The 46,748-nt window shown below is 56.3% G+C and carries 33 protein-coding genes, 1 tRNA gene and 1 pseudogene; 11 read left to right on the top strand and 24 right to left on the bottom strand.

What is annotated here, in order from left to right; all coding sequences use genetic code 11:
* Nucleotides 1-211 precede the first annotated feature (211 nt).
* The 3 genes from proB to ACMWL8_RS11685 all read left to right on the top strand — a co-directional run bounded on the left by proB (nucleotide 212) and on the right by ACMWL8_RS11685 (nucleotide 2,767).
* Complete coding sequence (proB, locus tag ACMWL8_RS11695) at nucleotides 212-1,315, top strand: glutamate 5-kinase (RefSeq protein WP_045259794.1); 1,104 nt, start codon at nucleotides 212-214, stop codon at nucleotides 1,313-1,315.
* An 11-nt stretch (nucleotides 1,316-1,326) separates the two neighbouring features.
* Nucleotides 1,327-2,580 (top strand): glutamate-5-semialdehyde dehydrogenase, encoded by a 1,254-nt coding sequence (proA, locus tag ACMWL8_RS11690; protein WP_045259795.1) that lies wholly within the window; start codon nucleotides 1,327-1,329, stop codon nucleotides 2,578-2,580.
* A 111-nt stretch (nucleotides 2,581-2,691) separates the two neighbouring features.
* A tRNA-Thr gene (locus ACMWL8_RS11685) sits at nucleotides 2,692-2,767 on the top strand.
* Between the two features lie 381 nt (nucleotides 2,768-3,148).
* On the opposite strand, the gene ACMWL8_RS11680 is transcribed toward ACMWL8_RS11685, so the two are convergent.
* The 13 genes from ACMWL8_RS11680 to ACMWL8_RS11620 form a co-directional block, all read right to left on the bottom strand.
* A complete protein-coding gene (locus ACMWL8_RS11680) occupies nucleotides 3,149-3,490 on the bottom strand; it encodes a TA system toxin CbtA family protein (RefSeq protein WP_023305529.1) in 342 nt (113 codons plus the stop codon).
* Between the two features lie 20 nt (nucleotides 3,491-3,510).
* On the bottom strand, nucleotides 3,511-3,828 hold the full coding sequence (locus ACMWL8_RS11675) for a type IV toxin-antitoxin system YeeU family antitoxin (protein ID WP_001548170.1): 318 nt from the start codon (nucleotides 3,826-3,828) through the stop codon (nucleotides 3,511-3,513).
* 19 nt (nucleotides 3,829-3,847) lie between these two features.
* Complete coding sequence (locus ACMWL8_RS11670) at nucleotides 3,848-4,069, bottom strand: DUF987 domain-containing protein (RefSeq protein ID WP_414751588.1); 222 nt, start codon at nucleotides 4,067-4,069, stop codon at nucleotides 3,848-3,850.
* Between the two features lie 8 nt (nucleotides 4,070-4,077).
* Nucleotides 4,078-4,554 (bottom strand): JAB domain-containing protein, encoded by a 477-nt coding sequence (locus ACMWL8_RS11665; protein WP_000811693.1) that lies wholly within the window; start codon nucleotides 4,552-4,554, stop codon nucleotides 4,078-4,080.
* 15 nt (nucleotides 4,555-4,569) lie between these two features.
* The gene (locus ACMWL8_RS11660; RefSeq protein ID WP_047746256.1) at nucleotides 4,570-5,028 is read right to left on the bottom strand and encodes an antirestriction protein; all 459 of its coding nucleotides are present in this window, start codon (nucleotides 5,026-5,028) and stop codon (nucleotides 4,570-4,572) included.
* A 97-nt stretch (nucleotides 5,029-5,125) separates the two neighbouring features.
* Nucleotides 5,126-5,365 carry a DUF905 domain-containing protein gene (locus ACMWL8_RS11655; RefSeq protein WP_000194654.1) on the bottom strand — a complete coding sequence of 80 codons (240 nt, stop codon included), beginning with the start codon at nucleotides 5,363-5,365 and terminating at the stop codon, nucleotides 5,126-5,128.
* 76 nt (nucleotides 5,366-5,441) lie between these two features.
* The gene (gene ykfB, locus ACMWL8_RS11650) at nucleotides 5,442-5,909 is read right to left on the bottom strand and encodes a protein YkfB (protein WP_023305531.1); all 468 of its coding nucleotides are present in this window, start codon (nucleotides 5,907-5,909) and stop codon (nucleotides 5,442-5,444) included.
* A gap of 22 nt (nucleotides 5,910-5,931) precedes the next feature.
* Nucleotides 5,932-6,375, bottom strand: a complete 444-nt coding sequence (locus ACMWL8_RS11645; protein WP_023305532.1) for a YfjS/YafY family lipoprotein — start codon at nucleotides 6,373-6,375, stop codon at nucleotides 5,932-5,934.
* Nucleotides 6,375-6,611, bottom strand: coding sequence for a protein YpjK (ypjK, locus tag ACMWL8_RS11640; RefSeq protein WP_001144031.1), 237 nt, complete (start codon nucleotides 6,609-6,611; stop codon nucleotides 6,375-6,377). The genes ACMWL8_RS11645 and ypjK overlap by 1 nt, the downstream gene beginning before the upstream one ends.
* 40 nt (nucleotides 6,612-6,651) lie before the next feature.
* Nucleotides 6,652-7,353 carry a WYL domain-containing protein gene (locus tag ACMWL8_RS11635; RefSeq protein WP_023305533.1) on the bottom strand — a complete coding sequence of 234 codons (702 nt, stop codon included), beginning with the start codon at nucleotides 7,351-7,353 and terminating at the stop codon, nucleotides 6,652-6,654.
* Nucleotides 7,354-7,570: 217 nt separating this feature from the next.
* A complete protein-coding gene (locus ACMWL8_RS11630; RefSeq protein WP_008324532.1) occupies nucleotides 7,571-8,392 on the bottom strand; it encodes a DUF932 domain-containing protein in 822 nt (273 codons plus the stop codon).
* A 91-nt stretch (nucleotides 8,393-8,483) separates the two neighbouring features.
* On the bottom strand, nucleotides 8,484-9,347 hold the full coding sequence (locus tag ACMWL8_RS11625; protein WP_008324534.1) for a GTPase family protein: 864 nt from the start codon (nucleotides 9,345-9,347) through the stop codon (nucleotides 8,484-8,486).
* 106 nt (nucleotides 9,348-9,453) lie between these two features.
* Nucleotides 9,454-10,380: a hypothetical protein gene (locus ACMWL8_RS11620; RefSeq protein ID WP_008324535.1), complete on the bottom strand. Its 927-nt coding sequence runs from the start codon at nucleotides 10,378-10,380 to the stop codon at nucleotides 9,454-9,456.
* Nucleotides 10,381-10,829: 449 nt separating this feature from the next.
* Between ACMWL8_RS11620 and ACMWL8_RS11615 the strand changes: the two genes are divergently transcribed.
* Together ACMWL8_RS11615 and ACMWL8_RS11610 are read left to right on the top strand one after the other, a co-directional pair.
* A complete protein-coding gene (locus tag ACMWL8_RS11615; protein ID WP_001547758.1) occupies nucleotides 10,830-11,036 on the top strand; it encodes a helix-turn-helix transcriptional regulator in 207 nt (68 codons plus the stop codon).
* Nucleotides 11,037-11,440: 404 nt separating this feature from the next.
* Nucleotides 11,441-12,052, top strand: a complete 612-nt coding sequence (locus tag ACMWL8_RS11610; protein WP_023305534.1) for an inovirus Gp2 family protein — start codon at nucleotides 11,441-11,443, stop codon at nucleotides 12,050-12,052.
* A 59-nt stretch (nucleotides 12,053-12,111) separates the two neighbouring features.
* Here the strand turns inward: ACMWL8_RS11610 and ACMWL8_RS11605 are convergent, their stop codons facing one another.
* Both ACMWL8_RS11605 and ACMWL8_RS11600 read right to left on the bottom strand, forming a co-directional pair.
* On the bottom strand, nucleotides 12,112-13,029 hold the full coding sequence (locus tag ACMWL8_RS11605) for an IS5-like element ISEc35 family transposase (RefSeq protein ID WP_023305535.1): 918 nt from the start codon (nucleotides 13,027-13,029) through the stop codon (nucleotides 12,112-12,114).
* Nucleotides 13,030-13,058: 29 nt separating this feature from the next.
* On the bottom strand, nucleotides 13,059-13,361 hold the full coding sequence (locus ACMWL8_RS11600) for a hypothetical protein (protein WP_032670918.1): 303 nt from the start codon (nucleotides 13,359-13,361) through the stop codon (nucleotides 13,059-13,061).
* Here ACMWL8_RS11600 and ACMWL8_RS11595 point away from each other — a divergent pair.
* Complete coding sequence (locus tag ACMWL8_RS11595) at nucleotides 13,360-14,340, top strand: IS5-like element ISKpn26 family transposase (protein WP_033146059.1); 981 nt, start codon at nucleotides 13,360-13,362, stop codon at nucleotides 14,338-14,340. The genes ACMWL8_RS11600 and ACMWL8_RS11595 overlap by 2 nt on opposite strands.
* 148 nt (nucleotides 14,341-14,488) lie before the next feature.
* Here the strand turns inward: ACMWL8_RS11595 and ACMWL8_RS11590 are convergent.
* From ACMWL8_RS11590 to ACMWL8_RS11560, 7 genes and pseudogenes are all read right to left on the bottom strand, one after another.
* Nucleotides 14,489-14,779 (bottom strand): annotated as a pseudogene (locus ACMWL8_RS11590) (Tn3 family transposase); the annotation flags it as partial.
* 378 nt (nucleotides 14,780-15,157) lie between these two features.
* Complete coding sequence (locus ACMWL8_RS11585) at nucleotides 15,158-17,290, bottom strand: HlyD family efflux transporter periplasmic adaptor subunit (protein WP_001192442.1); 2,133 nt, start codon at nucleotides 17,288-17,290, stop codon at nucleotides 15,158-15,160.
* A gap of 1 nt (nucleotide 17,291) precedes the next feature.
* Nucleotides 17,292-18,641 (bottom strand): efflux RND transporter periplasmic adaptor subunit, encoded by a 1,350-nt coding sequence (locus tag ACMWL8_RS11580; RefSeq protein ID WP_023305538.1) that lies wholly within the window; start codon nucleotides 18,639-18,641, stop codon nucleotides 17,292-17,294.
* On the bottom strand, nucleotides 18,638-19,519 hold the full coding sequence (locus tag ACMWL8_RS11575) for an efflux RND transporter periplasmic adaptor subunit (RefSeq protein WP_001548177.1): 882 nt from the start codon (nucleotides 19,517-19,519) through the stop codon (nucleotides 18,638-18,640). The genes ACMWL8_RS11580 and ACMWL8_RS11575 overlap by 4 nt, the downstream gene beginning before the upstream one ends.
* A gap of 14 nt (nucleotides 19,520-19,533) precedes the next feature.
* Nucleotides 19,534-21,453 carry a TolC family protein gene (locus ACMWL8_RS11570; protein WP_023305540.1) on the bottom strand — a complete coding sequence of 640 codons (1,920 nt, stop codon included), beginning with the start codon at nucleotides 21,451-21,453 and terminating at the stop codon, nucleotides 19,534-19,536.
* 76 nt (nucleotides 21,454-21,529) lie between these two features.
* Entirely contained in the window at nucleotides 21,530-34,909 is a 13,380-nt protein-coding gene (locus tag ACMWL8_RS11565; protein WP_414751587.1) for an Ig-like domain-containing protein, read from the bottom strand.
* 502 nt (nucleotides 34,910-35,411) lie between these two features.
* A protein-coding gene (locus ACMWL8_RS11560; RefSeq protein ID WP_226856257.1) for an IS1 family transposase occupies nucleotides 35,412-36,109 on the bottom strand; the annotation gives its coding sequence in 2 pieces (ribosomal slippage) (nucleotides 35,412-35,860 and nucleotides 35,860-36,109; 699 coding nt in all).
* Between the two features lie 217 nt (nucleotides 36,110-36,326).
* Here ACMWL8_RS11560 and ACMWL8_RS11555 point away from each other — a divergent pair.
* Genes ACMWL8_RS11555 through ACMWL8_RS11535 form a run of 5 tightly spaced genes read left to right on the top strand, consistent with a single transcriptional unit; the run spans nucleotide 36,327 to nucleotide 44,161 of the window.
* Nucleotides 36,327-38,036, top strand: coding sequence for a type I restriction-modification system subunit M (locus ACMWL8_RS11555; protein ID WP_023305542.1), 1,710 nt, complete (start codon nucleotides 36,327-36,329; stop codon nucleotides 38,034-38,036).
* A complete protein-coding gene (locus ACMWL8_RS11550; RefSeq protein WP_032634419.1) occupies nucleotides 38,026-39,333 on the top strand; it encodes a restriction endonuclease subunit S in 1,308 nt (435 codons plus the stop codon). The genes ACMWL8_RS11555 and ACMWL8_RS11550 overlap by 11 nt, the downstream gene beginning before the upstream one ends.
* Nucleotides 39,326-40,501: a DUF4268 domain-containing protein gene (locus tag ACMWL8_RS11545; RefSeq protein ID WP_001581473.1), complete on the top strand. Its 1,176-nt coding sequence runs from the start codon at nucleotides 39,326-39,328 to the stop codon at nucleotides 40,499-40,501. Before ACMWL8_RS11550 ends, ACMWL8_RS11545 begins: the two co-directional genes overlap by 8 nt.
* Nucleotides 40,501-43,632 carry a type I restriction endonuclease subunit R gene (locus ACMWL8_RS11540; protein ID WP_023305543.1) on the top strand — a complete coding sequence of 1,044 codons (3,132 nt, stop codon included), beginning with the start codon at nucleotides 40,501-40,503 and terminating at the stop codon, nucleotides 43,630-43,632. The genes ACMWL8_RS11545 and ACMWL8_RS11540 overlap by 1 nt, the downstream gene beginning before the upstream one ends.
* A gap of 34 nt (nucleotides 43,633-43,666) precedes the next feature.
* Complete coding sequence (locus ACMWL8_RS11535; protein WP_006809979.1) at nucleotides 43,667-44,161, top strand: helix-turn-helix transcriptional regulator; 495 nt, start codon at nucleotides 43,667-43,669, stop codon at nucleotides 44,159-44,161.
* Between the two features lie 73 nt (nucleotides 44,162-44,234).
* Here the strand turns inward: ACMWL8_RS11535 and ACMWL8_RS11530 are convergent, their stop codons facing one another.
* Nucleotides 44,235-44,855, bottom strand: a complete 621-nt coding sequence (locus ACMWL8_RS11530) for an inovirus Gp2 family protein (RefSeq protein WP_023305544.1) — start codon at nucleotides 44,853-44,855, stop codon at nucleotides 44,235-44,237.
* A gap of 461 nt (nucleotides 44,856-45,316) precedes the next feature.
* Nucleotides 45,317-46,081: a hypothetical protein gene (locus ACMWL8_RS11525; protein ID WP_023305546.1), complete on the bottom strand. Its 765-nt coding sequence runs from the start codon at nucleotides 46,079-46,081 to the stop codon at nucleotides 45,317-45,319.
* Nucleotides 46,082-46,748: the final 667 nt, after the last annotated feature.

Raw genomic sequence — 46,748 nt, 5'->3', positions numbered from 1 at the left:
AGTCGGTGGAGTTCCTTATGACTCATCGTAACAGTCTCTTTGATCATGAAAAATCCCCCAGAGAATTGTCTGGGGACATTTTAGAATGGTTCAAAGGGGACATTACAGCTTGGTGTTAACATGATGCACTAAGGCAGTTGGCAACCGGGCTGACTCCTGTTAAAACGTTCGTTCGACATTACTTTCCCTTATCGTTGAATGGCAGAGAATCATGAGTGACAGCCAGACGCTGGTGGTAAAACTCGGTACCAGTGTGTTAACAGGCGGATCGCGCCGCCTAAATCGCGCCCACATTGTTGAGCTTGTACGCCAGTGCGCTCAGCTGCATGCCGCAGGGCACCGTATTGTGATTGTGACCTCCGGGGCGATTGCCGCCGGGCGTGAACACCTGGGTTATCCCGAACTCCCCGCGACGATCGCCTCTAAACAGCTGCTGGCCGCCGTGGGACAAAGCCGACTCATTCAACTCTGGGAACAGCTGTTCTCTATCTACGGTATTCACGTCGGGCAGATGCTGCTGACGCGTGCGGATATGGAAGACCGGGAGCGCTTCCTGAACGCCCGCGATACCCTGCGCGCCCTGCTGGACAACAATATTGTTCCCGTTATCAACGAAAACGATGCCGTTGCCACCGCTGAAATAAAAGTGGGCGATAACGATAACCTCTCTGCGCTGGCCGCCATCCTGGCCGGTGCCGATAAACTCCTGCTTCTGACCGATCAGCAGGGGCTGTTCACCGCCGACCCGCGCTCCAACCCGGAAGCCGAGCTGATTACTGATGTTCATGGTATCGACGATGCGCTGCGCGCCATCGCCGGTGACAGCGTGTCCGGCCTCGGAACGGGCGGGATGGGGACCAAGCTGCAGGCCGCCGACGTGGCGTGCCGCGCCGGTATCGACACCATCATTGCCGCGGGCAGCCGCCCTAGCGTGATTGGCGACGTGATGGAAGGCATTTCCGTTGGCACCCGCTTCCACGCCCAGGAATCCCCGCTGGAGAACCGCAAGCGCTGGATCTTTGGCGCGCCGCCTGCGGGTGAACTCGTCGTCGATGAAGGGGCGACCGCCGCGATTCTGGAACGCGGGAGTTCATTGCTTCCTAAAGGAATTAAAAGCGTGACAGGCAACTTCTCCCGTGGTGAAGTGATCCGCATCCGTAACCTTGAAGGTCGCGACATCGCGCATGGCGTAAGCCGCTATAACAGCGATGCCCTGCGCCGCATTGCGGGCCACCACTCGCAGCAGATCGACGCCATTCTGGGCTATGAATATGGCCCGGTTGCCGTGCATCGCGATGACATGATTATTCGTTAAGGAGCCAGAACATGCTGGAACAAATGGGCGCAGCCGCGAAGGCCGCCTCTTACAAACTGGCGCTCCTTTCCAGCCGCGAGAAAAACCGCGTGCTGGAAAAAATCGCTGATTATCTGGAAGCACAGTCTCAGGACATTTTGCTTGCCAACGAGCAGGATCTGCTGGAAGCGCGTCGAAACGGCCTGAGCGAAGCGATGCTCGACCGCCTGGCGCTGAACCCGGCGCGTCTTAAAAGTATCGCCGACGATGTTCGTCAGGTTTGTAATCTGGCCGACCCGGTAGGACAGGTGATTGACGGTGGGCTGCTCGACAGCGGTTTGCGTCTGGAGCGTCGCCGCGTGCCGCTCGGCGTCATCGGCGTGATTTATGAAGCCCGTCCAAACGTGACGGTTGACGTCGCTTCCCTGTGCCTGAAAACCGGTAACGCCGCCATTTTGCGCGGTGGGAAAGAGACCTGGCGCACCAACGCCGCGACGGTGAAAGTCATCCAGCAGGCGCTGGAAGAGTGCGGTTTGCCGGCGGGTGCCGTGCAGGCGATTGAGAGCCCTGACCGCGCGCTGGTCAACGAGATGCTGCACATGGACAAATACATCGACATGCTGATCCCACGCGGTGGCGCGGGCCTGCACAAGCTGTGCCGCGAGCAGTCGACCATTCCGGTCATCACGGGCGGCATCGGCGTATGCCATATCGTGGTGGACGACAGCGCCGAAATTGAGCCAGCGCTGAAGATTATCGTCAACGCCAAAACCCAGCGTCCAAGCACCTGTAACACCGTGGAAACGCTGCTGGTGCACCAGGGGATTGCGAGCGCCTTCCTGCCAGCCCTGAGCAAACAGATGGCGGAGAGCGGGGTGACGCTGCACGCTGATACCAATGCTCTCGCGCTGCTCCAGGGTGGCCCGGCTAGCGTGGTTCCCGTAAAAGCGGAGCAGTACGACGACGAGTTCCTGTCGCTGGATCTGAACGTGAAGCTGGTTGCGGATCTCGACGACGCTATTGCGCACATTCGTGAACACGGCACGCAGCATTCTGACGCGATCCTGACGCGTACGCTGCGCAATGCCGATCGCTTTGTGAATGAAGTGGATTCCTCTGCGGTATATGTGAACGCCTCCACCCGCTTCACGGACGGCGGCCAGTTCGGACTTGGCGCAGAAGTGGCGGTCAGCACGCAGAAACTGCACGCGCGCGGTCCGATGGGCCTTGAAGCGCTGACCACCTATAAGTGGATCGGCTTCGGTGACGATACGATTCGTGCGTAAATAGTCACGGGTGATGCAAAAATAGCCGTTTGATTCAAAAGGGCATTGACGCATCACCCGGTTAGATCTAACCTTTTGCCCCGTGGTTACACTCGTAACCGGCCTCTCAGGGCCGATATAGCTCAGTTGGTAGAGCAGCGCATTCGTAATGCGAAGGTCGTAGGTTCGACTCCTATTATCGGCACCATTAAAATCAAATTGTTACGTAAGATCTTATCATTCTCCCACCAAAAAATTATCTTAATGTAACAGCTGGTGTAAGTAAATTCTATCAACGAAGATCAATCTTATCTACTGACCAAAAAGGCCTGATAGGGCTTCGCTCACTATACATCCTTGGCTGCAGGTTTAGTTGTACACCACTCCTAAATTTAATGTGTTGGCAATGTGTTCAATAAAGCTCGAACAAATTAGCTCATTATGATCGGTTAATACTTCAACTTCTGGTTGCATGATTGTTTGTCCGTAAAAAGATAACGCGCCTGCCGGGTAGTAGCAGGCGCATTACGCAATAGGTAAACAAGGGAGGAAGTTCAGAAATGTAAATCGGGAAGGTTGTACGCAATGTTCATCGTACTACGTTGTTACGGCTTTGCCGCAACAAGCCAGTTGCCTGCCGTGCTCGCAGAATGTCTACAGCCCGGAGATAAGGGGATTGTTCCTGCCAGTTAAATCCCTTCCTGTCGATACGCACCAGTTCGTATTTTTCCACCAGAAAATTCACGGCATCAGCCAGCGTGATTCCGGCATCGATATGTTCCTGTATAACACGTTCCTCACTGAACGGTGTGTCGTTGAGGGTGAGACCATAGTGCTGTTTCAGCAGGCGGGTCAGTAGCATTTGCCAGACAGCGACGGGTGACAGGCAGGGCTTCGCCGCCCGCTGAGTTGTTGCAGGTAAAGTTTTCATGTTTACTCTCGTGAAGGTAATTAACTCTGAGTGGGGTAAATGGCGATGTATACGTAGCCGCAACTGCCAAGAGTATCGGCTTCGCAGGTGAAACCGTTGTGGTACAGGGTGACGCAGTGGGCGTGTTGGGGACTGAGTTCACCGGTGGTTAGCATCGACTCCATATGGCGGATAAAGTGCGGGCATGTTTCATCCAGCTTCCGGCATTCGGTGTCACTGAACCTGCCGGTGATGCTGGCCCTGTCAGCCAGATAGTGCAGTCGGTTACCCTCCTGCACCAGACGGGCTCCCAGGCGCGGCGTGATAGCCCGCTGCAGGCCCCAGTTGATGTGGGTCATGGCGGCTCTCCTTTTATTGTCAGTTCAGGGTAATACTCATCAGGGAGGCATAAGGCCCGTTACGGTCCTGGCGGCGTTCGGCGTATACCGCGAGGACTCCGGCGATATCCGGCACATCCCTGCCGGTGTAATGGCAGACGCTACCGTGCCACTGATATTTTCCACTGCAGTAGCGAAAGATCCGGGACTCAGGATGCTGGCGGTATATCGTCATTGCCCGGCGTTTACTGATAATTTTCATGTCATACCTCACAACAGACCGTGTTCTGCGAACGAATAGATTTGCCTGCCACCGACAATCAGATGGTCAGGGACACGGATATCCACCAGCTGAAGCACCTGAACCAGTCGCTGCGTGAGGGTTTTGTCGGCCTGGCTAGGTGTCGTCTCGCCGGAAGGATGGTTATGCGCGAGTATCACCGCCGCCGCGTTGAAGTGCAGAGCACGTTTGACCACCTCCCGGGGATGCACCTCGGTGCGGTTAATCGTGCCGGTGAAGAGCGTTTCATGGGCAATCAACTGATTCTGGTTGTCCAGATACAACACCCGGAACTCTTCCCGCTCAAGCGCGGCCATATGCAGTCGCAGCCATTCACGTACGGCGTGGGTAGAGGTGAAGGCTACGCCGGGCTCATGCAGGTGGCGGTCCAGAGCCCTGAGCGCCCGCTGAATGAGACGCCGGTCCTGTGGCGTCATCTCGCCGGGTAAAAAGGAAAGCTGTTTCATCTGTTGCTCCTTCGGTCAGTCGATAATACGCAGAATGGCGTGAGCCTCTGGATGTTGCATGGCATACTCCCGCAGGCGGTAATAGTGTGCGGTCATCGCGTCACATTCTGTACGGCAGGCATGGTGGCTATACGCAATCAGGCAGACAGCAATACCTGCTGCTTCTGCACTCATTTGGGCATCGTTACCGTTCAGGCAGTTAAACAGACGCCATGTCTCATCGTTGTCAGGCTCGGGGGACATAAATGCGCCGCCATTGCTGAGGGTGTAGAACGACCAGATACCACTGCTGTAGCCCTCACAGAAGCGGTCCATCCAGGCGAAGATATGCGGCTCCAGGAGTAGCCACTGCGGGATAGCGCCAAAGTACTGTGGCCAGAAATCGATACGCTGTTCATCGGGGACCGGCGTGACGGTCAGTTCAAATTCGGGTTGGTTAGCGGGTGCGAGGTCGTGCTGCGTCTGTGTTGTCATGGGTATGTCTCCGTCAATAAAAACGCCAGCGGCGATGGCTGGCGTATGGGGATATAAAGTGTGTTCGGGGAGGTGAATGCGGGTAAATGCTTCGCGATCAGCGGGTGGCCGTGTCTGTACGGATGCCTGAGGTGCGGATATAGCGGTTAAGACCTTCACCGGCATCCGGCTCAAAGTTCCATGCCCGCCAGACCATCCGGCCTTCAGTATCACGAACCACCAGACGGAAGTGACTGCCCTGGTCGTCTTCGAGTGTGATATTGCTGTACGTGGTAGTGACCGCTTGCGCTTGTCTCCGGGTGAAAGGCCCCGGTGGCAGCAACACGGATTGGGTCATTTTCGGGCTCCTGATAAAAGAAAACCCCGGCAGCCTGCTAGCTGTCGGGGTGGATTTGCTGGGGAAGATACTACTATCAGTCGTTGCTGCAGTCTCCGAGAGTGGACAGAACTTTCTCAGCGTTCTTCCGGTCCGCAGTGAAGGTCCCTGCTTTGTGGTCATTGACGTAGACGTCGAACTGCCCGGACTCAGAGATATTGCTGATGAAGTCAAACCAGGCGTTATCGCCGTTACGCCAGCCCAGGCTGGACGGAATAATGTACTGCTGGTGATCCATCACTACGGTGATAGTAGTGTCGTCATCGTGCGAACTGACCATCTTGTCATCGGCAAGGGTAAGAAAGACTGAATGCTGATAGAAACCATTCTGGTCCGGGTTCCCTGTGCAGTTGATGGTAAACGTCTTTCCGCTGGCTTCGGTCACGCTGTATTCCGTATTGCCCTGACCGTAACCCTGCTGCCAGAACCCCGGGATAGCAGAGGCATTAAAGCTCGCGAGCAGTACACCCGCCAGCATAAACCGACTTAGTGAAAGTATTGTCATTCTTGTCTCCTTTGTCGTTGTTTTATTCCTGGTTCTCAGGGTTTGAGGGTATCAGCAGTCGCCCCATCAGTTTGCCGTCATGGGCGTACTCAAAGTATTTTTCTTTGGTATACGGGTCCGTCACCTCCTGGTATTCCAGTTTGATGTTATCGGCAATACACAGCGCATTCATCAGTGGCTGGACGGTTTTTTCCTGCATATCCACGAGGTAGTAGTAACTGCCACCCTCGCAGCCATCGGGCGACTGGTGGGTACGTAAAACCTGCAAGGTGGGACCGGATAAGTAGTCAACCTGTGACCACTCTTCGCTGACATCATCCTGGTGGCTGACCACATCACTGAAACGCGGTGGGGTGAGGTCCTTAAATTTACTGATGGCCTTCAGGTCATCACTTCTGTCATCGCATGCGATGAGAAACAGAGTGGTGGCAACCAGCGCCAGCAGAGGCAGTGTTTTACGTTTCATTATTTTTTTCCTGAAATCAGACGAACCACTTTGGCAAAGACATAAATGCCCACGAAAATACCCACCGGCACGCCGACGAACGGTGTCAGCGCGACACTGGCAGCACCGGCTGCGCCACCTCCCGTCAGCAGTGCGGCAACAGTGGCAAGGGTCAGGGCCGCGAGACTGTCGGACACCCCGGTTTTGTTCAGAATGATGACGATGACAACAATGGCGATAATGGCAATAACGGGCATAGGGCTCCTCCCTGTTGCCGGGTTGATAACAACGCTTACGCTATTCTGGTGGGCTGTCGGCCGGAACAAACGTAAGCAGTGACTGCTGGATAAAGCGAAAATGGGGTAAGGACTGAATAAAGCCCGGGTCTTCAACAAGACGACACAGACTGTCGTTACGCCGGAAAGTCTCCTGCAGGGGTTGAACCAGATGGATTTCATTCAGGGTGAATACGGCGATATGTCCGTCGTGCTCTGCCACCAGATACCAGGCCTGCTGGTGGATAAGTAACCGGCAGGGAGCCAGCCGCTCACAGCGCTGCCCCTCGGCAATCAGCGTCACCCGCCTGCGCCCGGTAATGGCCTGAATCAGTCGCCAGAAAGACAATGCGCCTGATGGCGAAGGAGCCGGACTGGCGGGTGCGATTACGCAGGGAGACTCATCGCACATCAGCAGTGCGTTTACCAGACGACGGTCAAAGCCAGGGAAAAGACCGGCCATCCCGCTGCGGTGGGCAAAGATAAGCACGTCGGGCACCATCTGCGTCTCACTGCCCGCAGTACGTAAGCGGCAATATCCGGACTGATACTCCAGGTCCAGATACATCAGCCGCTCACGAAAATCACGCCGCAGCGTGCGCACCGACACACCAAACTCAGCGGCCAGCTTACGCACACTCAGTGTTTCCCCTGCCACCAGACGGCTGATTATCAGTGACAGCCTGACAGCCAGCCGGTCATGGCGGCGTTCTGCCTGTGTCATGAGACGTTCTCCGTGAAAGTTAACTGACTGAAAATGATGTGATTACTTTAAAGAGGGGGTCGGACAGGGTATGGACATCACAGAAACTATTTTTCATTTCTGCAAAAGCCAGAGGCAGCGGGGGTTACAGGCCATTCACTCAGTGAGTGAGGACCGCCAGCACGGTGCGATGCGGACAGGTGGTGTCCGATATTAACAAAGCGGCAACATTAAACGGTCACTGCAGTTGCGTGAGCATCGCTTCCGCCATCACCCACAGTGCCCGGTTAAGTTTCACGTCCCCGTCGATACCGCGAACGGCACGGGTATGTGACCGTCCTCCTTTGGCATTACGGCCACTGAGCCCACCCTTAATCAGGTTCTCCTGAATACGCTGGTACGTGGTCCACAGGTCGCTACTCTCATCTTGCCAGCGGCGCGGGGAGAGGATCTGCGACTCAGTCACCGGCTGGTGGTCCTCACCAAAGCGGTACGTCAGCGCGGCTTTTGCCAGTGCCTGCTGCGCAGGTGGTGGCAACAGCAACGACTGCATCGCATCCCGCTTCTCCTCCACACGGTCAAAAATGCCCAGCACTTCATAGGCCCCCTCAATCACCTGACTCACTACATCGCCTTTGTGCGGCACACGCACCTCGCCAAATGACTCACCGCAGACGAGCCCGTTCTGACAAACCGCACGAAATAAACCCGGCAACATCTGGTACGAACTGGTGCCATCATGGGAGTTGAGCAGGATAATTTCTGGTACCTGTTTACCGGTAATCTGCCCCTCCCGACGAAGGCGTAGCATGTGTTTTGTGTGCTCGCGTCGACCCGGGTCGCGTACCCGGGTCTGACAGGCAAAGAACGGCTGGAAGCCTTCGCGCTGCAGGCTGTCCAGCAGGGATATGGTGGGTATATAGGTATAACGCTCACTACGGGATGCGTGTTTGTCCTCACTGAATACACTGGGCACCACGCGAAACAGCTCTTCGCGGGTTAACGGGCGGTCGCGACGGATAAGATTTGCTGCGCCAAAGCGCGAAGCCAGACGGGTCATAAGCAGACTCCTCATAACGGGAAAACAAATAAAAGGGATCCCCGTCGCATCTGCGACAGGGGCAGGGAAGTAACAGGGATGGGTTAAATACTCAGAAGAAGAAATCCCAGACGGCGCGGGCCACTGACACCACCGTGGTGCGCACGGCCTGAATGACAGCCCGTACCGGGGCGGGTATCAGGGGAAAGGCACTGATGCTATCGAGTACGGCCCCGATGGTTTCACCAAAATCGCTACGAGCCTGTTCCCGGACTACCGTCGTGCGAAAGGAAGACTGGAGTTGCGACACCACCGGGCTGGTGGCCTCACGTGGCAGGCACTTAATCATTCGCTCGGCCATCACCCGCAGTCCCCACTGAAGACGGACCGACACGGCACACACCGGATGTACGGGCTGGAACAGCTCATGCAGCAGACAGATTTTACGGCTGATATTCTGCTTCTGCGCCGTGGACAACGGTCCCCCACCGCTGGTGGGTTCGGCCTTATCCGACTGGCTGATAACAAACAGCACCTTATGCCGGTATACCTCTCCAATCACCTGATGATAAAAATGTTCATCCACCGCCAGCGCCCGGTCATCGGCCTTAATCAGCCACAGAACCAGGTCGAGCCGGGGGAGTTGTTCGCGGTACATCGCAGCATACTCGGTATCGCGAGCACCACTTTCGCCCACGCCGGGCAGGTCCACCAGCGTCATATAGCGGTCGCCGACTTGCAGGCGAAAGCGCAGTGGCTCACGGGTACATGCAGCCACATCGCTGACCGGTGATATATCTCCGGCAAACAGGGCATTGCACAGACTGCTCTTCCCAACACCGGTTTTACCCATAATGCCGATCACTGGCTCGTAGCGGGTTAACTGATTTATCTGCTGCAATATACGTTCAGACACCCACTGTGGCAGACCAGCGAGCGATTGCTGAAACGGCTTCAATCCTTCAGAATTGTTCATTACTACTCCTCTGAAAAATAATACAAAAACGGCAGAATCGTGAGATTCCACCGTTAATCTGGTATGTTCAAAGGGATGATATATATCTGAAAATTATTAACTTGATCTACTTTTTGTCTTTTTTACGTGATGAAACAGCCTGCAGCCAAGCATGCTTCATTTTCTGAATAAAGAAATATTTTTCTTCAACTCCAGTGTCCCAACTATCCATGCATGCAATGATCATCTGTATTCTCATTGCAGTGTTATATGGTTTTAAATAAAAGGGGATCATATTTTTATTTCTCAGATACTCCCAGCAATAGATAGCTTGCTTTTCATCTTTTTTATCTAGCCAGTCATAATCAGTAAGAAATGTATTATATTGCTCTAGCCATTTATCATGCAACTTACGAAAATAGGAAATTTTCTGACTTAAACTTACAGGAGCTAAATCAATAAACCTCATCAAAGTACAAATGCGTTCTTGTTCGGATGTTGTATTCGGGCTGTAGTTGTCGGGATCTGCGCCAGATGTTAAATAAAATCTACGCGAGTATTTTTCAGGTATATCTCTATTTTTTTCTTTATTGCTAGGGGAGATTCCCACCTGCATTTCGGCTTGTACTTCATCAAGTGAGAAATTTTTAATTTCATCAATGTTTATAAATTCAAAAAAGGATGCAGGAGTTGAGTTCGGGTTGTAAATATTATCTTGTGCAAAGATATTCACGCTCGAGGAGGTTTCAGGACTGATTCTGTTGTTATATATATACATTAAGGCAAACCACGATCCTCTATCAGAACCTTTGAAACAATCGAACTTCTCTTTGTCAATGATTTTGTAATGGAACTGTTTTTTCAAGTAAGTACGCGCACTTTGTATTGCTTCATTATTGAATAGGAATTTAGTGTTCAATATATGATTAATGAGTTTTTGAAATTCCTCAGGCGTGTCGAAATTACTCGCCTGCTTAATGTAATCTTCGTTGTAATACAGACTCAGAACGTAAAGGGAAAAGAACTCCTCTCTCACTTCGTCATACCTAAGCATGTACCCTCCAGTGTGATATCACATCTGTCCGATGCTTTCAAAAGTATAAATGAACCATGATGATTTGGCATCTGCAAGGTGACTGTTGACTGGTTTTTTGCTGATTTTTTAATGATAAAGTAGTGATTACTAACTGATTAGTAAGTGATTAATGGCTGGTTGCCTCCTGTGATTTTTCTGCCTCTGGTAAATTGGGGGAGAGTACTGATCAACTCACCACTCTGAATAATTTTCATGATTGCACTCTACAAAGTTTCGACATCCGTCAAATTGTAACGGTCAGAGAACAGCGTTACACGAGGTTTTCCGTATCTATGCATTCTTAGTTGGGTAGCTCAACTGCTCCTTCCAGATCTTTTTTTACGTCACACCCCATTCATGTGGAGGAGAAGGCGTGAACAATTAGTTATCGCCTGCTCCGGTGCTCTTCTCGCAATGGGACACTCAGCATGAAAACTAAACCTGCACTACTGGAAGATGAGTTCATCGATATGAAGTTTATCACACGGCTTACTGGCCTGAGTGATAAATGGTTCTATAAGTTGATACAGGAAGGGGTATTTCCGAAACCCATTAAGATGGGTAGAGCTTCTCGCTGGTTAAAAAGCGACCTGGAGGAGTGGTTGCAGGCTAAAATTAATGATTCCAGAAATTAAATATTTTGGACTGTGTTTATCAAATTCCATGCCCTTTTTGCTGCTTAATTTTAAATGACACTCTGATCATGCACCGTGATTGAAATAAGTTATAGCCACCCCTTAATCATTTTTTTCAGACGACATTAACTTCGGAGTAAATAATTTAACACAATGAAATATCAAACCGCATCTGGCCTGAATGTTGAGTATTAATACGTGACGGATTGTTAATATATATCAGTACATAAACCCCAATATTCCAGTAATACACACCTACGCAATACACACCAAGCAATTTAGTCAGCATCACCCAACTAACATCCAACACAAACTCAATAAGCCAGATTTGATACCACCTAATTACCTCAACCATCGCGGGTAAGGTTCCGTCCTGCCCGATATTCAGATCACAGGAATCTATTATGCTTAATGATATTTATCTTGACCAACGTCATGCCCCATTCAATACAACGTATTTGCAACGGATGCTGGGTGTAATTGATAACGCTATAGCACAACACCCAAGGACAATGGCTGTCCGTGTCGATCTACGTCTGCCTGATGACAACTGTAATAGGAATAGTGGTCTGATATCCCGTTTCATTGAATCGCTTAATGCAAAAATCGATGCTCGGTACCGAAATAAAATAAAGAATGGCATCAGGAGCTACCCATGCCAGTTGCGTTACGCCTGGGTTCGGGAAGTGGGAGAAATAAACGAGAAGTCCCATTACCACATGGTACTTTTCGTGAACAAAGACACATTCAATGGACTTGGGAGCTATGGAGAAGGGGGAACGGGATTAGCCAGCCTGATACGTGAAGCCTGGCTGAGCGCTTTGCAACTAGGCCCTTACCCCGAATACCGAACGTTGGTCCACATCCCGGACAACCCATTGTATTACCTGGACGTCAATAATTTAGACTACAAAACGGTTTACGATAAACTCACTTTCAGGCTGAGTTATTTTGCGAAAGAGCGCACCAAGTCATACAGCCGGAATGAACGCTCGTTTGGCTGCAGTCAGTCCTGAGGCGGCCTTGTTGATCAAATCCAAAGTTGGATGGTCGCTCCCCAACCCGCCGGGCGGGCTTAGTTGACAGCCTGCCGAATAGGCATACCAAGCCCTATGACCTTGTTCATGACTTTCACCCCGGCCAGGATCTCACCCACCTGGGCGTTGTAGCTCCGCAGACTCAGTTTCGGACCGATGAGCTGCTTGAAGCGATACATGGCGGTCTCAGCTATCGAGCGCTGATGATAGCCAGAGTCCTTTTTCCATTGCTCCAGTTCTCCTGCCTTGAGCGCGGCAACCGCCTCGTTGCGTGGATGGCCTGTCTTCCAGAATGCCGCATTTTTTCTCGGCGGTATGGTGGCCTTGGCGCCCTTCTTTTGCAGTAGGGCATAACAGGCTCTGGTGTCATAGGCACCATCGGCGCTGACTTGTTCTATCTTGCGGCGCAAGGGGTTGAGCAGCGTGGGCAACACCTCGTTATCGCCCACCGTTTCCAGGCTGACTTCGGCTGCAACGATGGCATGGGTCGCCGCATCTACGGCCAGGTGAAGCTTGCGCCAGACGCAGCGTTTCTCCTTGCCGTGCTTGCGAATTTTCCATTCGCCTTCGCCATAGACCTTGAGTCCGGTGGCATCAATGACCAGGTGAGCCACTGGGCCATGGCTCGGTAGGCGGTACTTGATTTCGACCGTCTTGGCGCGCTTGCTGATACAGCTGTAGTCCGGCGACTGTAAGGGCACCTTCATCAGCTTGAACAGCGAGTTGATGAAGCCTTCCAAGGCACGCAGCGGTAGCTTGAATACCGCCTTGAGCATCAGCGCGGTTTCAATGGCGGAGTCGCTGTAATGGAAGCCTCGCCCTCGGCGGCCATGATGGGTCTGGCAATGCCACTGCTGGATGGCTTGCTCATCCATCCAGACGGTCAACGAACCACGTTGCACCAAGGCTTGGTTGTACTGTTTCCAGTTGCTGATCTTGTGCTTGGACTTGCCCATCTGGCGCTCCCGGTGGTGAGCCTAAGAGATCAGATTACCAAACTGCGGGATAGTTCCCTGATTTGAGCAACAACGCCGCTTGATACAAAATAGGTCTCAGGCAGGCCCGTGATTTTCTCTATGATACCTTCCAGCTCTCTAAAAATATAATTCTGGACTTCCAGTTCATGCGCATACAAATCAGCTACCCTCCAGCGCAAAATCAGCATCACTTCATCATCCTTACATTTTGGATAACAAACTGCAAGCAACTGAAATTTAGGGAAGGTGCGAACAAGTTCCTGATATGAGATCATCATATTCATCCGGAGCGCATCCCAGAGGGACATCATGAGCCATCAACTCACCTTCGCCGATAGTGAATTCAGCACTAAGCGCCGTCAGACCCGAAAAGAGATTTTCCTCTCCCGCATGGAGCAGATTCTGCCATGGCAAAACATGGTGGAAGTCATCGAGCCGTTTTATCCCAAGGCGGGCAATGGCCGACGGCCCTATCCGCTGGAGACCATGCTGCGTATTCACTGCATGCAGCATTGGTACAACCTGAGCGACGGTGCCATGGAAGATGCCCTGTACGAAATCGCCTCCATGCGCCTGTTTGCCCGATTATCCCTGGATAGCGCCCTGCCGGATCGCACCACCATCATGAATTTCCGCCACCTGCTCGAGCAGCATCAACTGGCCCGTCAATTGTTCAAGACCATCAATCGCTGGCTGGCCGAAGCAGGCGTCATGATGACCCAAGGCACTTTGGTGGATGCCACCATCATTGAGGCACCCAGCTCTACCAGGAACAAAGAGCAGCAACGCGATCCGGAGATGCATCAGACCAAGAAAGGCAATCAGTGGCACTTTGGCATGAAGGCCCACATTGGTGTCGATGCCAAGAGTGGCCTGACCCACAGCCTAGTCACCACCGCGGCCAACGAGCATGACCTCAATCAGCTGGGTAATCTGCTTCATGGAGAGGAGCAATTTGTCTCAGCCGATGCCGGCTACCAAGGAGCGCCACAGCGCGAGGAGCTGGCCGAGGTGGATGTGGACTGGCTGATCGCCGAGCGTCCCGGCAAGGTAAAAACCTTGAAGCAGCATCCGCGCAAGAACAAAACGGCCATCAACATCGAATACATGAAAGCCAGCATCCGTGCCAGGGTGGAGCACCCGTTTCGCATCATCAAGCGGCAGTTCGGCTTCGTGAAAGCCAGATACAAGGGGCTGCTGAAAAACGATAACCAACTGGCGATGTTATTCACGCTGGCCAACCTGTTTCGGGTGGATCAAATGATACGTCAGTGGGAGAGATCTCAGTAAAAACCGGAAATAACGCCAGAAATGGTGGAAAAAATAGCCTAAATAGGCTGATTCGATGTGTTTGCGGGAAAAAAATCGGCCCAGATCCGAGAAATTTTAATCAGCGAGTCAGCTTGGGAAGAAATGACCTGCTTATTCGCACCTTCCCTAACATTTTCATTATCAGCGATGCGGTGACAATCCCCTGTTTAATTGAGGCTGCCAGGTACAATATTTTATCCCTGCGCGCCTCAATGTCTTTGAGATTCAGGCTGGTTGTTGATATGACGGACTGTTTCCCGGAATAACGCTCGGCCTTTTGATGAATAACCAGCCGCTTCTCATGAATATCCCGGATCCTTGGCGAAAAAGCGAATCCCAGCAGATGCATCAGGGTGAAAACATGCTCAGTGAAGCCCGCTGTATCGGTGTAATGTTCGGTAATTTTCAGATCACTTTCGCATTGCCGCCCGCCGTGACAATATCGGCGGCGAGCGCCTCCAGTTCCGTCTGGCTGCCAGCATGGCGTTGGCACCTATCTCCGCCAGCCGCAGGGCGGCCTCGTGGCCGAAACAACTCGACATGCCAGTGATGACAATCGTGGCGTTTTGCAGACAATTTTTTGCATAACCACACCTCCGGAAACAGAAACCAACGAGTCTTGCGAGCATCAGCTGCACGCCTGCAAGTAATATAACCTCCGGGTCCAGTTGCAGAACACCGAACAGACTAACAAAACGTAGGTGCCAGTTTGCTCTGGCGAAACGGGGTTTAACCTAAAACCGCGGTGGGGAGAAAACCTGCGCCAGGCCAGGCGGCCTGGCGCGAAAATCGCACGCTAACCCTCTTTACCAAAGCCAGTTTGCTGGATAAGCATCAGCATAACGCTGTTGACCCAGCTGTGAGCCAGGCTCTGGCGGTCACTCGCCACGTCAACACGTACCAGTTGCTCTTTGCTGACCGGCGCGGCGGAGATGCCTTCGATCACTACCCGGTACCAGACGGCGGCGGGACGGAGTTCGTTGGCGGGCGCAACCGGGTTCAGCGCCACCGGGCCGCCGTGACTCTGCGCCAGCATCAGATTAGGCAGACGGCGGATGGCGTCGTGGTCGATGGTCACTACCGCGCCTGCGAGCGGCTGCCAGCGGCCCTGCTGATAAACCCGCGCCGTCGCGCCGTCGCGCAGGCGGGCCAGGTCGGTTTCGCTGACCAGCGCCTTCACGCGCCAGCGGTGGGTGTCGATCACGCTTGCGATGCGGGTGCCAGGCGAGACCCAACTGCCGGGGCGCAGGGTCTGCTCAACGTCATGCACCACGCCATCCTCCAGCGCCACCAGCTGGAGCCGCTGAAGCTCAACGGCGCTGGCCCGCTGTTGAATGGCGTACTGGCGCGCCATCTGGTCGGCGACCACCTGCTTCGCCGCGCCGTTTTTATCGAGCGCCATCGCGCCGCGGGCGCTGGTCTGCCACGCCTGGCTTAGCGCCAGCGCCTTATCCTGCTCGTCCGCCGGGACGGGGGCCACCAGTTCAAACAGCTTCTGGCCCGCCTTGACCTGCTGGCCTTCCTGCACCAGCACCTTGTCAAGCTGGGCGGCATAGGGCGTGTAAACCGGCTGCGCCACGCCCGCCTCCATCACGCCGTGCAGGGAGACCTGCCCGGACCAGGGCAGAAAGACCGAAAGCCCCAGCGCGAGTGCGACGGCGACAAGGCGCAGCAGGCGCGCCGGAGCGATTTCCCGGCGGCGCGCGCGCCAGATTTTGAGTTCGCGAAACATCGGTTGCACCACAAAAGTGACTATCTCAATAAAAAACAGCACCAGCCCGAGCGCCTTAAAAAAGGCGTTGTAGACCACCAGCGCGATGCCGACGAACAGCAGTAGCCGGTAAACCCAGGTGGCGAAGGCGAAAAGGGTGAGGAAGCGGGCAAAGGCGGGCGAGACGTTATCCGGGATCGGATCCTCAAGCCCCAGCAGGTGCCAGCGCAGCCAGCGCTTCGCCCAGTTGCCCGCCCGTTCGTGCAGGCCAGGGTAGTCCAGCGTATCGCTGAGAATAAAGTAGCCGTCAAAGCGCATAAACGGGCTGGCGTTCACCGCCACCGTCAGCACCCAGGCGGTGGTGGCGAGAAAGAACAGCGCGCCTTTAACGTTGCCTTCCGGCGCGAAGCTCCAGAACAGCGTCGCCCAGGCCGCCAGCATCAGCTCGGCCATAATGCCCGCGCTGGCGATGGAGAGCCGGTGGCGGGACTGCGACAGCTTCCAGCTCTCTCCGGTATCGGTGTAGGCCATCGGCCACATCACCAGCAGCGCCACCCCCATATGGCCGACGCGTACGCCGTAGCGGGTCGCCATAAAGGCGTGCCCCAGTTCGTGCCAGCATTTGGAGAGGATCAGCGCCACCGCGAAGGCCAGCGCCCCGTTCCAGCTCAGGGCGCCGTGCAGCGCGGCCTCGACGTTATCCCACTGGCGCGCGGCCAGAACGACGCCTGCCAGCGCGGCGACGGCGGTCAGCAGTAGAAACGGCGCGCTGAAAAGCCACTCCACCCACGGCAGCATGCGGCGCAGGGCTTTCTCCGGGCGCACCAGCGGCAGGCGGATAAACAGGTAGCCGTGCAGAATACGCCGCCAGAGCGAGCCGCGCGCTTTGAACGCGCCGCGGCGCAGCAGCTGTTGCTGCTGTAAAAAGCCCAGGAACTGCAACACATCCTGTTCGTCCACCGTCATGGTGGTCTCCTGGCTGATGCTGTCGGCAATCGCCTGCGGCGCGCCGAGCGGCCAGCGGCGCAGCATCTCCAGCTCCAGCCAGCCCAGGCGGAAATAGAGGTTGCGCACCGGGTCGGCCAGATGCCAGGCGGGCGAGCCGTCGCGGTTGTTGCCCGCCGGGTGAATTTTTAGCTCGTCGCGCAGCGGCGGCAGCGGCTGCGGCTGCGCAAGAGCTGTCCCGCCCGCAGGCGGGAGCGTCGCGGCTGTTTGCATATCAGAATCCACACCAGGCGCGCAGCGTCGCCAGCGGACGACGGAAAATCAGATAACCGAGCAGGCTCCAGTCGCCGGAGATGCGGGCCGTGCCCTGCAAGCCGATACGGGCGGCGCTGGACGGGTCGGTTACGGTGCCGCGCAGCAGGTAGCTCGCGACGCCGTTCGGCGCTTCCACCGTCTCGTAACCGGCGTAATCCAGCCGCGCGGTCAGCGGGTGCAGCGGGGCGACCTTAAGAAATACGGTCATCGCCGCGTGCGGGTTCAGGTTGGTGGATTCCGCCGCAGGCGCCCAGGCGCGCACGCCGAGCTTCGTCGGGTCCGCCAGCAGGCCGATGCGCTCGCCGGTCTGTACCGGACGGCCCGCCCAGTCGTCCGGGTCGGTGTAGACAAACACGCCGCTGCTGCGGGCGCGGATCGACAGCTTCTCCAGCTCGCGCTGCAACGAGGCAACCTGCACCTTTTGCTCGCGCCATTTGCCTTCGGTCAGAGCCAGTTCCGCACGGGCGTTCGGGTCTTCAATCGCCTGCTGAGACGCCTGATGCATATTGACGGTGGCGGTCGCCAGCTCCGCCTGAGCAATGGCGAGACGGTTTTTTAGAGTCGTATCATCCAGCTCCGCCAGCACCTGTCCGGCCACGACCGGCGTGTTCGGCGGCACCTTCATCTGGTGAATCACCCCGTCGCTCGGCGCGGCGATCACTTCGCTGTTAAGCGAAATCACCTCGGCGGGCACCAGCGTGTATTCCCGAATCGGGATCAGCATAACCAGCAGCAGAAGCAGCAACACGAGACCCGCGCGTCGGCGCACCGTGGCGGGCAGCAGCCGTTGCAGGCGAGAAGGCCGCGCCACCAGCGCCCACCAGGCGTAGCCGTACAGGTTCGCCAGCTGGAGCAGGGCGTATTCGGGGCTTTCGACGCCAAGCTGCGTCGGCCACGGGGTATCGCGGGCCAGCAGCAGCAGGGCGTGCAGCTTGCCGTCCGGGCCGGTCAGCGCCAGCACCCAGACGTGGCCCGGCAGCCATTCGTCCCACTCGCGCGCCAGCGACTCGCTCAGCATTTCCGGCGACAGCGGCATCACGCGGGCAGTTTCCGGCAGCGCGGCGCAGCGCGGCGCGATGTCGCAGGCAACGGCGGCAAGCCACAGCGCGTAGGGGGTATTGCGGTCGGTGTCGCTCAGGCCGGAGTGCGCCGCAAGCTGGGCGCGCCCGGTGGCGGAAACGGCGAGCAGCGCCGCCTGGCGATACTCCACCAGCGAGCGGGTATCGTTACACATCACAAAACCCAGCTCTTCGGGGCTGCGCGCCGCTTTCACGCGCGCCGCGAGAGAATAGAACAGGGCGATGCTCACGAGTTGGTCGTCCCGCTCTGGCACTGCGCCGCCGCTTTCGGGCAGACTGGCGTCGCGCGGCCGCTCATGCCGGGCAGTACGTCCTGGGCGTCGCTGCCAAATTCCGCTTCAATCTCAATCGTCTGGCTCACGGCGTCCACGCGGCCGCTGATGTGGGTGACGGTCATCGGGTAATGCTTGCCGGTTTCACCCACCACCGCGTCAAGCTGCGCGCCGGGCGCAAGCCAGGTGGTCCAACCTGACGGCACGTTGAGGCGCGCCTTGCGGGTGCCGTTGCTTACAAGATCGATAACCTGCGCGCCTGCGCCGACGCCCTGGCCCTCTTTGACGTAAATACGCGCCACGCGGCCGTCGAACGGCGCGGTAAAGCGGCACTGCGCCAGCTGCGCTTCAAAGATTTTGATCTGGCTGCGGGTGCGGTTCACGTCGGCGGCGGCAAGGCCAACCTCCAGCGCGCCTGCGGAATGCAGACCCTGCAATTTCGCCTTCGCTTCATATTTGATCTGCGCGGCGCTGTACTCGGCGTCTGCCGCGTCGCGACGGGCTTTCAGCTCGCTACAGTCCAGCGTCACCAGCAGTTTGCCTGCCTTGACCGTATCGCCCAGCTCAACGTTGACCTGCGACACGCGCCCGGCCACCACGCTTGATAGCGGGCTTTCCTGGTTGGCCATCACCAGAAAACGCACCGGCGCGGCGCCGTTGTCGGCGGTGGCGTCAGGCGCGCTCTCAGGCGCTGCGGCAACGGCCGCATCCGGCGTTGCGACTGCCCCCGCCGCAGCGGGGGTTGGGTCGGCGGCGAAGGCGCTGGCGCACAGCGCCAGGCCCGTCAGCGGCATGAGCGCGCGGACGCTGCGCCAGCCTTCGTTCACGTTGTTCATACCTGTTCCTGTTATTAAGGGTTACTTGCCGTCATCACGCCGGTGTCGCCTGCCGCTTTATGCAGGTCGGACACCACGGAGAGCGCGGCGGCTTCTGCCAGCGCGCTGACCGAACGGGTGTTGACGTCATTCGGCAGATAGCTGGTGTATTTCTGGTAGGCGACCTGCGCGCCCTGGGCGTTATAGACCGCCATTTCCCACACGCCGCGCTGCGAGCCTGACGCGCGTTCAAGGTTGAGGTTCATTTGCAGTTTCACGCTGTCGGCGCCGTTGCCCTGCACCAGCTGGTTGGCGGCCAGCACATGGGTGACCGACTGATAAATCGCGCTCTTGTTGACGCCCGCTGGCAGGCGGCCCAGGGTGACGCTGACCGGATGGCGGGAAACTACCGCGTCGGCGCTCTGGGTGAAGACCTGCTTCTCGCCCGCCACCAGGCTCTGGTTGATTTCACGCGACAGGGTCGGCAGATCGCTGCTGGTCACCTTTTCCGGCAGCAGGTCGATGCCTACCGAGTTCAGCACGCGGCCATAGGCGGACTGCGCCTGCGCGTAGGAGGCGGCTTCCTGGAAGCGGGAGACGATGGAGCGCGCCTGGGTGCGCAGGGATTCCAGGTCGCTTGAGAGCGAGTTGTCGGAACCGGCGCGGGAGATGCTCGCCAGACGCTGGTCGACGCGGGCGGACTCCTGGGCTATCTGGTAGTCGTACACCGCGAGCTTGTAGCGCTCAACCGAGACGCGCACCTGAGTCAGCACCGCCATGCTCAGCGCCATACGGCGGGCATTGTCGGTGGCCAGGCGCGCGTCGTTGGTGCGGCTGATGGCCGGCGCGCTCAGTAGCTTGAACAGGTTCATGGAAACGCCCACGCCGCCCTGCACCCAGCTGTTGTTGTAGAGGTAGCTGTTGGAGTCGTAGCTGATGCCGCCGAACAGATTCAGGTTCGGGAACAGCGAGGCGATCTGGCGTTTAGTTTCCAGCACGTCGATGCGGGTTTTGTAATCTTCTTCACGCAGCTCTGGGCGGCGTTCCAGCGCCATCTGCTCAAGCGTATCAAGCTGGCTTGGCACGCCGGAAAGCGCCGGATTGGCGACGTCCTGTAAGGTGAAGTCGGTGGTGGACGGCAGGTTCAGCAGGGCGGCCAGCTCGCTTTTCGCCATCTGCATCTCCTGGCGCTTCTGGTTCAGCAGCGCCACCGCGTCGAGCAGGGCGCGCTGGTACTCCAGGCCCTCGACCGGCGGCAGAATGCCTGCGCGCTCCGCTTCGCGGGTTTTCTCAAGCGCGGTCTGGATCTCTTCGGCCAGCGGCTGCGCTTCGCTCAGCAGACGCTGTGCGCCCAGCGCGCGCCAGTACGCGTCGCGCACCTCCTGGACAATATTCTGCAATACCTTGCGGCGACGCTCTTCGGCGATGTTGACGTTATCCGCCTGCTGCTTCGCGCGGTAGTAGCTCATGCCGAAATCGAGCACGTCCCAGGAGAAGGTGGCGTCGGCCAGCAGGTGCTCGCGCTCTTCAGAGGTGGACGGACGCAGGCTGACGACCCGGTCTTCGATACCGACGCTGGTGCCGCCGGAATCGTTGTCGCGCCAGCGGTAGCCGGCATCGGTCATCAACTTCGGCAGCATTTCCTGCTGGGAGATATCCAGGATGCCGCGCGACAGGGCGGTTTCCATCATCTTCAGGCGGTAGTCGAGGTTGTATTTCAGCGCGCGGGCCATGGCGTCTGACAGGGTCAGCGGACCAGAGACCGGCTGCTGGTCGCGGTACATGGCGGCGCGGTCGGCGCTGACGCGCGCGCCGATTTCATCCTGGGTCAGCGGTTCAGGTTTAATGGTGCCGCAACCGCTTAACAGCAGCGCGGAAACCAGTGCGGCGACAGGGGCGAGCAGAGGCGCAGAACGTACGGCAGTCGGGGTTACGGCAGTTAAAGTCGTCATCATTGTTATGCTTAAAGTGTTGAGTTAACAATCCGGCGGCGCGGCGCCGCCGGTGTAAAAGGTTTTTGGAGTTGCGCGATTAACGATGCGGTGTGGCGCCTCCCACGGTGACCGGTTCCGGCGCGGCGACGCGGTTACGGGCCAGCGCGTCGACCTGCGCCGCCAGTGACGGCGCGCCTGGTCGGGCGGCGGCTTGCGGCACGATCACCACGCCCGGCGCGGCGGCGTGAGCCTGCTTCGCATCAGGGGTTTTCTCGCCGCGCTCCTGCTGCACGGTGGTTCTTTCGTTGATGCGCTCGTTAAGCGGCGGACGTTCCGGCGCGTTTTCCAGCACGGGCGCAGGCTGTACGGATTTATTCAGCGAGAAGTGGCTGAAGTGATCGCCCAGCAGCTGCGAACCGATACCGGTGGCGGCGAAGGTGTTCACCACGCTGCGTTGCAGCGTGGTGTTTACCCAGCGGGTAAAGAGAATGCCGTCTTCCAGCACCGGCGTGCCGTTGTCATTCATGCCGCGGCCCAGCTCGGTAATTTTGCGGTTCAGCTCCACCTTGCGAGAGAACTGGTCGCTGTACACGCCGTAGATGGCGGGCAGGATAAACAGACCCGGCGAATACGGCTGATCGAGCGACAGCTCGTAGTTGGTGTAGTAGCTCGGGAAGTGCTGATCGCCTGTGCGTACCGACTGCGGCGGCGTCACGCCGTGAATAACGATGGTCAGCTGCGCCTGGCTGGTATTGCCGTCGGCGTCGGTAATGGTGTAAGTGAACACCTCGCTCAGGGTGGCGTTGGCGTCCAGCGACGCCACGCGGCTGTTGCTGCGGTTCAGCACATAGCTGTAGTTGCCGCGGGCGTCGAGCGTCAGGGCGCCGAACTCGCCCAGGCTTACGCCGTCGACCGCGCCCGCGCGGTTGAGGTTCACGGAGGAAATCGCGCTCACCGGGCCGCCCGCCGCGGCGCCGTCTGCGCCGATAGCGTCGTTGCTAAAGACGTTGCCCGACGCCGCCTGCTGGCCGCGATCCTGGTCGATGCTGTTGTCGTCCGCTGCCGCGACCGGCGCGTCGTTGAGAATATTGACGCGCAGCAGGCCCGGCGCGCGGGTCTGCTGGCCGTTGACGGAGAACCGAATCTCTTCGCGGGTGGTGGATTCGCCCGGCTGGTTAACCGCCTGGGTCAGCGTGAAGCGGTATTGCAGCGTCGCGCGGCCTTCGCCGTCCACCTGGAAACCGGTGAGCGACAGCACGCCGTCCGGCGTTGCGATATCCACTGGCGCCTGGGCGCTCAGCGCCTGGAGCTGCGCAAGCGTCAGGGTCTGGCCGCCAATGGTCAGGCTTTCCACCGGCTCCAGCGACAGTACGGCCATCGCGCCCGTGGTGGTTTGCGCGCCGCTGGCCGTATCGACCAGACCTGCCTCTTTCACCCACGCCTCGGCTACGGGGTTCACCAGCAGGCGCAGTTCGCCCGTGGCGGTGCCGCCGTCGTTGCCGTCGCTCAGGGTGTAGTTCAACACTGGCGTAAAGCCGGACCAGCCGCTTGCCGGGGTAAACAGATAGCTGCCGTCGCGGTTAACCACCAGCGTGCCCTGGCCCGGGATCGTAATGATGTCCCCCGGCGCGTAGGTCGCGCCGCCGACGGTGATCTCCGCCACGTGCAGCGGGTCGCTGTCCGCGTCGCGGTCGTTGGTCAGCAGATTGCCGCTGACCGGCGTTTCCGGCAGGGTGCTCGCTTTATCCGCCACCGCGACCGGCGGGGTGTTGGTGACCTCAAGCGTGACCTGGGCGGTTTCGGTGACGCCGCCGCTGGTGACGGTATAGGTGAAGGTATCCTGGCCGACATAACCCGTATTCGGCTGGTAGACCACCTTGCCGTTTTCAATGGTCACCGTGCCGTGCGCGCCGTTGGTGACGCCGGTAATAGCGCGGTCGGCGTTACTGAAGCTGTCGTTGCCGAGCGCGTCAACGGTGACCGGGTCGCCTGCATGGGTGGTGGCGCGGTCATCTTTCACATCCACGACCGGCGTAACGGTGATAACGAGCAACGCGGTAGCGGTGCCGCCGTCGTTGCCGTCGCTGACCGTATAGGTCACCACCGGCGCTGTGCCGTTCCAGTCGGCGACTGGCGTGAAGCGGTAGCTGCCGTCGCGGTTAACGGTCAGCGCGCCGACGCCCGCCAGCTGGACGGTGTCGCCCGGCTGAGCAGTCTGGCCGCCGACGGTAAAGCCCGCAATGTGCAGCGGGTCGCCGTCCGGGTCGCGGTCGTTGGTCAGCAGTTCGCCGCCAATAGCGGTGTCTTCCGGCGTGGTGACGATTTCACCGTCGGCCACCGGCACGGTATTGGTCATCACGACGCTCACGGCGGCGGTTTCGGTGACGCCGCCGCTGGTGACGGTATAGGTGAAGGTGTCCTGGCCGACGTAGCCCGCGTTTGGCGTATAAACCAGCTGCCCGTTTTCAATAGCGACGGAGCCGTGCGCGCCCTGGGTCACGCCGGTAATGGCCTGGTCCGGGTTAACGAAGCGGTCGTTGCCGATCGCATCAATCGTCACCGGCACGCCTGCGTGGGTGGTGGCGCTGTCATCTTTCACGTCCGCTACCGGGGTGACGGTGATGGCGAGCGTCGCGGTAGCGGTGCCGCCGTCGTTGCCGTCGCTGACCGTGTAGGTTACTACTGGCGCCGTGCCGTTCCAGTCGGCGACTGGCGTGAAGCGGTAGCTGCCGTCGCGGTTAACGGTCAGCGCGCCGACGCCCGCCAGCTGGACGGTGTCGCCCGGCTGAGCAGTCTGGCCGCCGACGGTGAAGCCCGCGATAAACAGCGGATCGCCGTCCGCGTCACGGTCGTTGAGCAGCAGGTCGCCGCGCGCCTCGTAATCTTCCGGCGAAGCCACTGTCTCGCCCGTTGCGACCGGCACGCTGTTGGTCAGGGTGACGGTGACGTTGGCGGTTTCGCGAACGCCGCCGCTCTCCACGGTGTAGGTGAAGGTATCCTGGCCGACATAGCCTGCCACAGGACGATAAACCAGCTGGCCGTTTTCAATGGTCACCGAGCCGTGCTGGCCCTGATCCACATCGATAATCGCTTTGTCGGCATTGCTGAAACTGTCGTTATGCAGTGCATCGATAGTGACCGCAACACCCGCATGGGTGCTGGCCGTATCGTCCTTCGCGTCCGCCACCGGCGTTACGCTAAAGGCGAGCGTGGCGGTGGAGACGCCGCCGTCTTTGCCGTCGCTGATGGTGTAGGTCGCGGCAGGCGGCACGCCGTTCCAGTCGGCCACTGGCACAAAGGTGAAGCTGCCGTCGGCGCGGATCGTCAAATCGCCATAGCCTGCCAGCGTCGCGGTGTCGCCCGCGAGGTAGCGGGTGCCGCCGACGGTAAACTCCGTCACGGCGAGGGCGTCGCCATCGTCATCGTGGGCGTTAGTCAGCAGGTTCTGCGCCGCAGTGCTGTTAAGCGTGGTGTCTTCCGGCGTGGAAATCGTCGGTACGCTGGTCAGACGCGGCGCCACGTTGGTGACGTCCACGGTAACGGTCGCGGTTTCGGTTTTGCCGCCGCTGGTGACGGTATAGGTGAAGGTGTCGCTGCCGACATAGCCCGCGTTCGGGCGGTAGACGAGCGTGTTGTTCTCAATCGTCACCGTGCCGTGGGCGGCAGCGGTGACGCCGGTAATCGTCTGGTCGCTGTTGCTGAAGCTGTCGTTGTCGAGCGCGTCGATCACCACCGGCACATCGGCATGGGTGCTGACGCTGTCGTTGACCGCATCCGCGATCGGGTTGACGGTAAGTAAGAGCGTCGCCACGCTAAATCCGCCGTTGCCGTCGCTTACCTGGTAAAGGATCGGCTGCACGGCGCCGTTCCAGTCGGCGACTGGCACAAAGGTATAGCTGCCGTCGGCGTTAATGGTCAGGTCGCCCATGCCTGCAAGCGTCGCGGTCTGGCCCGCCGCGTAAATCTGCGTACCGGTACTGAACTGCGTGATGGCAAGAGCATCATTGTCATCATCGCTGTCGTTAGCCAGCAACCCGGTGGCGGCGCTGCGCGTCAGGGTAGTGTCTTCCGCAGTCCACGTAAAATCATCGTGCGCCACCGGCGCAATGTTGGCGATGGTGACATTAACGGTCGCGGTTTCCGTTACGCCGCCGCTGGTGACGGTATAGGTAAAGCTGTCAGTGCCGTTAAAGCCCGCGTTCGGGGTATAGCGCACCTTGCTGTTTTCAATCGCCACCGAGCCGTTATTGCCCTGGGTGACGGCGGTAACGGCTTTGTCGCTGTTGCTGAATCTGTCGTTCGCCAGCACGTCGATGACTTTCGCCATGCCCGCGTGGGTGGTGGCGTTGTCGTCAACGGCGTCAGGGATCGCATTGTACTGAATGGTGAGCGTCGATGTGACGCTGCCGTTATCCCGGCCGTCCGTTGCCGTGTAGGTCACCACCGGTACGTTGCCGTTCCAGTCAGCCACCGGAATAAACGTCACGCTGCCGTCAGAAGTAATAGTCAGGCTTCCGTACCCCGCCAGATTGGCCGTCTCGCCTGCCTGCCAGGTGGTACCGTTGACGGTAAAATCGGTCACCGTCAGGGTGTCGCCGTCGGCGTCGCTGCTGGTATCTAATAAAAGGCCAGGGATACCGATCGGCGAGTCTTCACCGTTAATCGCTGTCCAGTGGGGCAGCGTCGGCGCGCTGTTGGTCAACGTCAGATAAACCGTGGCGGTCTCCTCGATACCGCCGCTGGTGACGGTATAGGTGAAGCTGTCGTTGCCGACGTAGCCGCTGGTCGGGGTGTAAACCACCTGGCCGTTGCTGATGCTAACCGTACCGTGCGCGCCGTCGGTGACGCCGGTAATCGCTTTGTCGCCGTTGGTGAAGCCGTCGTTGGTCAGGACATCGACCGTGACCGGGGCGCCCGCATGGGCTGTCCGGCTGTCGTCATGGGCGTCCTGCACCGGCGTGACGGTAATATCGAGGGCGGCGGTTTGCACGCCGTTGTCGCGCCCGTCGGTGACCTCATAAGTGACCTGCGGCACGCTGCCGTTCCAGTCGGCGACCGGAACAAAGGTATAGCTGCCGTCGGCGTTGATGGTCAGCGCGCCATAGCCCGCAAGCGTCGCGGTCTGGCCAGCGGCCCACGTCGTTGCGCCCACCGTAAATGCGCTGACTTTCAGCGTATCGCCGTCCGGGTCGCTGGCGCCGTTCAGCAGATTCTGCAAAGCCGTGCTGGTCAGCGTCTGGTCTTCCGCTGTGCTGGCGGTTTTGCCGACAACCCCGGTCGGCGCACCGTTCGTTAACGTTACGGTGACGTTCGCGGTTTCGGTTTTGCCGCCGCTGGTAACGGTATAAGTGAAACTATCGGTGCCGACATAGCCGTCGTTCAGGGTGTAAACCACCTTGCCGTTGCTGACGGTCACCGTACCGTGCGCGCCGTTGGTGGTGGCGGTAATGGCTTTGTCGCTGTTGGCGAAGCTGTCGTTATTAAAGACATCAATCACCAGCGGGTCGCGCCCGTGGCCGGTCTGGCTGTCGTTAAACGCATCCTGCACCGGCGTAACGGAGATATCGAGCGTCGAGGTGACGTCGCCGTTGGTGCGACCGTCGGTGATGGTGTAGGTCACCTGCGGCACGTTGCCGTTCCAGTCGGCGACCGGAACAAAGGTATAGCTGCCGTCGGCGTTGAGGGTCAGCGCGCCGTAGCCCGCAAGCGTGGCGGTCTGGCCGGCGGCCCAGGTGGTATTGCCCACCGTAAACGATTTCACCGTCAGCGCGTCGCCGTTCAGGTCGCTGGCGCCCGTCAGCAGATTTTCGCCGTTGGTAAGCGTTGTGTCTTCCGCCGTGCTGCCGGTTTTAGCCAGGCCGACCTGCGGCGCGTCGTTGACCAGAGTGAGGGTGACCGTCGCGGTTTCGGTTTTGCCGCCGCTGGTGACGGTATAGGTGAAGGTATCGGTGCCGACGTAGCCGCTGGTCGGGGTGTAAACCACCTGGCCGTTGCTGATGCTAACCGTACCGTAAGCGCCGTTGGTCTTGCCGGTAATCGCTTTATCGCCGTTGCTGAATTTATCGTTGGCGAAAACGTCGATGGTCACCGGCGTACCCGCGTGGGTCGTCAGGCTGTCGTCAAAGGCGTCTTTTACCGGCGTGACGGTTATCTTCAACTGCGCCGTGGTCGCGCCGTTGGTGCGGCCATCAACCACCCGGTAGGTCACCGTCGGCACCGTACCGTTCCAGTCGGCGACCGGGACAAAAGTATAGCTGCCGTCGGCGTTGATGGTCAGTTTGCCATACCCGGTGAGGTCGGCGGTCTGGCCTGCGGTAAACACCGTGCCGACGCCGCTGACGGAGTAGTTAAGAATGCTCAGCGTATCGCCATCAGGGTCGGAATCGTTCAGCAGCAGGTTTTGCGCGGCGGAGCTGGTCAGCGTCGTATCTTCCGGCGTGCTGACGTTTTCACCCTGGGTGACCGGGGCGGCGTTATTCATCTGAATCGTGACCGTCGCGGTTTCGGTCACGCCGCCGCTGGTGACGGTATAGGTGAACGTATCGCTGCCGACGTAGCTCGTGGTGTTAGGGGTATAAATCACCTTGCCATTGTCGATAACCACGGAACCATAAACGCCCTGGGTGACCGCCGTGATCGCTTTATCGCTGTTGCTGAAGCTGTCGTTGCCCAGCACGTCGATGGTTTTCGCCTCGCCCGAATGGGTGGCGGCGGTGTCGCTCACCGCGTCCGCCACCGCTGTAATGCTCATGCTGATGCTCTGCGCCGTGCTCCAGTGGCTGGTCTGGCCGCTGTTGAAGGCGCTTTGCAGATCCTGCGTGCTGCCCGCGGCGCTGACGCCGGTATCGGCGGAACTGGTGCTGTCGGAGACGCGCACCGTCAGGCCGCCCGGCACCGCGCCGTTGTAGTCGGCCAGCGGCACAAAGCGCAGCTGGGTCGAGGCGAGCAGCACCAGCGCGTTGGTTTCGCTGTAGCTTGTGCCAAGCGCAGTCCAGGTCGTGCCGTTGGTAGAGTACTCCCAGTGGCCGAGGCTTGCGTCGGTGGTGTTGCCGACGATCGCCACATAGCCGATAGCGCCGCTGGCGTTGCCGCCGCCAGCAATTCCCGTCTGGTTGTCGGCGGCGTCGCTGTAGCTGCCAAGAATAGAGGTCAGCGTTTTGCCAACTGGCGTATCTTCCTGCATGGTCAGCGGCGTCGCGCTAATCGTCGGACGGTCGTTGACGTTAGTGACGCTGGTTGAGAGGGTGACCATCGCTGCGCTATAGCGTGAACTACTGCCGTTGGTTGCCGTTGATACAGTCTGGCCGCTGGTCAGCGACCCTGTCGTTGCGGTGGTGTCGCCGTTGTTGTTGGTTTCCACCAGACGTACTTTCAAGGCAGCAGGCGTCCCGAAGAAGTCAGCGGCAGGTACAAAGCGGACTTTGGCCGTTGCATCCAGCAGCAGGGCGTTGGCGTCGGTGCGGCTGCCAATGGCAGCCCAGGTCGTGCCGCCATCGGTGGAGTATTGCCATTCGCCCTGCGCGCTGTTGACTGACAGGTTAGTGATAGCCACGCCCCAGAAACTGTCAGCGCTGGTGCCGCCGGTTGCCGTAATGGACGCATTGTTGACCTGATCGTTCGGGTCCGAGAAGTTACCGGCAAACAGGTTGGCAATGGTGTCGCCGGTAATCGCTGCGGCGCTGGTGTCTTCGCTCACCGGGGCCAGCGTCTGGGTAGCGCCGCCCAGCACGACCGGGGCATCGTTCGACGGTTTCACGGTCACGCTAAAGGTACGGGTGGTGACCAGCGCGGCGGAGGTGTCATCGGCGTAGCTGATGTCGCCCGGGTTCGCGTTCGGGTTATTGCTGTCGCCGGTAAGCGTGGTCGGGCGGCTGCCGTGGTTGGCGTTATCGTTCACCACTACGGTGACGTTAAAGGTGCCGTTCCAGTCGGCGGCGGTGACGCCCGCGTTGGTCGGCAGGTTCACCGTCAGGTTAGCGAGGCGGCTGTTGATCTGCGAAAGCGTGCCGGTAAGTGTGAAGCTGGTGGTGTTGACGCCGCCCGCATCAACGGTGCCGCCCGTCCCGCCAATCGTTTTAAAGGTAAAGCCGCCCGGCAGAGTGACCGTCACCGTCAGGCTGGCGCTGTCGGCGTCCGGGTCCGCCACGGTAATGGCGGGCAGGGCGACGGTCGTTGAGCCTTCGTTGACTGACTTGTCCGTCACCGTGATGGTCGCCGGATCGTTGACGTCGCTTGGGAAGACGCTGCGCCATGCGGTACTGACGTTCTGGCTCAGGCCGGAAGGCAGCGCGCCGTAAGGGTCGATAGCCGTGGTCGGCACCGCCGCGACGCCGGTGACGGCATCGTTCTGGCCGCCGTTGGCGCTGTTGGCGCTTGTCAGGTTGCCAGAGGCGTCGCGCAGGCGATCGTCGGCAATCACTTCCACACGCCAGGCGTTATCGGCGTTCGACAGGGCGGAGCCGGTCATGGAGACGGTCAGCGCCGCCAGGTACGCGTTCACCTGGCTCAGCGTGCCGCGGATCACCAGTGCGGACTCGCTGCCGTTATAGACGCTGTCAATCGTCACGCCGGACGTTGTGTTGCCGGAGCTAATGGTGATGTCGGATACGCCGGCGTTACTGTACTGCGCGGCGGTCAGCGGCACGCCGCTGGCGTCGGTGATGCGCACCGTCACCTGCATAAAATCGGTTTCGCCGTCGGCGATATTGCCGCCGTCGGTGTAATCCGGGTCGGAAATCACAAAGCCGCCGACTTTGGTGCCGTCGACTACCGCCGGATCGCTGTTGAGGTAAACCGTACCGCCCGTTGCAGAGACAACCGGCGCGTCGTTCACCGGCACAATGGTGAGGTTCAGCGTCTGGTCGGCCGGGGCGGCCTGCACGGTGTCGCCGATATGCGAGTCGCCGTCGTCCAGATGCAGGGTGATGGTGACATCGCCCGCCGCTGCGCCGTTCAGGTCGTGGTTGACGTTGGCGCCGCTCTGCCAGGTGAGGCCGAGCGCCGCGTCGTTCAGCAGCGCTTCAATGTCGCTGGCGCGACCGGTCAGCGTCAGCGTGCCGGAGTTGTCGCCGGAAATCGTAACCGGCTGGCTGCCGGCGGCGCTGGCGGTGGCGCTGGTGTTCACGTCCGCGCCGCCGATGCCGAGGGTGCCGGACGGCGCGGTGATGGTGACGGTCACCGGCGTGCCGAAGGCGGCGGATTCGGTGTCCTGCACCACGATATTGCCGCCGATAAAGCTTGCCTGATCTTCATAAACGGTACGGTCCAGGTTGGTCACGGTCAGCGTGCCCGGATCGTTGATTTCCGAGGCGCGAATGGTGACGGACGCCGCGCTCAGGTTGCCGCTTTTTTCCGGTACGGAGGCGCTGTACCAGTTGTACTCGGTGGCGTCGACGGCGGTGGCCGCCGCGCCTCTGCCAGGCGTCGCGGGCTGGTTCAGCGTGCCGCCGTTAGCGCCTGCCGTCAGCGTGCCGCTTGCGTCGCGCAGGCGGTCATCGGCGATAGTCTGCACCTGATAGGTGGCGTTGCGGTCGGTTCTGAAGGTCACCGTCAGGCCCGCCAGCGCCGCGTTCACCTGGGCGCGGGTGCCGCTCAAGACCAGATAGTCGTGCTGGCCGCCGTGGGCGGTAGAGATCGTCGCGCCGCTGCCGGTCGCGTAACCCAGGGTCACGTCGCTGTATTCGCTGGCCACGAAGGCGCTGCCGTCCGCATGCAGCAGACGCACGGTCACCTGCAAATAATCGCTCTCGCCATCGGTCACGCCGTCTGTCAGATCCCCATCTTTGACCGAGAAGCCCGGCAGGGCGTTGCTCGTCGCCGTGGCGCTGGCGATGTTCTTGATGCCCGACGGCGCGGTCACTTCCGGCGCGTCGTCGGTCGGGCGGGTGTAGATCCAGAACGCGTTGCCGGTCTGCTCTTTGTCGCCGTCAGAAATCGTGAAGGTGAACTTATCGTCCGGGGTGGCGGGTTCGCTGTTGCCGCTGCCTTCGGTGCCGTCGTTCAGGTAGTAAATGTACCCGTTCGCCACATCCTGCTGGGTGAAGGAGGAGCCTTTGCCGATGGGGCTGAAGTTCACACCATCTTTGGAATAGGCCAGGGTGCCGTGGGTCGGCGCGCCGGTGATGGTGTACTGCACCTGCATTGAGCTGCTGTCGGAATCGTAGGCTTGCAGCATGGCGCTGGTTATCTGGCCATAGCTTCCTTCGGTGACGTACAGCGGGTTGTTGACTGGCGTGCCGCCAATCAGGTTCGGCGAGCCTGCGGTCACCGTCGGGTCGGCCTGGGTCGGGTCTTTGGCGATCTGCGGCGCGTCGTTGACGTTAGTTATCTGGATTTTCACCGTCGCGTCGCTGGCGGAGGTGGCGCCCCAGCGGTCGGTGGCCGATACGGTAAAGGTGGTGGAGCGCACTTCCGAGCCGTCGCTGACGAAGCGCAGCCCGGTGGTCGAGGCGCTGGCGGTAAGCAGCGAGGCGTTGAGCGTCTGGCCGACGGTAACGTCAACCCACTGCGAGCCGTTGTAGTATTGCAGCGTGCCGCCGTCCGGCAGCGTTTTGATGGTGAACTTCAGGGCGTTGGCGTCGGTCGCGTCGTTGTTATAGGCATAGTTGTTGGCGCTGGCGCTGCCGTCTTTGATCGTCGCGCTCTCTTCCAGCCCGTTGCTGCTGTTGGCGTCGTCCGGGTCGCTTATCGCTATCTGGCCGGTGGTCAGGTAAGCGGTTTCGCCTTCGGCGATGACGGTGGAGGAGGAGCCGGTCACCACCGGCAGATCGTTCACTGGCGTGACGTAGATGTTCAGCGTCGGCGTCCAGATATCGGTCACCGGGTTGCCGTTGGCATCGAGCGTGGTCAGACCCGCCGAGACAGAGAACGCCGCGGCGTAGACAAAGGTCTCTCCGCCGTCGTGCTGGAAGCGAATATTGCCGCTGTCGAGGTCGGCCTGCGTAAAGGTGGCATATTCGCCGAGCGTCACCCAGCTGCCGCCGACATTTTTTTGCAGCTCGCCGCCTCTTGCGCCGTTCGAGAAACCGAGGAAGGTATAGACCACCTGCGAGGCGTCCACGCCCGTGGCGGTGTAGCTCAGGCCCGGCACGCTGGAGAAGTCGCCGCTGGTGCCGTTCAGCACGAGGGTGCCGCCTTCTTCTACTTCGCCGCGGGCGTTGCCGGAGGTGAAGTCCACGCCCGCCCAGGTGGAGTCGCGGTTGGTGATGGTGGTGACGCGATCCGGGATCGTGCCGGGACCGCCGCCCGTGACCACCGCAAGGCCGATGGTAAAGGTAAAGCTGGTCAGCGTTTCGGTGCCCGGCGTGTACACCCCGCCGATGCGGCTGTAGGTCGTGCCGTCGGCGTTCCAGCGCAGCGCAGCGGTGTTGTCCACCACCACAAAGTTGAAGCTGTCGGTGTCACCCGACGCGCTGGCGCTGGCGTACTGCACGTACTGCACTTTGCCGTCGACGATATCCTGCATGGTGAAGGTGCCGCCGTTTTGCAGGCGGTAGCCGTCCAGCGTCAGGTAACCGTGGGTGAGCTTGCTGTCGTCAACGATAAAGCTGAGGTGGTTATCGGTGGAATCCACGTCGCTTGCGCCGATCATCGCAGACGTAAGGGTGACGGCGTTCGCCAGATCGTCCACCTGCGCGTGCAGCGTTACGTTGTCCAGAGTCGGGTCGTCATCCACCGGGCGCACGGTCAGGGTAATGGTGCCGTCGGTGCTGGCCGGCACGCCGGTACCGCCGCCCTGGTCGGTGACGCGTACGCCAAAGCTGTCGGTGCCCTGGTTTTCACTGCCGTCGTTAGCATAGGTCAGCAGATTGCGATCGGCATAGTCAAAGGTCTGGCCGACGGTGACGGCGACGCCGTTAAACCAGAGCGTGCCGTGGGTCGGCAGGGCGGTAATGGTGAGAGTCAGCGTTGTGTCGCCCGGATCGCCGCCGCCGTCCGCCTCTATATACTGGCCGACGTTGCCGGTGTTGACCGCATTGTTGGGCTGGCCTTCAAAGACCACGCCGCTGCCGCTAAGGGTCGGCGCCTGGTTCTGCGGGGTAATGTTCAGCGTGACGTGGACGGTATCGGACTGCGCCTTCGGCGTCGCGCCGTCGTTGATGACCGCCGTAAAGCCGTCGGCGGCGTTCTGGTCTGCGCCCGTGGCGGTGTGGACATACTTCACCTTGCCGTCGATCAAATCCTGCTGGGTAAAGATAGAGCCGACGCCCATCCGGTCGCCGTTCAGCGTCAGATAGCCATACTGCGGCAGGTCGGTCAGACCATAGACAATCTGCACGGGCTGCTGGGTGCCCGCCGTTACTTCCGCATCGATGGCGTTAAGGGTCACGGTGGTGATGACGCTGCCGCCCGATTCGATCTCCGGCACGTTCTGGGTGGCGTCGGCCACGCTTACCGGGTCGTTCGACGGGGTCACGGTCACATCGATGGATTTGCTGGTGCTGACGCCCGCGCTGTCGCGCACCGTGACGTCCAGCTTGCCGCTGGCGGCGGTGTTGCCAAGCTCGACGTCAGCGGAGGTAAAGGTGATGCTGTTAAGCCAGGCCTGCGCTTCGCTGGCAGTGCCGGTCATGGTCAGCGAAGCGTTGCTGGTCTGGCTGTCGCTGAGTTTGCCGATGGCGCTGTTGCTCAGGCTCACCGTGACGGTGACGGTTTCGCTGGCGTCCGTGGTGCTGACCTGCCAGCCGCTGAGCGTGGCGGTATCGGCGCCTGCGGCGTTAAGGCTGCTCGGCTCGGCGACGGTGATGCCTTTTTCCGGCGCGGTGACTTCCGGCCCGGCCAGCAGACCGTCGTAATCAAAGGCGAAGGTTTTCGCTTCAATGCTGCCGGTATGGTTTTCCAGCACCCAGTCGCCGGAAAGCGCCGCGCTGCCGGTCATGTCGCTGGAGGCCGCCACGTCCGCCTGAGTCACTTCGGCGAAGCGGGTGATAAAGGCGTTATCCTGGGCGGAGACGTCGCAGCCATAAAGCAGGATCTCGCCGCTGTCGCTAAGGCTTGCGCCGATAGCGCTGAGCTGTGAAGACCACGCCGAGAGGTTGTCCGCCGTCAGCACATCGGTGCCAAGCGTAATGGTGTCGGACGCGCCGTGGCTCAGAATATGAATGGCGGAAATATTGGTTTCGCCTTTCAGCGCGTCGGCAAGCTGGCTCAGACCCGAGCTGTTTTCATCGATAATCACCACCTGGCTGCCCTGCGGCACCTGGTCCACCAGCGACTGCCAGCCGGAGATATGCTGGTCTATTACATAGACTTCGCTGGCGGCGCTGCCCGGTTTTTCGCTTGCGGCGTCGGCTGTGGCGGCGTGGGGAATATCCAGCGCCTTCGCGGGTTCGGTGGCGCTTTCATGGTGCACCAGATCGCTTGCCGATGCCTCATGGATGGCGGTTTCAGCCAGAGCGGCTCCATCAAAAAGCTGGCGAGACTCAAGAGCAAAGCGATGCGCACGCGGACGTAAACGACGGTTCTTTATTGTAGTCATAGGTTTACTGCTCTTAAAAAATAGAGTGACTGGATAAATATTCTGAGTTCAGCGTTGCCAGGAGCGTACACCATGTCGCCAGGCCAGAGGAGGGCAAGCAGGGGATATATTCATCGAAATTATCGAATGGACGCTTAGCGCGCGAAGAATAACTAAATCTTAAAGGACAAACAAGACAGCGCCCCGCCAGCCCTGAAAAAACCAATACGACGAAAGGCTTAACCGTAAGCAAAATTTTATAATTAATTTCATTAACTTAGCATTTGAATACTTTTAAAACAACTCGCTTTTAGTAACAATTAAGCAACGCTGAAAACCGAAAAGGTAAAGCAAAAGTTCGGCGCATTAGAATTAAATACTAACTTTATGAAAAATTCAGGTTATTATTTTATTAATTACCGTTACCGCATTAGTGAATTATGATTTTTATAAATTGCGCAAAAAAAAGAGCAAAATCTGCTTGGCCTCTCAATATTAGTAGTATTTAGGTAATGACTCCAACTTACTGATGGCGTTTTATGTTCAGATAATGCCCGATGACTTTGTCATGCAGCTCCACCGATTTTGAGAACGACAGTGACTTCCGTCCCAGCCTTGCCAGATGTTGTCTCAGATTCAGGTTATGTCGCTCAATGCGCTGAGTGTAACGCTTGCTGATTACGTGCAGCTTTCCCTTCAGGCGGGATTCATACAGCGGCCAGCCATCCGTCATCCATACCACGACCTCAAAGGCCGACAGCAGGCTCAGAAGACGCTCCAGTGTGGCCAGAGTGCGTTCACCGAAGACGTGCGCCACAACCGTCCTCCGTATCCTGTCATACGCGTAAAACAGCCAGCGCTGACGTGATTTAGCACCGACGTAGCCCCACTGTTCGTCCATTTCAGCGCAGACAATCACATCACTGCCCGGCTGTATGCGCGAGGTTACCGACTGCGGCCTGAGTTTTTTAAGTGACGTAAAATCGTGTTGAGGCCAACGCCCATAATGCGGGCGGTTGCCCGGCATCCAACGCCATTCATGGCCATATCAATGATTTTCTGGTGCGTACCGGGTTGAGAAGCGGTGTAAGTGAACTGCAGTTGCCATGTTTTACGGCAGTGAGAGCAGAGATAGCGCTGATGTCCGGCAGTACTTTTACCGTTACGCACCACGCCTTCAGTAGCTGAGCAGGAGGGACAACTGATGGAGATGGAAGCCACGGGAGCACCTCAAAAACACCATCATACACTAAATCAGTAAGTTGGCACCATTACCCGGAACTTAATGTCAACTTAGCCATAGCCCATCTTCCACTTCTTTGCGCTATCTCGTTTATGAACCTAGTCATTCCGGGTATCATTTTGCGATTAGCATTCCAAAACCAAATTTAAGATAGGCATGTTTGCACTATCGCTGCGATCGCCCCTGAGGATTTTCATGAACAACGCCGAACAACAGTTCCTGAACGAGCTGGATAACAAATTCTGGAAAGCCGCCGACAAGCTACGCGCCAACATGGATGCCGCCAACTACAAGCACGTGGTGCTGGGGCTTATCTTCCTCAAGTATGTGTCCGATGCCTTCGAGGCGCGTCAGCAGGAGCTAATCACCTTGTTCCGCGATGTCGGCAACCCGGACAACATCTATGCCATGTCGCGCGACGGTTACGACTCTGATGAAGAGTACGCACAGGCGATTGTGGATGAACTGGAGGTGGAAGATTACTACACCGAAAAGAACATCTTCTGGGTGCCGAAAGCCGCGCGCTGGGACACGCTGAAAAACAAAGCCATGTTGCCGACCGGCACCGTGCTGTGGGTGGATGAAACCACCGGCAAGGATGTGACGCTGCGCTCTGTGTCCTGGCTGGTGGATAACGCGCTCGATGAAATCGAAAAAACCAACCCGAAGCTGAAAGGTATTCTGAACCGTATCAGCCAGTATCAATTGGGCAACGAAGTGTTGACCGGGCTGATTAATACTTTCTCTGACGCCAACTTCAGCAACCCGGAATATAACGGCGAGAAGCTCAACTTAAAGAGCAAAGATATTCTCGGTCACGTGTACGAATATTTCCTCGGCCAGTTCGCGCTGGCGGAAGGCAAACAGGGCGGCCAGTATTACACGCCAAAAAGCATCGTGACCCTGATTGTTGAATGCCTACAGCCGTATAACGGCCGTGTGTATGACCCGGCGATGGGTTCCGGCGGGTTCTTCGTGTCCAGTGACCGTTTTATTGAAGAGCACGCGGGCGAGAAGCAGTACAACGCCGCTGAGCAGAAGCAGAAAATCTCCGTTTACGGTCAGGAATCCAACCCGACCACCTGGAAGCTGGCGGCGATGAACATGGCAATCCGTGGCATCGACTTTAATTTTGGTACGAAAAATGCCGATACCCTGCTGGACGACCAGCATCCGGATCTGCGCGCCGACTTCGTTATGGCTAACCCACCGTTCAACATGAAAGAGTGGTGGAGCGCGAAGCTGGAAAACGACGTGCGCTGGAAGTACGGCACGCCACCGCAGGGCAATGCCAACTTTGCATGGATGCAGCACATGATCCACCACCTAGCACCGAAAGGCTCGATGGCGCTGCTGCTGGCTAACGGCTCGATGAGTTCCAACAGTAATACTGAAGGAGAAATCCGCCGTAGCCTGATCGAAGCCGATCTGGTGGAGTGCATGGTCGCACTGCCGGGCCAGCTGTTTACCAACACCCAAATCCCGGCCTGTATCTGGTTCCTGAGCAAAGACAAATCTGGTGGTAACGGCAAAGCGCACCGCAAAGGCGAAGTCCTGTTTATTGATGCCCGTAAGATTGGCTTTATGAAAGACCGCGTGCTGCGTGATTTCAGCCGCGAGGATATCGCTAAAATAGCCGACACCTTCCACGCCTGGCAGACGGATAAAGACTACGAAGACGAAGCCGGATTCTGCTTCTCCGCGACGCTGGAAGATATTCAGAAAAACGACTTTGTGTTGACCCCTGGGCGCTATGTTGGTGCTACCGAGCAAGACGAAGATGATGAACCCTTTGCCGAGAAAATGGCACGATTGACGACGCAACTGAAAGATCAGTTGGAAGAGAGCGCGAACCTAGAAGCACAGATTAAGGCGAATCTGGGGGGGCTGGGTTATGAGTTTTGAGATCCCATTCTCTCATATTGCAGAGATTATTATGGGGCAATCCCCTAAAGGCGAAGAGGTTAATAATGAGGGGATAGGACTCCCCTTATTGAATGGACCTACAGAGTTTACTGACCGTTACCCTGCACCTGTGCAGCATACTGCATATGCAAAAAAAATATCGCTACCAGGAGATATTTTATTTTGTGTTCGTGGTTCAACAACCGGCAGGATGAACTATTCTGATCAAAAATATTGTATAGGTCGAGGTCTTGCTGCAATAAGAGGTCGAAACGGATATCCGACACCTTACGTTAAAGCTGTATTAGAGACTTATCTTCCTAAATTGCTGGCAGCTGCGACAGGATCAACTTTTCCTAATGTTAGCAAAGACCTTATTAATAATATTCCAGTAAGTGTTTTACCTGTTGAGAATGCTTGTAATATTAGTAAGCTCATCGAATTGCAGGAAGAGAAAGTATTCACGAATAATCAGATAAACCAAACCCTCGAACAAATGGCACAAGCCCTGTTCAAAAGCTGGTTTGTTAATTTTGAACCCGTAAAGGCCAAAATGGCAGTGCTGGAAGCGGGCGGTTCGCAGGAAGACGCGATGCTTGCCGCTATGACAGCGATTTCCGGAAAAGATGATGATGCGCTGGTGGTTTTTGAGCGTGAACACCCTGAACAATATGCCGAGTTAAAAGCCACGGCAGAACTGTTTCCGTCCGCGATGCAGGATAGTGAGTTGGGAAATATCCCTGTGACATGGGAGTTAGGGAAGCTTCAAGATTTGTTGGTATTACAGAGAGGTTTTGATCTCCCTTCATCGGCACGAAAAGATGGTGAGTTTCCTCTGATTGCCGCCAGTGGCCCCAACGGTACTCATAATGTGGCAATGGCTAAAGCTCCGGGCGTTATAACTGGTCGTTCTGGTGTGCTTGGTAAAGTTTATTTAACGCTTGAAGATTATTGGCCATTGAATACAACCCTTTGGGTAAAGGAATTCAAACGTGCAACACCCTGTTACGCTTATGAGTTGCTGCGACTATTAGATATGAAAGCGTTTAATGCAGGTTCAGCTGTTCCTTCTTTGAACCGTAATCATATACATAGTTTGAGCTATCCACTCCCCCCTATGGCATTAGTAAATTTGTTTGAATCATCAGCCTTGCTTTTGCATCAGCGTGCACATGTAAATTTAAAACACTCTCAATCTTTGGCATTACTCCGCGACACCCTTCTCCCCAAACTCCTCTCGGGTGAAATCACCCTACCGGAAGCCGAGCAGGCGGTAAGTGAGGCGGAAAATGTATAAAGTCGATACGCCGACCAATAGTCTGCATTCTCTGCAAGAGGTGTCGTTCAGCAGCCTCGGCTTTCGCGAGCGCGATCACCTGCAGGAGTGGCTGGCAAAGAATCCCCAGGCGTTAACCCGCGACAACGACGATGAGTTGCTGATTATCCAGAAAGAGTTCGCCGGTTTTGACGACACCAAAGAACGTCTCGATCTGCTGGCGCTCGATAAAAAAGGCAACCTGGTCATCATCGAAAATAAGCTTGATGATTCCGGGCGCGACGTCGTCTGGCAGGCGCTGAAATATGCCGGCTACTGCGCCAACCTGCGTCAGGAGAGCGTGGTGGAGATCTTCCAGCTTTATCTGGATCAGTATGAGCCCAACGAGAACCGCCAGGCGGCAGAGGTCATCGCCGAATTTATGGGCTGGGAAAGCCTGAAAGAAGGGGTGCTCAACCGCAAAGGCACCCAGCGCGTCATCATGGTTGCGGCCAATTTCCGCAAAGAGGTCACCAATACCGCGCTGTGGTTGATGCAGTTTGGTATCCGCGCCCAGTGCTTCAAAGTGACCCCCTACCGTTTTGGTGAAGACGTGTTTGTCGATATCCGCCAGGTTATCCCAACCCCGGAAGCGGAGTCGTACATGATTGGCATGGCGCAAAAAGAGGCGGAAGAGCAGTCCACCTCCAGCAGTAGCGAACTGCAGCAGCGTCACTATCTGCGCCGCGAGTTCTGGACGATGGCGCTGGAAAAATTCCGCACCAGCCCCTGTTCACTGTTTAACAACCGCGCTCCCTCAACCGATCACTGGCTGGCTGCCGGGTCGGGCGTTAGCGGCGTGCCGTTTGAGCTTATCTTTTCCCAGAAAGACGCTCGCGTGCAGCTCAATATTTCGCGCGGAGATGCGCTGGAAAACACCTGGTTATTTGAACGCCTTCAGGAACGTAAAACGCACATTGAATCGCTGTTTGGCGAGCCGCTCGACTGGCGGTTGCTGCCAGAGCGAAAAAGCTGCCAGATCGTCTGTTCAAAGACGTTTGACGGCGGCAATAAAGAGATCTGGCCTGTCATTATCGACTGGATGATGGATAGCATGAACCGTCTGGAAAAAGCGATCCGCCCGAGCCTGCTGGAACTGGCGATTGAGCTGAAACAGACCGGTATGATCACCGAGGGAGAGGAAGAGTAATGCTGAGCGAAGACGATTTAGAGCAGCAATGCCTGAAATGGTTTGCTGAACAGGACTGGGAAGTGCTGCACGGGCCAGATATCGCGCCGGATGGCGACAACCCGCTGCGTGCTTCATTTCATGATGTGTTTCTGCGCCCGGTGATGCTGGAGCAGCTGCAAACCATCAACCCCCATCTCCCTGTTTCCGTGCTGGAAGAGGTGATACTCCGTATTACCCGCCCCGAAAGCCCGGATCTGGTCGTCAGCAACAAAGCATTCCATCACCTGTTGCTCGACGGCGTACCCGTTGAGTACAAGCGTGAAGACAAAACGGTTCACGATAAAGCCCTGCTGATGGATTTCAACCATCCCGGCAATAACCGCTTTATGGTCGTAAATCAGGTGGCTATTCAGGGGATAAAACAGGTTCGTCGTCCGGATATTATCTGCTATATCAACGGCCTGCCGGTGGCGGTGATTGAGCTGAAAAGCCCGATTGATGCCAATGCCGATATCTGGGCTGCGTTTAACCAGCTGCAGACCTATAAAAACGAACTCAGCGACCTGTTTATCTGTAACGAAGCGCTGGTAGTGAGCGACGGGCAAAATGCGCGTATCGGCTCTCTGACCGCTGATGAAGAGCGTTTTCTGCCGTGGAAAACGGTGGCGAACGAAGATGATAAACCGCAGTTTCACTGGCAGCTTAAAACGGTAGTGCAGGGCTTCTTTAATAGCGAACTGCTGCTCGATTACATTCGTTTCTTTGTGCTGTTTGAAAACGATGGCAAACGGCTTATCAAAAAGATTGCCGCTTACCATCAGTTCCACGCGGTGCGTGAAGCGGTTGCGGCAACGATTGTGGCCTCTACCGGTAAACATCTTCCGCTGCGCAGCAACATTACCCCCGGCAGTAAAAAAGCGGGCGTGGTGTGGCATACCCAGGGCTCCGGCAAAAGTATCTCCATGTGCTGTTACGCCGGAAAGCTGCTGCAACAAACAGAGATGAATAATCCGACCATCGTCGTGGTGACCGACCGTAACGATCTTGACGGGCAGCTCTACGCCACGTTTTGCCAGGCGCATGATTTACTCAAGCAAACGCCGTTACAGGCCAACGACCGCGACGAACTGCGCGAGCTGCTCAACGCCCGTGAATCCGGCGGCATTATCTTTACCACCGTGCAGAAGTTTGCGCCGCTGGACAGTGAACAGAGCCATCCGGCACTTAACGTCCGCAGCAACATCGTGGTGATTTCCGATGAAGCGCACCGCAGCCAATATGGCCTGAGCGCCACGCTGGACCGGCAAACCGGGGCCTATAAATACGGCTACGCCAAGCATATGCGCGATGCGCTACCGAATGCGTCGTTTATGGGCTTCACTGGTACGCCGATTGCCTCGGAAGATAAAGATACCCGTGCCGTGTTCGGTGATTATGTCTCTATCTACGATATTCAGGATGCGGTTGATGATGGCGCGACGGTGCCGATTTACTACGAATCCCGGCTGGCAAAACTCGATCTGAACCATGACGAGCTGGAAACGCTCTCTGATCAGGTCGATGAACTGGTAGAAGACGAAGAAACGGGCCAGCAAGAAAAAACCAAAGGTGACTGGAGCCGTCTGGAAAAGCTGGTCGGTTCAGAGCCACGTATTCAGCAGGTCGCCGCCGATCTGGTTCAGCATTTTGAAACACGTAACACTGCCATGAACGGCAAGGCGATGGTTGTCGCCATGAGCCGCGAGATCTGCGTGAAACTGTACGATGCCATCGTGGCGATACGCCCTGAATGGCACAGTGAAGACGTTGAACAAGGGGCGATCAAAGTCATCATGACCGGATCGGCGTCAGATAAAGATCACCTGCAATCGCATATTTACAACAAACAGACCAAAAAACGCCTGGAAGCCCGCTTTAAAGATCTGAACGATCCGCTGAAACTGGTGATTGTGCGGGATATGTGGCTGACCGGGTTTGATGCCCCATGCTGTCACACCATGTATATCGACAAACCGATGCGCGGCCATAATTTGATGCAGGCGATTGCCCGCGTTAACCGTGTGTTCCGGGATAAACCCGGCGGGCTGGTGGTGGATTATATCGGCATTGCCAACGAGCTGAAGCAGGCGCTGAAAACCTATACCGATTCAAAAGGCAAAGGACAGACAACGGTCGATGCCAGGGAAGCCTTTGCGATTCTGCTGGAAAAAATGGATGTCATTCATGGGATGTTTGCCCGTTCGGCGGGTAAGCCGGGATTTGATTACACGGGCTTCTCCCGCGATCCGCTGGCCTTCTTGCGTGATGCCGTGAACTACATTCTGGGACTGGATGACGGTAAAAAACGCTACCTCGATGTTTCGCTGGCGATGAGTAAAGCCTGGTCACTGTGTAATACGCTGGATGAGGCGAAACCCTTACAGGAGGAGTTCGCGTTTCTTTCGGCGGTCAGGGTGGGGCTTATCAAGCTCGATCCGAAGGCAAAGTTTAGCCAGTCAGAAAAAAACTCTCTTCTGAGCAAGATCCTCGATAACGCGGTTGTCGCGACCGGGGTTGAGGATGTCTTCGCACTCGCCGGGCTGGATAAACCGAACATAGGTTTGCTGTCCGATGAGTTTTTGGAAGAAGTGCGGGAAATGCCGCAGCGTAATCTGGCAGTGGAACTGCTGGAAAAACTGCTCAATGACGGCATTCATGCCCGTTCGGGCAATAACGTGGTGCAGCAGAAGAAATACTCCGACCGACTGAAAGCGGTGCTGCTCAAATACAATAACCGCGCCATTGAGACCGCGCAGGTGATTGAAGAGCTGATCCAGATGGCGAAAGCGTTCCAGGAGGCGATGGCGCGTGATGATGCGTTAGGGCTGACCCCGGATGAAATCGCCTTCTATGATGCGCTGGCTGAAAATGAAAGTGCAGTGCGTGAACTGGGCGATGATACGCTGAGAAAGCTGGCCATCGAAGTGACATTGAAATTGCGGCAGTCCACCACCGTGGACTGGCAGGTGCGTGAAAGCGTGCGTGCCCGATTGCGTATTCTGGTGCGCCAGACGCTGCGTAAGTATAAGTATCCGCCGGACAAAACGCCGGGCGCCGTGGAACTGATTTTGAAGCAGGCAGAAGTGGTGTCGAACAGCTGGACAGTCTAAAACGTTCATCGATTATCTTGACGGAGGTGGTTCAATGTCGGTTACTGTAACAGTTGAAAAAGTAGGGGCGGCATTTGCATTGATCAAATGCCACCATAGGCCTGAAGCAGAATATGAATTTACTGGTGAGTTTCTCGGGCTTTCACACGAGCTGAAGTTTGCAGGGAAGAATTTACGAGAACTGAGAGAAACTGGCTGTTCTATTTATGGAATTTATCAGGATGAATACGGCATGACCTTACTTCCTGATCATCCCGGCATTAAACTGGCCGAAATACTAGCGGTATCAAATATAGGACTGAATAAATTTTCGGTTTACATGGGATGTCGCGAGCAAGAGATAGTTGAATTGTTGAACGGTTCAGTTTCACTGACGAAAGCTATGGCACTCCGGTTATCGCATGTAGTCGGTGGAAGTTGGTCGAAGTGGATGTTAATTCAAGAGCAGTTTGAATTACAGTTGGCACAACGAGAGATTAAAGAATTAATGATTTTGACTAATATCGGGGATGAGGTCGTTGGATTATAGTAAAACAACCATCTTTAACTGATGGGTTTGGCCTTTCCATCCATAAGAAAGGCCATTTCTGTAAAAAAATAAATTACCAGCGACTGCAGCCGAAGCTACGGTCGCCATCTCCGTATACTTTTGTATCAAGTTTAGCCAGGTAGTCAAGACGATTCAGTAATTTATTGTATTCTCCTTCAAAGTTAAAATCATTGACGTCTAATATATAACGACAATTTTCAGGGTAGTGAACCAATCCCGGATAATCATCCAGTTCCAATCCCAGTGCGCTATACCATGCTCTTACAATCATCATCCTTAAATTGCTTTCGGCCTCATAATCACCTAAATGGTAATAAGCATCTTTGTTAAAAAAAAGACCAATATGAAAATGACATTTCCCCTCTTCGGAAAACTCCCTTACCCAAACATGACGAACACGATTTGGATAAATTCGTTTACCGTTAGCTGCTCTGGCTTTCTCATTGGCCTCCAGCATTGCATTTAACGCATTACGGAAACGGGATATAGCACCAGGCTCTAGATTAGGAAAACAGCAAACAGTGTCACCTCTGTCTAAAATGGGTGGATAATGAACATCAACACGTAACGCCATTGTTCTGGGGAATTCACTGATAGCATCATTGACGACTCGTTCAATATGTTTTTTATAGGCGAGCACATGCTCACCATGGGAACCATGATATAATTCCATGCTTCGATCCTGTTGTTAGCCCTACGGCTTATGATAGCCGTATACAGTAAAATGATCAGACATAGCTGAATGTCTGTGGTTAGTTATATTAATTAACTATTAATAGTAATGACTGTTGTATAATACCTTTCCAACAATAAAACTTGTTATCAACCCATTACCCATGCAGTAAAATACTTAAAAAGCAACTCTGCAATTATAATCACCCAAAGATGCCATTATCCCAGTGTCTTTTTACCGTGGAAATACTTATTCCTAAGATCTTTGCCACCTTGGATTGAGAGTAATGCTTAGCCTTCTCACTCTGAATTAAATGGTAATATTTACTTCCTTCAGGCCTTCCTAGAATTTTCTTTGATTTTGCTTTGTTAGTAGGCATCTTTTACCCTCATCAAGCTATTAGGTACTAACTCCATACTGTCGAGATGTATGCAACTAAGTGGTTATGCTTAACATTGGTATCAGAAAGTATGGTTTACTTCACCGTTAAAGGGGTTAATAATGATGGCATCTCCTCCTTTCATCGCCTTTTGAGGTGTATCGCCTTCGGCAATCACCGGGACCATTACCGCTAGATCATTTGTGTAATAAATTGGTATCCAGCAATAGCATGATTGTTTATGGTGGATTTTATTTCTTTTCAATACCTCTTCAATTCCAAATGTAATAAGTTCAAAGATTGGCATAATCACAATGCTGCTCAAATCAAAAAAACAACCATCGTAAACTGTTTCCTTTATCAGTATGATATTTGACAACCCTCCTGCAATTAGATGTTTGTGGTTCACGCGCCGATCTGTGTAAATAAAAATTGCTTTTTTTACATTGAAGCTTTTTATAATGTATGTGAGCTTTTCATGAATTAATTTTTTTTCACTCTTCCCCATCTTATCATGAGATATTTTGTGTGCATAAAAATTCTGGTCGATAACCTCGTTCCGGTGTCGAATGTGAGTGTTCCAGACGGAATGAAAAAACTCTTCGTAAGTTAATTTTGGCTCCCCCCGTGCTATTGACGGGGCCTTCTCTTCAAAAATACAGCCTAATGTTGACTCCAAAATTTGAGCTATATGATATTGCGATGTTATTTTATTCAATGCTGGGACTGTGGCGTTTAATAAAAATGATATCACCTCTGACCTGGAGTATCCTTTTGCATTGCTATAGTCGTCAATTGCATCAATAGTAGAACTATTGTTTACGCTGAAAGTGATGCGTTTTTTCATATGTGACCTTGAATTTTGTTAATGTGAGATGTGATAAATAGTATTAATCTCCCCCCATTGTTAATGGAAGGTTTGTATTAACTAACCCGGCTATTCTTTAGAATAGCCGGGGGAGGCCTCTATTAGTTACTATATACTGAGAAGGTTAATAGGTATCTATCAATGTCTTTACGTGACCAATAGTGTCGGTTTTTAATTTTCTTCGGTCGCGGTAAACCATTAGGCAGTTTGTCTTTGCAAAGCCAAGCTCGAATAGTTTGTACTTCATAGCCAATAATATTAGCTAACTCGCGGGTAGAAATTAGTTGTGACTGAGAGGGTTTTTGATGTTTGATATCGCTCATTTCATCACCCCAACATTTGATATGTGGGCAAATAAGACGATAATTGTTTTTAACAGAGATGAAAGAATGAAATGAAAAGGGGTGAATATGGGGTCTCTATCGGGATCGGGGTCGCTACTACTACCATCCGATGAAGATGATGATGAGTTTTTTGATGACGTTGTTGAACTTCGGCGTGAGCGGGAAGTATTCCCCTTTGGTGGAAAAGGGCATGTTATAGTATTGACTACATTCCTAATAGCAACTAAAAGTTTTGAAACACGGTGCCAAAGAGGTAGTATTCGGTCAGTACTACTATTATTAAAACGCTGAATTGTTGTTTC

Origin of the sequence: Enterobacter sp. 04-C-12-SI-ECC, assembly GCF_047530715.1 — a bacterium.
Taxonomy (GTDB): Bacteria; Pseudomonadota; Gammaproteobacteria; order Enterobacterales; family Enterobacteriaceae; genus Enterobacter; species Enterobacter bugandensis.
The sequence above is the reverse complement of the archived record's forward strand: the minus strand, read 5'-3'. Positions and strand labels throughout refer to the sequence as shown.

Bases quoted from the DNA above. Each gene is read 5' to 3' on its own strand.
- ACMWL8_RS11665 (WP_000811693.1), bottom strand. From the start codon at position 4,554: ATGAAACAGCTTTCCTTTTTACCCGGCGAGATGACGCCACAGGACCGG.
- ykfB (WP_023305531.1), bottom strand. From the start codon at position 5,909: ATGACAATACTTTCACTAAGTCGGTTTATGCTGGCGGGTGTACTGCTC.
- ACMWL8_RS11565 (WP_414751587.1), bottom strand. From the start codon at position 34,909: ATGACTACAATAAAGAACCGTCGTTTACGTCCGCGTGCGCATCGCTTT.
- ACMWL8_RS11630 (WP_008324532.1), bottom strand. From the start codon at position 8,392: ATGACCCGTCTGGCTTCGCGCTTTGGCGCAGCAAATCTTATCCGTCGC.
- ACMWL8_RS11545 (WP_001581473.1), top strand. From the start codon at position 39,326: ATGTATAAAGTCGATACGCCGACCAATAGTCTGCATTCTCTGCAAGAG.
- proB (WP_045259794.1), top strand. From the start codon at position 212: ATGAGTGACAGCCAGACGCTGGTGGTAAAACTCGGTACCAGTGTGTTA.
- ACMWL8_RS11585 (WP_001192442.1), bottom strand. From the start codon at position 17,290: ATGCAAACAGCCGCGACGCTCCCGCCTGCGGGCGGGACAGCTCTTGCG.
- ACMWL8_RS11610 (WP_023305534.1), top strand. From the start codon at position 11,441: ATGCTTAATGATATTTATCTTGACCAACGTCATGCCCCATTCAATACA.
- ACMWL8_RS11615 (WP_001547758.1), top strand. From the start codon at position 10,830: ATGAAAACTAAACCTGCACTACTGGAAGATGAGTTCATCGATATGAAG.
- ACMWL8_RS11625 (WP_008324534.1), bottom strand. From the start codon at position 9,347: ATGAACAATTCTGAAGGATTGAAGCCGTTTCAGCAATCGCTCGCTGGT.
- ACMWL8_RS11655 (WP_000194654.1), bottom strand. From the start codon at position 5,365: ATGACCCAATCCGTGTTGCTGCCACCGGGGCCTTTCACCCGGAGACAA.
- ACMWL8_RS11635 (WP_023305533.1), bottom strand. From the start codon at position 7,353: ATGACACAGGCAGAACGCCGCCATGACCGGCTGGCTGTCAGGCTGTCA.
- ACMWL8_RS11525 (WP_023305546.1), bottom strand. From the start codon at position 46,081: ATGAAAAAACGCATCACTTTCAGCGTAAACAATAGTTCTACTATTGAT.
- ACMWL8_RS11660 (WP_047746256.1), bottom strand. From the start codon at position 5,028: ATGACAACACAGACGCAGCACGACCTCGCACCCGCTAACCAACCCGAA.
- ypjK (WP_001144031.1), bottom strand. From the start codon at position 6,611: ATGCCCGTTATTGCCATTATCGCCATTGTTGTCATCGTCATCATTCTG.
- ACMWL8_RS11555 (WP_023305542.1), top strand. From the start codon at position 36,327: ATGAACAACGCCGAACAACAGTTCCTGAACGAGCTGGATAACAAATTC.
- ACMWL8_RS11675 (WP_001548170.1), bottom strand. From the start codon at position 3,828: ATGACCCACATCAACTGGGGCCTGCAGCGGGCTATCACGCCGCGCCTG.
- proA (WP_045259795.1), top strand. From the start codon at position 1,327: ATGCTGGAACAAATGGGCGCAGCCGCGAAGGCCGCCTCTTACAAACTG.
- ACMWL8_RS11535 (WP_006809979.1), top strand. From the start codon at position 43,667: ATGTCGGTTACTGTAACAGTTGAAAAAGTAGGGGCGGCATTTGCATTG.
- ACMWL8_RS11680 (WP_023305529.1), bottom strand. From the start codon at position 3,490: ATGAAAACTTTACCTGCAACAACTCAGCGGGCGGCGAAGCCCTGCCTG.
- ACMWL8_RS11645 (WP_023305532.1), bottom strand. From the start codon at position 6,375: ATGAAACGTAAAACACTGCCTCTGCTGGCGCTGGTTGCCACCACTCTG.
- ACMWL8_RS11600 (WP_032670918.1), bottom strand. From the start codon at position 13,361: ATGATGTCCCTCTGGGATGCGCTCCGGATGAATATGATGATCTCATAT.
- ACMWL8_RS11550 (WP_032634419.1), top strand. From the start codon at position 38,026: ATGAGTTTTGAGATCCCATTCTCTCATATTGCAGAGATTATTATGGGG.
- ACMWL8_RS11575 (WP_001548177.1), bottom strand. From the start codon at position 19,519: ATGAACAACGTGAACGAAGGCTGGCGCAGCGTCCGCGCGCTCATGCCG.
- ACMWL8_RS11605 (WP_023305535.1), bottom strand. From the start codon at position 13,029: ATGGGCAAGTCCAAGCACAAGATCAGCAACTGGAAACAGTACAACCAA.
- ACMWL8_RS11530 (WP_023305544.1), bottom strand. From the start codon at position 44,855: ATGGAATTATATCATGGTTCCCATGGTGAGCATGTGCTCGCCTATAAA.
- ACMWL8_RS11620 (WP_008324535.1), bottom strand. From the start codon at position 10,380: ATGCTTAGGTATGACGAAGTGAGAGAGGAGTTCTTTTCCCTTTACGTT.
- ACMWL8_RS11670 (WP_414751588.1), bottom strand. From the start codon at position 4,069: ATGAAAATTATCAGTAAACGCCGGGCAATGACGATATACCGCCAGCAT.
- ACMWL8_RS11570 (WP_023305540.1), bottom strand. From the start codon at position 21,453: ATGATGACGACTTTAACTGCCGTAACCCCGACTGCCGTACGTTCTGCG.
- ACMWL8_RS11595 (WP_033146059.1), top strand. From the start codon at position 13,360: ATGAGCCATCAACTCACCTTCGCCGATAGTGAATTCAGCACTAAGCGC.
- ACMWL8_RS11540 (WP_023305543.1), top strand. From the start codon at position 40,501: ATGCTGAGCGAAGACGATTTAGAGCAGCAATGCCTGAAATGGTTTGCT.